Origin of the sequence: Stenotrophomonas sp. PS02289, assembly GCF_029960115.1 — a bacterium.
Taxonomy (GTDB): Bacteria; Pseudomonadota; Gammaproteobacteria; order Xanthomonadales; family Xanthomonadaceae; genus Stenotrophomonas.
In genome coordinates this window covers 1-43,852 of sequence record NZ_JASCOZ010000020.1, presented here as the reverse complement: position 1 = coordinate 43,852, position 43,852 = coordinate 1, and the positions used below count along the sequence as shown (strand labels likewise).

Genomic DNA, 43,852 nt, shown 5'->3' with positions numbered 1-43,852 from the left:
GGGTGGGTTTGCGGGGGTGTGAGCCGCATGGATGCGGCGACCAAGCCCCCATGGATGGGTTCACGGCGTCCCCCGCAAACCCATCCCGACCCGCGAAGCCAGGGAATCAGTGATTCCGTTCGACCGCCAGCCGGCCGAGTGCGCGCAGTGCGTCGGCGCGTTCGTCGTAGCCGGCCAGGCTGTCGTGCATGCGCTGGCTCAGTGCGGCCAGTTCGGCCTTGGCACCGTCCATGCCCAGGAGGGCCGGGAAGGTGGACTTGGCCTGGGCCTGGTCCTTGCCTGCAGTCTTGCCGAGCTGCTCGGAGCTGGCTTCCACGTCCAGGATGTCGTCGCGGACCTGGAACGCCAGGCCCAGTGCGCTGGCGAAATCATCCAGCTGATTCAAGTCGCTCTGCGGCGCGTCACCGCACAGCGCGCCCATGCGCACCGCCGCGCGGATCAGCGCGCCGGTCTTGAGCGCATGCATGTGCTGCAGGTCCGCCAATGGCTGCAGCCTGCCCGTGGCGTCGATATCCAGCGCCTGGCCGCCGCACATTCCCGCTGCACCCGACGCATGCGTCAGGGCCTGCAGGCAGTGCACCCGCAGCAGCGCCGGCAACGGTGCATCGGCCAGCAAGCCGAACGCGCGCGTCTGCAGTGCATCGCCGGCCAGGATCGCGGTGGCTTCGTCGAAGGCAATGTGCACCGTCGGTCGACCGCGACGCAGGGCATCGTCATCCATCGCCGGAAGGTCATCGTGTACCAGCGAATAGGCGTGAATCAGCTCCACCGCCATCGCCGGCGCATCCATCGCATGTTCGTCCGCGCCGAAGATCTGGCCGGCGGCGTACACCAGCAGGGGCCGCATGCGCTTGCCGCCGCCCAGCACCGCATAACGCATCGCCCGGTGCAGCCCCTGCGGGGCGGCTTCAGGCGAGGGCAGGCTGGCGTCGAGCTGGCTTTCAATCCGGTCGCGCCAGCGCGCGAACGTCAGCTCAGCCGTCATGGCTGGGCGGGTCGAACGGTTCGGCGGTTTCCGGGCGCGCCGGGTCGCTGAGCAGGCGCACGCGCAGTTCGGCTTGCTCCAGCGCCTGCTGGCACTGGCGGTACAGACCCACGCCACGCTCGTAGGCGCTGAGTGACTGTTCCAGGCTCAGGTCGCCGGTTTCCATCTTTTCCACCAGTTGCTCGAGTTCTTCCAGCGACTGCTCGAAGTGGGCGACCGGGGACGCTTCAGTGGGGGACTTCTTGGGCATGCCGCAAGTGTGATGCGCCAGCCCGATGGGGTCAATTCACGCCACGCCCGGCGTCCACTGCAGGCGGGCACTGTGTTCATCCAGCCACTGCTGCAGTGGCGCGGCGATGACCCGGTCGCCTGCCGCGAGCAGGGTGCCGCCGTCGTAGAGCAGCGGCAGCTGGCGACGTTGCCACGGCGGCAACCCGCTGTGCTGAAGCAGGTCCTTCAGTGCGTGCGAATGGCGGCGGCCCGGCAACTGGATGCGCTCGCCGCCGCGCCGTGCGGTGACCTGCACCGGGGTATCCAGCCGGTCGCGTCCCAGCAGCACCAGTTCGCCGCCATCGGGCAGGGACAGCGGCGTGCGTCCCTCCCAGTGCACGCTCCAGTCCAACGGCAACGCCAGCGCGGCGGACAACAGATGCAGCTGGTTGCGCCAACGGCGGATGCGCGCGCCCTGCCAGGCGAACTGGGCGTCGGCATCGTGGGCGGCGCGCAGCAGTTCCTGCTCGATCGCCTTGATTCCGGCGGCCGGCAGGGGCGGTTGACCGCAGCTGCGTACCCACTGGCGCAGCAGGCGCGCGCGACGTTCGCGCGGTTGTCGCAGCAGCCGGCTGCAGTCGAGCACGCCCGGCGACAGCACGCAGCGGCGCAGCGCTTCATGGTCGGCGGCGTCGAGCAGCCGCTGCGACTGGCCGGCGAGGTCGGCACTGCGGGCGAAACTGGCGTCCACCTGCGGCCAGCGCTGCGCCAGCAGGGGCATCACATGCAGACGCAGGAAGTTGCGATCCGCCGCGTCGCTGCTGTTGCTGGGGTCTTCGATCCAGAGCAGGTCGTTGGCCAAGGCGTATGCGCGCAGGTCCGTGCGCGGGATCTGCAACAGCGGTCGCCACAACGAGCCGGACGCGAAGGGCGCATGCGAGCGCATGGCGGCCAGACCGTCCACGCCGGAGCCGCGCAGCGCGCGCAGCAGGAAGGTTTCGGCCTGGTCATCACGGTGATGGGCCAGGGCCAGATGTTCATGTTCATGCAGCACCCGGGCGAAGGCCTCGCGGCGTGCGGTGCGCGCTGCGGCTTCCAGGCCCTGGCCACTGTCATGCGCGACCTGGACCCGGACCACGCTCAGCGGCAGCCCCCATGCGCTGCAGATGGCTTCGCAGTGCGCGGCCCAGGCATCGGCACCGTCCTGCAGGCCGTGATGCACGTGCACCGCGCGCAGGCCAGCGGCACGCTGTACCGGCGACTGCGCCAGCCAGTGCAGCAGCACGGTGGAATCCAGCCCACCACTGAAGCCCACCAGTACCGGGGTCGGCAGATCGGGCGGTGGGGGCAGGGCAGCGCTCATCAAGGCAGTATCGGCGGTCTGGTGGACCGCCGCCATCGGAGAATGTGCATTCACATCGAATGCATCGCCACGGACCACGTGGCGATGCATGGACGGTCAATCGGCCTTGCGTTCGAACGCCTTGCCGTTGGGCAGTTCCACCGGCACGCCCTGTGCGTCGCAGGTGCCGGCGTCGCACAGGCGCTGGCGCAGGCGCGGGGTGGCCTGCACGATCATGTGGTAGATCGTGTTCTGCTCCAGCGTGCCGCGGATCGCCTGGCTGCCGGGGCCACGCGCCCAGATGCCCACGTCTTCGCCGCCATGGCTCTCGCTCTTCATCGGCACCAGGGCTTCCTGCATGTAATCCGGATGCTCGGTGTCGACGTGGGTCAGGTCGGGACGGCCCTTGACCGGGTCGAAGCTGCTCGGGCCGTGCGGGTAGGTCTTCGGCCCCGCCGGCTGCTGGTTGGTCTGGCCGGTGAAACCCGGGCCGTTGGCATAGCTGAGCGTGGTGTAGGGCAGGCCGGTGCCGTCGCGGGCCAGGTCCAGCGCACCCGCGCCGTCTTCGCCGCCCTTGTCCTTGACCTTGCCCAGGATCGGGTTGCCGCGCGCCGGGTAGCCGACGAAGTTCAGCGTGTGCGAATGGTCGGCGGTGACGATGATCAGCGTGTCCTGATCCGAGGTCGCCTCGACCGCCGCACGCACCGCGTCGGACATCGCCACGGTATCGCTCAGGGCGCGATAGGCATTGCCGCTGTGGTTGGCGTGGTCGATACGCGCGCCTTCCACCATCAGCACATAGCCTTCGCTGTGGCGGGAGAGGTTGGCGATCGCCGCACGGGTCAGGTCGGCCAGGCTGGGCTCACCGGACGGATCGTCCTTGCGCTCGATCTCGTAGCGCATGTGGTCCGGCTCGAACAGGCCAAGCAGGGCCGGTGCGTTGGCGGCCGCCTTCAACTGCTCGGCATTCCACACGTAGGCACCCTGCGGGTGGGCCTGCTTCCATTCGTTGACCAGGCTGCGGCCGTCCAGGCGCAGGCCAACCTTGTCGTCGTACTCCGGGTCGGTTTCTTCAATGGTGGTGAACTGCGCGCGACCGCCGCCCAGTGCGACCAGCGGGCCACGCCCGTAGCGCGAGGTCGACAGCAGCTGCTGGGCGATGTCCTGGCAGCCGGCGGCCTTGGCGGCCTCGCTCAGGTCGGTGTCGTTTTCCCAGTTGCGTTCCGGGGAATGCGCATAGGTGGCCGCCGGGGTGGCGTGGGTCAGGCGCGCGGTGGACACCATGCCGGTGGCCATGCCGGCGCTGTCGGCCAGCTGCAACCAGGTCAGCAGCCCCTTGTTCAGGCTGTCGGCGCAGTCGCTGCGGGTGCCGGCGCTCACGCCGATGGCCCCCATGTGGGTCTTCACGCCGGTGGTGATCGCGGTCATGGTGCCGGCAGAATCGGGCGTCTGTGAATCGGTGTTGTACGTCTTGCTGAACGCCGTGGCCGGGAAGCGCTCCCACGACAGCAGGTTTTCTTCACCCGAGCTGCCCTTGCGCTGGCCCTCGAAGATGCGCGCGGCGGCCACCGTGGTCAGGCTCATGCCATCGCCCAGGAACAGGATCACGTTCTTCGCCTTGCCGGCCATGGCCCCGTGGCTGGCGGCCTGGGACGCACCATTGCGGTACCACCACTGCGGGGTTTCGCCGGCCGGGTGGGCCACCACGGGCACCTGGACCTGCACGGCAGCAGCGGGGGCGGAAGAGGAGGGCGCGGTGCTGGCGCAGCCGGCCAGCAGGGTGGTGGCCAGGGCGGCGACCAGGGGCGTGAAGCGGGACATGAACGCAGTCATCTCGATGTGAAACGGACGTTCATTATGCAGAACCGAGAAAGGCACGCCGATGACACGCTGATTCCCCCTGCGGTACCTCGTTCCCGGGGGCGGGTTCAGCTACTGTGACGGGCTGTATCACTCTCCCCTGGAATGCTCATGTCGCTGGTCTCTGCCTGGCTGCGGATCCCGTTCTGGCAACGCGTCCTTGGCGGCTTCGTGCTGGGTGCGCTGGCCGGCTGGCTGCTCGGCCCGGCCGCTGAAACCTGGTTCGGCCCGCTGGGCGACCTGTACGTCACCCTGATCAAGATGATCGCGGTGCCGCTGGTGTTCTTCGCGGTCATCAACGCGATCTCCTCGCTGCACGGACAGAAGTCCGTGGCGGCACTGGGCGGGCGCACCTTCCTGTGGTTTATCGTCACCGCCGCGCTGGCGGTGTGCGTGGGCCTGGCGGTGGGCACGATCATGCAGCCCGGCACCGGCAATCTCAGCCTGAGCATGGACCACGGCTACACCCCGCGCGAGGTGCCCAGCGTGGTCAAGGTGATCATGGACGTGGTCCCGTCCAATGTGTTCTACGCCTTGAGCGGGATCGGTACCCGGGTCAATGCGGCGGGCGAAACCGTGCTCGCGGCCGGCCGCGGTTCGATCCTGCCGGTGATCTTCTTCGCCGGGCTGATCGGGTTTGCCATGGTCAAGCTCGGTGACAAGGTTGCCGAGGCACGCAAGCTGACCGGGCAGATGAGCGAGATCATGATCCAGATCACGCGCTTCGTGCTTGAGGTCACCCCGCTGGGCACCTTCGGCCTGATCGCCGGGCTGGTGGGCAGCTATGGCTTCGAGAAGCTGCTGCCGCTGGGTAACTTCGTGCTGGCGCTGTACATCGCCTGTGCGCTGCATATCGTGGTGGTGTACGGCAGCCTGCTGCTGGCACATGGGCTCAATCCGCTGAAGTTCTTCCGTGGCGCATCGCCGGGCATGCAGGTTGCATTTGTCAGCTCGTCCAGCTTCGCCGCCATGCCGGTCGCGATGCGCTCGATCACCCACAATCTCGGGGTGAACAAGGACTATGCCTCGTTCGCGGTGCCGCTGGGTGCCAGCATCAAGATGGACGGGTGTGGCGCGATCTATCCCGCGCTGTGTGCGGTGTTCATTGCCCAGTACACCGGCGTGCCATTGACGCCGGAACAGTACGTGGTGGTGCTGATTGCTTCGGTGCTCGGCAGCTTCGGCACGGCGGGCGTTCCGGGTACCGCCGTGGTGATGGCCACCGTGGTACTCAGCGCGGCCAACCTGCCGCTGGAAACCATTGGCTATCTGTATGCGATCGACCGCATCCTCGACATGATGCGCACGATGACCAATGTGACCGGCCAGATGCTGGTGCCGGTGCTGGTGGCCAAGGAAACCGGGCTGCTGGATCAGCAGGTCTACAACAATCCCGCCACCAACGTGGGTGTGGACGAAGCGGCAGCCGAGCCTCGCTCCGGCAGCTGACTGCGGGGTGTAACGGGTGTATCGCCGGGTGTAACGGCGGTGATACACCCGGCGTTAAACCGTTGTTATCAAGGCCTGCGCATCCTGCACGCGCGTGTTCAGCCGTCGTGAAGAAGGGGTCGGGTGTAACACCCCTGTTGCGCTGACCGCTCCTCGAATACGCCAATCGCCTGTCGCGACGGGCTTTCCGGAGTTGGCACGAATGCTGCTCTACCTCTCCCGCATGATTTCGGGAGATCGCGATGGACAGCGTTGCCGTAGACAGCAGATTCGCACGCACCGTCATTGGGCTGGTTGCCCTGATGATGCTGCTGCCGACCGCCGCGTACGCCTCTGGCGCACGCACGGGGGTCAAGGCGCAGCCAGGTGAAATGGTGCTGCTGCGTGATGTCTCCGCACGTACGGCCTATCGCCCCGCACCGCCGGGCATCGCGCTGATCGCAGACCCGTCGCCGAACCGCGAGGTGTCTGCCGCGCTGGGCACCTCCACCGGCATGGATGAACTGGGCGACGATGATTTCGCCTCGATGGGCTCCAACACTGGCGTGGGTGCGAGCGGCCATCAGCAGACCACGGTCGAGCGGGTCACCGGCGGCACGGTCAATGCCACCCTGGGCAAGGTCACGCAGAACGGCGTGCTGTCGGGCAGCGGCCTGACCCAGAGCATGAGCGCGCCGATGGGCGCGGTCGGCAACGCCACCCGCGGCATCGGCGATACGGTGCGCGGCGCGCTTTCACAGTTCCCGCTGGGCGGGCAGCCTGCAGGTGGGCCCGGCAAATGAAGCGCTGGATTTCCTGCCTTGTCGTGGCCGCGCTGCTGCCACTGTCGGTCGCCGCACAGCAGGCCGACGACTACGGTGCCATGTTGAGCTATCTCAACCACACCCGCATGGACGGCAGCGCACTGCGCAACGCCGACGGTGCGATCACTGTGAACATGGTGGCTGGCGACCTCAACCAGCAGGCCAACCTGCTCGGCATGGCCAGCGGCGAAATCGCCACCACCGATATCGATGTACGTCAGCGTCAGTCCGGCAACCGTGTCAGTGCGGGGCCGCTGGACGCCAGCGCCAGCATCGGCGGCCAGGCTCTGAATGGAGCCACCGGTGTCGCCATGATCAATCAGGCCAGCGGCATCGGCAATGCGACGGTCAACGTCGTCACTGCCACGCTGGCGCAACAGGGCATACGCGAGTCCGACGACGAGGCCCTCGCGGCTTCGGGGGCACTCGCGTCAGCAGGGGGGCAGGACCTCGCCAACAGCCGCAAAGCGGCTGGTACCCGCAGCGTCGCAGTGGAGGACTCGGCGCTGCGGGGTTTTGACGGTGTTCTGCAACTCAATCAGATCGCGGGCTCGGGCAATGTCACCGCCAACCAGCTTGGCATCTCCGTGCAGTCCACCCCGTGAATCGTTCCACCCACCCGATAGTCCGTGATGAGAGAGAGGGCAACATGAATACCACCATGAAAAGGACCGTACTGGCGCTGGCCATCGCCGTTGCTTCTGCGTCGGTAGCCGCAAACCCCCGCCACAATGGACCGGATATCGATACCCGTATCGATACCCACATCGACACTGACATCCATACCGATATCGACACCAACATCGATACCGATATCGATACCAACATCGATACCAACATCCGCAACGACTGGGATTCGCGGACCAAGATCCGCAACACCAGCACCACCAACACCAGCAGCAACACCAGCACCGACACCCGCAGCGTGAACCACACCCGCAACGTGACGGTGAACGAGAACGTGCAGAAGCACAGCAACATCCAGGCTGACGAGCGTCAGGAAAAGAACAACCACGGCGTGGATGTGAACCTGGAGTCCGATCTGCAGGTCGGCGCTGATGTGAAGTTCCGTGGTCGTCCGACCGTCTCCGGTGACCTGGAGGTCAACTCCGCCGCCATCGCCATCATCGACAACCGTCAGTCGGTGATGAACAACGAAGGTGAAAACGAGCTCCTCGAGAACAACTCGTCGATCAGCGAGAACGTGGCCCAGAATGCCTCCGGCAACCTCGGCTTCAACACCGCTGCCGGCGACAACAACGCTCAGGACAACGCTGCTGCACTGTCGGCCGCCGATGCCTCGTTCACCTTCGGCATGTCCGATGCCCAGGTGTATGTCGACCAGTACGGTGCCGGCAACAGCACCTGGAATGATGGCGTGGTCAACAACTCCAGCCTGAGCGGCAATGCCTTCCGCGGTGCCACCGGCAACATCGGTGTCAACAGCGCAGCCGGCAACAACAACGAGCAGAAGAACGCGCTCGCCGCTTCGGTATCGACGGCCCGCATGGCCACGGCCAGCATTGCCTCCAAGCAGATCTCCGAAGGCAACAGCGTCAGCAACGAAGGCTACGTCAAGCGCATGCAGGACACCACCGAAGTCACCCTGCGTGGTACGGTGCGCGGCGGCACCGCCGCCATCGGTGTCGGTGGCTATCGCGGCACCGGCAACGCCTACCAGTCGTCCAACCTGTATGCCGACAGCTGGACCGGCGGTTCGCACTCGGGCGGCAACTCGACCGGCCATATCGACTTCGACAACGAAACCCAGGGCGCGGTGCAGAACCCGAACCGGGAAGGCGTCGGTGGCTTCGGCTTCGACACCGAAGAAGAAGGCGTGCTGGCCTTCGGCGAAGTCGGCTATGCCGATCTGCGTGCCAGCCTGAGCGGCACCGTTGCCACCACCCGCTGGGTGGTCGAACGCGCCGAAAACAACGCCTCGCTCTCCGGTGATGCGTTCCGCGGTGCCAGCGGCAACATCGGTGTGAACGTCGCTGCCGGTACCGGCAACCTGCAGGCCAACAGCCTGGCGCTGGCCGTGGCCCAGCCGTCGGCGGCTGGCCCGGGTGGCCCGGGCGAGTAAGTCTGTCCGTTTTCGCAAGCAACACGCGTTGAGCGCAACAAACCCGGTCATCCGCCAATGGCCGGGCTCCCCGGGAGCCCCTGTTCCATCCTCCCCCTTTGGGGCAGGGGCTCCTTCCTTTTCCTGGAGCCACGCCGATGTCGTTCTGCCGTCTGCTCTGTGTACTGCTGCTGTTGCTGCCGATGAGTCGGCTGCAGGCCGGTGACGTCGCCTTCAGCGGCGTGCTGCCCAATGGCGCGTTGTTCTCGCAGCAGGTGGAAAGCATGCAGGAGCGGAAATTCCGCAACCTGGTGCGGCAGCACACCGACTACAGCTGCGGCGCGGCCGCCCTGGCCACCATCCTGCGTTACGCCTACAACCTGGAGGCGGACGAAGCCACGGTGATCGAGGGCATGATGGGGGTCTCCGACCCCGAGCTGGTCCACCAGCGTGGTTTTTCGCTGCTGGACATCAAGCGCTATGTCGAATCACTGGGCATGCGCGGGCGCGGTTACCGCGTCAATGAAGAGCGACTGCGCTCGCTTCGCGTGCCCGGTCTGGTGCTGATGGATGTGCGTGGCTTCCGCCACTTCGTGGTGCTCAAGCAGGTCCGTGGCGACGTGGTGGACCTGGCGGACCCGATCCTGGGCAACCGCAGCATTCCCGTCGAAGAATTTCTGCAGACATGGCCGTCCCGCGCCGTGTTCATCGTGATCGGTAGCGATTTCAATCGCAACACGGTGTTGCTGCAGCCTGGCGAACGCCCGAGTGCGCGTTCGTTGTACGCCCGGCAGGGGCCGATCACCGAAGCGGAACTGGTGGATTTCGGCTTTACCCACGCCGACCTGCTTTAGGAGGCAACATGAACATCACCCCATGGACGCGAAGTGCGGTAATGCTGGCCCTGCTCGGCATGGCACCTGCCTACGCCGCCGATGCGCCCGCTGCCCCAGGGCAGCAGAAAGCCGGTAAGGGATTGAGCGAGATTCCCGATCCTGAGCTGAGCCTGATGCGTGGTCGCTACACGGTCAACGGCAACAGCGTGGCCTGGTTCGGCGTCACCATGATCTCGCAGTGGCAAGCCGGTTCGAAGGCCGCCGAAAGCGCACTCACCCTGGGCATGGACTTTACCCACAGCGCCGCTGCGCCGAAAGTGAGTTTCACGCCCAGCGTGACGGTCACGGCCGCCGACGCACCGCTACCGGCCACGCCGGGCCGCAGCGTGGAATCGGCTGGATTGCAGAACGTGGCCGGGGTCACCCAGGCCATCCAGGTCGCCGGCGACAACAACGTGGCCAGCAACAGCACCCAGCTCAACGTCCGCGAAGGCAGCGCACCGCCCGAGCAGACGGCACCGGCAAGTACCACGGCCACCGCCCAGCAGGGCGGCGTGAGCGCGGTGGCGCAGATGGAGGGCAACAACGCCCAGGTGCAGCTGAAGATCGAAGGCGTCGGCGCGGTCCAGCAATGGATCCGCAACGGCAGCGTCGGTCAGACCATCGCGCTGAGCAGCGACGGCCAGGCCGTCACCAACCGCATGCAGATCGAACTGGTGCGGCAGACCCTGGCGAGCAATGCGCCGCTGACCCAGAACGTGGCCCAGGCCATGAACATGGTCCGTGGCGTTGGCATGGGACCCGGCCAGTAAACGGCCGGGTGGGGGGCGTCACCACAACCGTGGATCAAGGCAATGCACACATATCGGATGACTCCGCTGGCGCTGGCGGCGCTGGCTCTGATCGCTTCGGCCGGTGTACAGGCGCAGACCGCGCCGGCCGACGAGGCTGACATCAAGGCGCTGGCCCAGCAACTTGAAACCTTGAAGGCGAACTACGCGCAGGAAGTGCGCCGCTTGCGCGAGCTGGACATGCAGGTGCAGGCGATGCAGGCACGCCTCGCCGGAAAAACAGGTCCGGCATCTTCGGCTGCCGAACCGCCGCCGGTGGTGGCCGCCGCGACCACCCCGCCCAGCGGCGAGGGATACGCCAGCAGCGCCGCCGAAGCGCAGCAGGCCCAGCAGGCCTCCAAGCGCAGCGTGGACGATGTGAAGCAGCAGACCGCGACACTGTTCAGCCGCCGCTTCACCGTGGAAAACAGCCTCAGCTACGCGCGCTACGACCGCAAGCAGGTCACGTTGAACGGCTTCCTCGCCCTGGACGCGATTTTCCTTGGCAACATCGCCATTGAAAACGTTGAATCGGACACGCTGACCTACAACCTCGCCGCGCGCTGGGGCGTCACCCCGCGCATGACACTGAATCTGGACGTGCCTTACCTGGCACGCAAGACCGTGTTCCAGAAGGGTGGAGCCGGCGGATCGGCCGCCGCCATCGCGCAGGAGGAAACCACCGGCAACGGTCTCGGTGACATCACCCTGAGCGGCAACTTCCGCCTCAACCAGGAAAAGGGGCGCTGGCCGGAAACCGTGCTCAACGTCGGCGTGACCGCGCCGACCGGGCAGGAGCCGTATGGCGTGGACTGGAAAGTGCTGGAGCGTGACGAAGATGACTTCATCCGTTTCGCGGTGCCGGGTGACCAGGCCACCGGTAACGGCGTGTGGCAGGCCAGTCTGGGCCTGTCCGCGGTCAAGACGGCCGATCCGGCGATCCTGTTTGCCAACATCGGCTACGTGCATTCGTTTGAAGGCAGCTTCGACGACCTGGATGGGAATCCGGATACGGTGAATCCCGGCGACGTGAAGCTGGGTGGTTCGGTCTACTTCGGTGCCGGTGTGGCGTTTGCGTTCAACGAACGCACCAGCCTGAGCATGTCCTTCAGCGACAAACTCAGCCGTCGCGCCTCCACGCGCTACAAGGGCGGGCAATGGGTCAAGGTGATCGGCAGCGACGCCAACGCGGCCACGCTCAACCTGGGTATCACCTACGCACTCAACCGCAACACCACGCTGGTGAGCATTCTGGGCATCGGCCTGACGCCGGATGCGCCGGACTTTACGTTGGCGTTCAAGATTCCGTATATGTTGTGAAGCCGGAGGCTCCACAACATATACGGTCGCGCATTCCACCTTATCCCCCCGCCTTTGGCGCGCCCCCTTTAACACGAAGGGGGCTCTTCTTCGTTTTGGGGTCATGCGTTACCGCGTGTTGGTGGTTCCAGTGCCGTCGTCTGTCGACCGACGCTACCGGGCCCACAAACCCCTCGGAACCCAACCGATCCGCCAACACACGGAACCGATGGCCACCGGCTGTTCGCCAAAAACCAACAGCAGCCGGGCAGAGCCCGGCTCTACGTAGATCGTGCAATCGCACGCCGTCAGCGCAACTCTGGCAGGGCGAGCTGGTGTTTGCGGCAGAGGCGGTAGACGGTGACGCGGGAGACCTGCATGGTGCGTGCGCAGGCGGTGATGTTGAAGTCGTTCTGGCGCAGGGCGCGCAGCAGGGCATCGCGCTCGGCGGCCTGGCGCGCATCGTGCAGCAGCCGTTGCGGCACCTCGATCGCATCCGGTGCCAGCTCCAGATCCGCCACTGTGATCAGTTCCGCCTCGCTCACGATCGCCGCGCGCTGCACCCGGTTCAACAGCTCGCGCACGTTGCCCGGCCAACGGAACTGCTGCATCGCCTGCAGCGCCTCGCTGCTGAAGCCGCGCGCACGGGTCACGTGACGCTGGCGGAAGCTGGCCAGGAAATGTTCCGCCAGCAGCGTGATGTCGCTGCCCCGGTCGCGCAGCGCCGGCAGCGGCAGGCGCAACACGTTCAGGCGATAGAACAGGTCGCGACGGAACTGTCCGCGTTCCACCGCCTGCTCCAGGTCCACGTGCGTGGCCGCGATCACCCGCACGTCCACAGCAAGCGGCTGATTGCTGCCCACCCGCTCGATCGTGCCCTCCTGCAGCACCCGCAGCAGGTTGGTCTGCGCATCCAGAGGCAGGTCGCCGATCTCATCCAGGAATACCGTCCCGCCACTGGCCGTCTCAAACAGGCCCAGCCGGCGGCTTGCCGCCCCCGTGAACGCACCGCGTTCGTGGCCGAACAGCTCCGATTGCACCAGCGCCGCCGGAATCGCCCCGCAGTTGACCGCCAGGAACGGTCGCGCGTGCCGTGACGACAGCGCATGCAGGGCATGCGCCGCCAGTTCCTTGCCGGTACCGGTCTCGCCGGTGATCAGCACCGGCAGTTCCACCGGCGCGAACTTGCGCAGCGCCGCCCGGGTCACCTGCAGCACCGGGCTCTCGCCGATCAGTGCCTGTGCCCCCGACGGCGGCTGCAGATGCTGCTCGTCACCCAGCTCCTGCAGTCGCTGCACCAGCCGCGCGGCATCCAGCGGCGCGCTGAAGGTTTCCGTGCAGCAGGCCAGCAGCGGCTGCCATTGCGGGTGTACTGCCGCCGCGCCGGAGGGCAGGATCGCGAGCACCCGCAGATGGCGATGCTGGTCCAGCACTGCCTGCAGATGGGGAAGGTGGTGCGCAGCCACGCAGCGCAGATCCAGCAGCCCGACCACCAGGTCGTTGCCGCGCATGCCGATGGCCACTGCGCCATCGGTCGCCACGCCACGCACCTGCCAGCCTGCGGCGGCCAGCGCCGCGCGTTCTGCTGCCAACGGTTGCCCAAACCAGATCACACACCGGGCCGGAATTTCAGGGACTGCCGCCATGCGTCACCTTCACGGAAAGGTATCCGGGCGGAGTCTCCTGTCCAGCGCTACCCGGCGTGCCGCCCCACGCCGGGTACCACCGCCCCGCCGTGGGGGCGGAGTGGGTTGTGCAGCCTGCAACCTCGAAGCCGGGAATGCTCCGGGAACAGAAACAACAACGCGCGATCAACCCCACAACGGCCATCACCGGGACAAAGAAAAAGGCCGCTGCGGAGCAGCGGCCTTCAGGATTCAGCTACGGACGGGCGCGAGGCTCAGAGCTCGACGCGACGCGCCTGCATGAACTTGCCGCCCCAGTAGCCGGTGATCAGGCTGTCCACGCGGACGTCCTTGCCGGTGCTCGGTGCATGCAGGAAGCGGCCTTCACCGACGTAGATGCCGACGTGGTCGACCCGGCCCTTGCGACCGAAGAACACCAGGTCGCCGGCGGCCAGCGCGTTGCGATCATTGATCAGCTGGGCTTCGCCGTCGCGGGCCATTTCGCGCGAGACGCGCGGCAGCTCGATGCCCAGGGCGGTACGGAACACATAGCCGACCAGCCCGCTGCAGTCGAAGCCGCTGTCCGGCGAGGTGCCGCCCCAGCGGTACGGCGTGCCCAGCAGGGTCATGGCGCGGCGCAGGACCGACTGGACCTTGCCGTTTTCGGCCGGGTCAGCGGCCACGATGGTGCCGCTGGAAGCGTCGTAGTTGGCCAGCAGGCGGCTCAGGTCGCCGGCGACCATCGCCGAGCGGTCCATCAGCGGAATGGTGTCGTTGGCCGCCAGGTGCGGCAGCAGGGCGGCCAGGGTGGCGCTGGCGGCGGCGTCGGCCTTGCTGCGGACCGGGGCTTCTGCCTTGGGCTTGGCGACGGCAGTCGGGGCTTCAGCCACGCTGGCGACCGTGATCGCAGCGGCGTCGGCGGGGGCCGTCGGAGCGCTCTGGGCCCAGGCCGGAACACTGGCCAGGCAGAGGACAAAAGCGAAAAGAGCGGGGCGGGTGATACGCCGGGGGGTGGCGGTCTGGCCTTGGCACATCAGGTCGGCTGTCGTCACGCGGCGGTCACTGAATAAAAACGATGGGTGATGATGCCGTGGAAAGCGTGTGATTAGGTACAAATTTCGTTAATTTTTCGTTTAACGACGCGTGATGTACGTCACACTTTCGAGCCTTGGCCCAGTTCAGCTTAGTGCAGAACGCGTTTCGCGCCCGTGTAGTGGTCTTTCCAGTAGCTGCCGCCCAGCGAGTCCAGGCGCACCGTCCCGCCGGTGCTTGGGGCATGCACGAAGCGCCCTTCGCCGACGTAGATACCCACGTGGAAGACGTTGCCGCGATTGCCAAAGAACACCAGGTCGCCCGCCGCCAGGCGCTTGGGGTCGATCTTCGGGCCCTGCACGGCGGCCAGGTCACGCGAGGTCCGCGGCAGCTTGAGATCAACCATCTCGCGGTAGACATAGGTCACCAGCCCGCTGCAGTCGAAGCCGGACTCGGGGGTGTTGCCGCCGTAGCGGTAGGGTGTGCCGACCAGGCCGATGGCGCGCATCAGCACCGCGTTGGCGGCCTGCGGGTTGTTCGGGGCCACCGTCGGCCAGACCTGGGCCGAGGCTGGCGGCGCGGACGGGCGGGTGGTTTTACCGCCGCCACAGGCGGCCAGCAGGGCCAGAACGGCGATCAGCGCCAGCTGGGCTGGCAGTCGGGTCAAGCGCGAAACTGGCGTCAGCAGCATGATGTCCGGATAATGCGCGGCCTTGGAAGTCGCCATGATGGCGGCGTAACCGGCGGGCGACAACCCGTCCCACCCGTCTGCCCCGGCAGCCTCAGCACAAGAGTTCCGTATGAAGATCGTAAAAGACAGTGTCGTCCGCTTCCATTACACCGTGGCCGAGCAGGGCCAGGACCCGATCGAAAGCTCGAAGGACCGTGAGCCGCTGGCGATCCTGATCGGCCATGGCAACATCATTCCGGGCCTGGAAAACGCCATGATGGACCAGGAAGCCGGTGCCAGCTTCGAAGTCGACGTCAAGGCCGCTGATGCCTACGGCGAGCGCCGCGAGGGCCTGACCCAGCGCGTGCCGAAGAAGCACTTCGGCAATGCCAAGCTGGTCCCGGGCCAGCAGGTGGTGCTGCAGACCAACTTCGGCCCGCGTGCGGTCACCGTTGAAAAGGTCGGCATGAGCGTGGTCGACGTCGACCTGAACCATCCGATGGCCGGCAAGGACCTGCACTTCTCGGTGGAGATCGTGGACGTGCGCGAAGCCCAGGCCGAAGAGCTGGAGCACGGCCACGTGCACGGCGACGGCGGTCACCAGCACTAAGCCCATACGGTGCTAATGCCGGGCATGGCCCGGCACGACAACGGCCCGCGTTCTGCGGGCCGTTGCGTTTTACGCAACACTGTCCGTCCTGCTCCGCGAGTGCCCTGTGAATCCTGTGAGCTCTGTTGCGCCTCTCCTGCAGCCGGTGACCGGCAGTGACCGTATCGAGGTCATCGACATCCTGCGCGGGGTCGCCCTGCTGGGCATCCTGCTGATGAACATGGAAGCACTGAGTGGTCCGATCGACCTGGCCTTCACCGGTATCGATCCGCACTGGCAGGGCGCTGATCGCTGGGCCGATGCGCTGATCTACGTGCTGGTGCAGGGCAAGTTCTTCACCCTGTTCTCGCTGCTGTTCGGTGCGGGCTTTGCGATCATGGCCCAGCGCGCCGAAGCGGCGCGACGCGAGTTCACTCCGTTCTACCTGCGGCGCAGCGCCGGCCTGCTGCTGATCGGCCTGTGCCATGCACTGCTGGTGTGGTCGGGCGACATCCTGGTGTTGTATGCGTTGATGTCGCTGCCGTTGCTGGCGTTCCGCGAAGCGCCACCGCGCTGGCTGCCCGCGCTGGGCGTGCTGACCTACCTGTTCTCGGCCGCGTTGATGGTGACCATGGGGCTGGTGATCAACATGGCCGTACAGTCAGAACCGGGCAACACCGCGCTGGCGGAAGCGGCGGCAGCGGGGCAACGTGCAGTGGAGCTGCAGCGCCAGGCCTATGCCCATGGCAGCTGGACCGACGCGGTCGTGCAGCGCGTCCACGACATGCGGGTGAATCTGGGCGGCATGCTGGTGGTAGGGCCGGAAGTGCTCGGCATGTTCCTGATCGGTGCCGGCCTAGCCCGCAGTGGCGCGTTCAGTGCGCCGGAACGCTTCGATGCAATGTATCGCCGGCTGCGCTGGGGTGCAGGGCCGGCCGGGCTGGTGTTGATGCTGGTCAGCGCGCACTGGGTGCCTTACGTGGCACCCGGAACGTTCACGCCTGCCAGCGGGTTCGCCTACGCGTTGTCTTCGGTGGCCGGACTGCTGATGTGCCTGGGTTACCTGGCGTGGATCGTGCACCTGCGCGCGCGTCTTCGGTGGCTGGCTCCGGTCGGTCGCATGGCGCTGACCCAGTACATCGTGCAGTCGCTGGTCGGTACGTGGGTGTTCTACGGGTATGGGCTGGGGGCCTTCGAAAGCCTGCCCCGCGCGTGGCAGATTCCGTTCGCGCTGGTGCTGTTCGCGCTGCAGGTCGTGTTCGCACAGATCTGGCTCCGGCACTTCCGTTTTGGTCCACTGGAATGGTTGTGGCGGGCCATCACCTACGGCCGTTGGCCGCCTCTGCGTCGCACCGCTGGCACGCACTGATGCACATGCTCACGCTGGACGTGCCCTGCGCCGTGGCATGCTGCCGGCGGCATTTCCGGTGGAAGGTTTTCAATGCACATGCAATACGACTATGACCTGATCGTGCTGGGCGGCGGCTCCGGTGGACTGGCGGCCGCGTTCCGCGCCGCGCAGCACGGACGCCGCGTGGCCCTGATGGAACCCGGTGAGCTGGGCGGCACCTGCGTCAACGTCGGCTGCGTGCCGAAGAAGGCGATGTGGCTGGCGGCGGACCTGTCCGAACGGATCGGGCTGGCAGCGGCCCTCGGCTTTGACGTGCCGACGCGTCCTGCGCTGGACTGGAAGGAACTGGTGGTGCATCGCCAGGCCTACATCGCCAACATCCATGCCAGTTACCTCAAGCGCCTGAACGACAACGACGTGGTGCGCGTGCCGCGCAAGGGCCGGCTGGTGGATGCGCATACCGTGGAATGCAGCGACGGCGTGCGTATCAGCGCCGCACACATCCTGATCGCCACCGGCGCGCATCCGCAGCGCCCGGACATTCCCGGCGCGGAGCTGGGCAAGGTGTCGGACGACTTCTTCCATCTGTGCGGCGCACCGGCCCAGGTCGCCATCGTGGGCGGCGGTTATATCGCGGTGGAGCTGGCGGGCCTGCTGCAGGCGCTGGGCAGTCGCGTGACCCTGCTGGTACGCGGTGAGCGCCTGCTGGAGCGCTTCGATGCCGAGCTGACCGCACAACTGGCCGACAATCTGTGCCATCAGGGCGTCAAGGTGCATTTCAACTATCGCCTGCGCGAGCTTCGTCGCGATGGCGATGCGGTGATTGCCTACGGGCACGATGGCCCGCGTGACGGCCGGTTCGACGAGGTGTTCTTCGCTACCGGTCGCCGCGGCAACAGCGCGGGCCTGGGCCTGGAGGCGATTGGGATCGTGGTGGGCGACAAGGGCGAGGTCGAAGTCGATGACTGGCAGACCACCGCCGTGCCCAATGTGTACGCCGTGGGCGATATTGCCGGCAAGGTCGGGCTGACCCCGGTGGCGATTGCCGCCGCGCGCAAACTGATGGACCGCCTGTTCGGCGACCAGCCGCACGCGAAGATGGATTACGAGAACGTCGCCAGCGTGGTGTTCTCGCACCCGGCGCTGGGCGCGGTCGGCCTGAGCGAGGAAGAGGCGCGGGCGCGCTTCGACGACGTGCGGGTGTATCGCAGCAATTTCCGCCCGATGCTGCAGGCGCTGGCCAATGGCAGCCAGCGCAGCCTGTTCAAGCTGGTCTGCGTGGGCGAAGAAGAACGCGTGGTCGGTGTCCACCTGCTCGGCGACGGGGCCGATGAAATCCTGCAGGGCTTCGCCGTGGCAGTGAAGATGGGGGCGACCAAGTCCTGCTTCGACGACACCGTGGCGATTCACCCCACCAGCGCCGAAGAAGTTGTGTTGATGCGATGAACCCACACGCATTGCCCACATCGTCACCCCGCATCGCCGCCTCCGGCATCGCCCTGGCCGCCGTCGGCGCGATCACCGCGTCCGGCAAGGCGGTGATCGTCAAGCTCGGCTATCGCCATGGCGTGGACGCGACTACGCTGTTGGCGCTGCGCATGCTGATGGCGTTCCCGTTGTTCGCCCTGCTGGCGGTGTGGTCGGCACGGCGCGCCACCGCGCTGTCCTGGGCGGACCGCGGACGCGTGCTGTGGCTCGGCTTCACCGGCTACTACCTGTCCAGCCTGCTGGACTTCCAGGGCCTGCAGTACATCAGCGTGACCCTGGAACGTCTGATCCTGTATCTCAACCCCACCCTGGTGCTGTTGATCAGCCTGGTGCTGCTGAAGAAAAAGCCGGGGCGCTGGCAGCTGGTGGCGCTCGGATTGAGCTATCTGGGCGTGCTGCTGGCCTTCGGCCATGACCTGCAGATGGAAGGTGGGCGCATCCTGCTCGGCAGTGCGCTGGTGTTCGGCAGCGCGCTCAGCTATGCGCTCTACCTGTTCGGCAGCGGGCAGGTGGTGGCACGCATCGGGGCCATCCGCCTGACCGCCTACGCCAGTTGCGTGGCCTGCGTGCTGTGTGTGTTGCATTTTGCGGTCCTGCATCCGCTGCCGGCGTTGCTGCAGGCCCCTGAGCCGGTCTACTGGCTGTCGCTGATCAACGCCACCGTGTGCACGGTGCTGCCGGTGGCGGCGATCATGCTGGCGGTGAAGCGGATCGGCTCGTCGCTGGCCGCGCAGGTGGGTATGCTCGGCCCGGTATCCACCATCGTGATGAGTCTATGGCTGCTCGACGAACCCATGGGCCCCTGGCAGATCCTGGGGACGGCACTGGTGCTGGTCGGCGTGCTGCTGGTCAGTCGCGTCCGCGCGTGAAGCCCGCTGCCACCGACGGTGAGGACGCCGCGGCGCAGGCGCGCGAACGCATTCTGGCGGTCATTCGCGCCATCCCCCGCGGCCAAGTGATGGGCTACGGACAGGTGGCCGCCAAGGCCGGCCTGCCCGGGCGAGCACGGCTCACCGCGCGCGTACTGGGCATGAATGACGACCCGGATCTGCCCTGGCATCGGGTGCTGCGCTCGGACGGACGGATCGCCATGCCAGAAGGCTCGCGGGGCTGGCGCGAACAGAACCAGCGTCTGCGGGCGGAAGGGGTGGTGATGGAACGTGGCCGGGTCAAGCACATGCCGCGCGGCAGCGGAGATGACCTGGACGCGGCGATGTGGGGGCCGGGTTGAATCGGGCATTGCCGGGCGGGGGCCAAAAGCAGCCGGGCAGAGCCCGGCTCTACTATGATGGCTGCGGTTCCAAAGGATGTCCCCATGTTTCCGCGACTGCCCACTGTCACCAAGGCCCTGCTGATCGCCAACGCGGCGCTGTTTCTGCTGCAGCAGCCCTTCCTGCTCGGTTACGGCACGTTCGAGCCGTTCATGCTGCAGCCGCTGCGCAGCTTCGACCCGTTCTCGCCGGGTGGCAACTTCCAGCCCTGGCAGCTGCTGACCTACGGCTTCCTGCATGGCAGCTTCACGCACCTGCTGTTCAACATGCTGGCGCTCTTCATGTTTGGCTCGCCGCTGGAACAGACCTGGGGTGAGAAGCGCTTCCTGACCTTCTATCTGGTCTGCGTCGCAGGTGCCGGTCTGTGCCAGTTGGCCGTCGGTGCGATGATGGTCGACCCGGTGCCGGTGCTGGGTGCGTCCGGCGGTGTGTTCGGACTGTTGCTGGCGTACGGCATGTTGTTCCCGAATCAGCGGGTGACGTTGATGTTCCCGCCGATCCCGATGAAGGCCCGCACCTTCGTGATCGTGATCGGCCTGACAGAGCTGGTGTTCGGTGCGACCAGTTGGCAGCCCGGCATCGCCCACTTCGCGCATCTGGGCGGCATGTTGTTCGGCTGGCTGCTGATTCGTTACTGGCGTGGGCAGTCGCCGTTCAAGCGTCGTCCGCCGGGCGGCCCGGGCACTGGACCGAAGCGGCCCAATCATCTGCGCAGCGTGAAGTGACTCACGCCCCGGACAAGGACGACCGACATTGAAGATTCTGATCCTGGGCGGATATGGCGTGTTCGGCGGACGGCTGGCACGCCTGTTGTCGGATCTGCATGGTCTGGAACTGCTGATCTGCGGGCGCAACCTGCCCGCCGCCCAGGCCTTCTGCGACACCTACAGCGGCGCTCCGACGGTGCGCCCTCTGCGGCTGGACCGCACCGAGGTGGCCGCCGCCCTGACCGCCGAGCAGCCCGCGCTGGTCATTGATGCCTCCGGTCCGTTCCAGGACTACGGCGCGCAGGGCTATCAGGTCGTGGAAGCCTGTATCGCGGCACGTGTTCCGTATCTGGACTTCGCCGACGCCGCCGACTTCGTGTTCGGCATCGACCGCTATGACGCGCAGGCAAAGGCGGCAGGCATCTTCGTGCTGTCCGGGGTCAGCAGTTTCCCCGTGCTGACCGCGGCGGTGTTGCGCGAGATGGCCAAGGTCATGGAACTGCGGGTCGTCGATGGCGGTATCGCGCCGTCACCGTATGCCGGCATTGGCCTGAACGTGATGCGTGCCGTTGTCGGGTACGCCGGCTCGCCGGTGAAGCTGCGTCGTCATGGGCAGCCGGGGCAGGGCGTGGGGCTGGCGGAAAGCCGCCGATTCACCGTGGCGGTGCCGGGCCGGCTGCCCCTGCGCAACCTGCACTTTTCGCTGGTCGACGTGCCGGATCTGCAGGTGCTGCCGCCGGAGCACCCGGGCATGACCGACATCTGGATCGGTGCCGGTCCCGTGCCCGAGGTGCTGCACCGTGTCCTCAACCTGCTGGCCAAGACGCGGGCGCGCTTCCGCCTGCCGTCGCTGGAGCCGCTGTCGCCGCTGTTCTACAGAGTGCTGAACCTGATGAAGTTCGGCGAGCATCGCGGCGGCATGTATGTGCGCGCGCGGGGCCAGCATGCGAGTGCCCCGGTGGAGCTGACCTGGCACCTGCTGGCAGAGGGCGATGACGGTCCTTACATTCCGTCGATGGCCATCGAGGCGGTGATCCGCAAATGGCTGGCCGGTGAGCGTCCTGCCGATGGCGCGCGCCCCGCGACGCATGCGCTGGAGTTGGCCGACTACGAGGCGTTGTTTGCCGGCCGTTCGATCCACACCGGTTTCCGCCGCGAGCAGCCCGGTGCAGCACTGTATCCGCAACTGCTGGGCACGGCGTTCGAAACCCTGCCTGCGCAGGTGCAGGCGCTGCATCGTGATGCGCAGCCGCGCCACTGGCGCGGCCAGGCCGATATCCGGCGGGGGCGTGGTGTGCTCGCACGCGTCGTCGCTGCCGTGATCGGCTTCCCCAAGGAGGGCGAAGCAGTGCCGGTGACGGTGTCGTTCGCGCCTGAGCGCGGTGGCGAACGCTGGACCCGCGACTTTGGCGGACGCCGCTTTTCGTCGTGGCAGCGACGTGGCGAAGGGCGCAACGACGCTCTGCTGGTCGAACGCTTTGGGCTGATCGACGTGGCCATCGCGCTGGTGGTGGAGAGTGACCGACTGTGTCTGGTGCCACGGCGCTGGTCGGTGCTCGGCGTGCCGCTGCCGACGTGTCTGTTGCCGAAGGGCACAACCTTCGAGACCGAGCGCGACGGGCAGTTTGTGTTTGATGTGGAGATTGCCGCGCCGCTGATCGGTTTGATCGTCGGTTACCGCGGGCGATTGCTCCCGGCGTAACGCCACGCAAACAAAAAAGGGCACCCGAAGGTGCCCTTTCTGTATCAACGCCAGATCTTGATCTGGTCGTTCTCCACCCGCTGCATCGGCTGGCCCGGCTTGCAGGTGAACGTGGCACCGAACGCCGGCAGGTTGGACAGCGGACCATTGGTGCGCCAACGGCCCGGTGCGCGGATGTCACCGGTCAGACGCTGCGCGGCCTCGTTCGGCGACAGCTGCTGCGGCCACAGCGCCGCCCAGGCGCGGAAGAAGCCCTGCTGCTGGGCCGGCTTGGCCTTCGGTTCCTGCGCCAGGTAAGCCGCCCAGGCCAGTTCAACGCCGGCGATGTCGGCGAGGTTTTCTTCCTGGGTCAGCGCGCCGTTGACCTTGGCCCCCTTCACGCCGGGGAAGTCATACGCGCTGTACTGCGCGGCGACACGGCTGCCGAGCAGGGTCCAGGCGGTCTTGTCTGCCGGGGTCCACCAGCTGCGCAGTTCGCCCTTGGAATCCACCAGCGCACCCTTGGCGTCGACGGCGCGGTTCAGCTCATGCGCCACCAGTGCACCGAAGCTGCCGAACTTGTCGGCGGCGTCAGCCTTGGCGTTGAACACCGGGCCCTGCAGTGCGGCGGCGGTGACGATCAGGCGGTTCTGCGCGATGTCATAGGCCAGCGACGGCTGCTGCGGCAGCACGTCCCAGCGGCGGTCGGCGTTGCCCTTGCCGATGCGCTTCATTTCCTCGCGGTGGCGCCAGGTCGAGGCGATCAGCATGTTGCCGCCGAAGCTGCCGCGGCCCATCGGCTGCACGGTGTAGTCCAGGTCGCGCAGCGGCGTGCCGATCTCGATCTTCAGCGCGGCCAGCTTGGCTTGCGCCTCGCTCTTGGCTTCGGCGCTCAGCCAGCTGCTGTTCTTGACCGCGTCGATCTGCACTTCACGCACCTTGTCGACGATCCATGCGGCCTGGCGACGGTCTTCAGCCGACAGGTGGCGGGCGGCGTACTCACGACCGACCATCGGGCCGGCGGCGACGTTGATCGCGTTGAGCACCTGTTCCCAGCGTGCCGGAGCCAGGGTTTCACCCCGGATCACGCGGCCACGGAATTCGAATTCCGCATCGCGGTAGGCCTTGGACAGGTAAGGTGCCATCGCATCGCCCACGCGCCAGCGCAGGTAGGCCTTCCACTGGTCCGGCTTGATCCGGGTGACCATGCCGTCCAGCGCCTTGAACAGATTCGGGTCGGCCAGCGACACCAGGTCGTCGTTCACGCCCTGCACTTTGAGGAACGCGTCCAGCTGCAGGTTCTTGTAGCGGCTGTTGAGGTCCTTGGTGGAGATCGGCGCGTAGTTGTTGAACGGGTTGTTGATCCCGGCCAGCGACTGCGCATTGCGCGCCAGCTCGGTTTCCAGCGCGATCACCGCCTGTGCTTCGGCATCCAGCTTGGCGGCCGGGGTGCCGGTCAGCGCCAGGATCTGCTTCACATAGTTGCGGTAGCGCCCCATCAACGCGACCGTGTCGGCGTCAGTGCGGGTGTAGAAGGCCGGGTCCGGCAGGCCCATGCCGCCCTGCATGAAGTAGCCGATATGGCGGTCGAGCGCCTTCAGGTCCACGTCCGGGGCGAAGTTGAAGGCCACCGGAATGCCGACCTGGTGCAGCGCGGCGATCGAGGCCGGCACGTCCTTGGCCTTCTTGATGGCGTTGATGCGGGTCAGCAGCGGGGCGATCGGGTTGGAGCCATCGGCTTCCACCGCAGCTTCGTCCAGGCCGCTGGCCCAGAAATCACCCAGCAGCTTCTGGGTATTGCCCTGCGGCGACTTCATCGCGGCATCCAGCAGCTCACGCTGCTGCAGGCGGGTGCGGTCGGCCAGTTGGCCCAGCGCGGTGGTGGCACCGGTCTGCGGCACCGGGTTGGCCTTCAGCCAGCCGGCATTGGTGGCGTCGTAGAAGTCGGTGCACTGCGCGCTGGCGGCCGGGGTACGGGCGGCCTTCTTCTTCGGCGCGGCGGAGGCATCGGTGATCACCAGGGACGCCAGGCCCAGACCCAGGGCAATGGCAAGCGGACGAAGGTTGGGCATGCGAAACAAATCCGGTCGGATTGAAGACCGCCGCAGTGTAGCAAGCCCGCATGAAAAGGCGGCATGCCCATAAAACAAAGGCCCGGGAAACCCGGGCCTCTGCATTCACACACGCCTGAAAGCGCTTACCAGATCACAACCTGCTGGTCGCCGGTGCGCACCATCGGCGCGCCGGGCTTGCACTCGAACGCGGCGGCGAAGGCCGGCAGGTTCGACGGCGCGCCCATTGCACGGAACTGTGCCGGGGCATGCGGGTCGGTGGCCAGGCGGACCTTGGCGTTTTCCGGGGTGTACTTGGTACGCCACACGGTGGCCCAGTTGAAGAAGAAGCGCTGGTCACGGCTGAAGCCGTCCACCTTGGCGTCTTCCTTGCCGGCCGAGGCCTTCTGCAGCGCGTCGTAGGCGGTAGCCAGGCCGCCCAGGTCGGCGATGTTCTCGCCCAGGGTCAGCTTGCCGTTGACCGCCTGGTCACCCACCTTGTAGCCATCGAACTGCTTGACCAGCTTGCCGGTCAGGCCGCTGAAGTTCTTGGTGTCGGCGTCGGTCCACCAGTTCTCGAAGTTGCCGGTCGGCCCGAAGCGGCTGCCCTGGTCGTCGTAACCGTGGGTCATTTCATGGCCGATCACCGCACCGATGCCACCGTAGTTCAGCGCGTCGTCGGCCTTCGGGTCGAAGAACGGCGGCTGCAGGATGGCGGCCGGGAACACGATCTCGTTCTGCAGCGGGTTGTAGTAGGCATTGACGGTCTGCGGGGTCATGCCCCACTCGGTCTTGTCGACCGGCTTGCCGATCTTGCCCAGTGCCCACTTGTAGTTGAACTCGTTGGCGGCGCGCACGTTGGCGAAGTAGCTGTCACGGCCGGTGGTCAGGCCGCTCCAGTCGCGCCACTTGTCCGGGTAACCGATCTTCGGAGTGAAGGTTTCCCACTTGGCAATCGCCTTGGCCTTGGTTTCGTCGCTCATCCAGGTCAGGCCCTGGATGCGTTCCTTGAGCGAGGCGGCCAGGTTCTTGACCAGCTCTTCCATCTTGGCCTTGGATTCGGGCGAGAAGGCGACCTTGACGTACAGCTGGCCGAAGGCTTCGCCAGCGTCGTTTTCGATGGTGCCCAGCACGCGCTTCCAGCGCGGCTTCTGTTCCTTCTGACCGTTGAGGGTCTTGCCGTAGAAGTTGTAGTTCTCATCCACGAAGGCATCGGCCAGGTACGGCGAAGCCGCATCCACCGTGTGGAAGCGCAGGTAGGCGCGCCACACCGACGGATCGGTGTCGCCCAGTGCCTTGCTCACTTCCTGGTGGAAGGTCGGAATGGCCATCGAGAACTTCTCCGGCGCGGCAATGCCCTGCGCCTTGAAGAATTCGGTCCAGCTGAAGTTCGGGGTCAGCTTGTCCGCGTCAGCCACGCTGACCGGGTTGTAGTACAGCGACACATCGCGCGAGAGCTGTTCGCTGGACTTGGAGGCCTTGGCCAGGCGGGTTTCGAACTTGACCACGTCTTCGGCCTGCTTGGCCGCGTCGGCAGCGGCAACGCCGGACAGTTCCAGCACCTTGGCCACGTGCGCCTGATAGGCCTTCAGCTTGTCGGCGTTCTTGGCGTCGGTGTAGTAGGTGGTGTCCGGCAGGCCCAGGCCGCCCTGGCTGGCGTAGGCGATGTTCTGCGAGGAGTTCTTGAAGTCCGCTTCCGGACCGAAGCCGAACAGCACGTTCTGGCCCTTGGCCGCGGTGCTGCGCAGGTAATCGGCGATGGCGTCCTTGTTCTGCAGGCCGTCGATGGCAGCCAGGTCGGCCTTGATCGGCTCGATGCCCTGCGCGTTGATCTTGGCCTCGTCCATGCCGGTGGCCCAGAAGTCACCAACGATCTTCTCGATGCCGGTCGGGTTCTTCACCGCGGCGACCTGTTCGGCCAATTGGTGCTGCACGGCGACCGAGCGCTCGTCCAGGATGGTGAAGGCGCCCCAGCTGGTGCGGTCGCCCGGGATTTCATTGGCGGCCAGCCACTTGCTGTTGACGTAGTCGCCGAACGCGGTGCAGGCGTCCAGGTTGGTGTCCAGGTCGGACTTCTGGAACGCGTTGTAGGCCGGCAGCTTGGCTTCGTCGAGCTTGAAGGCCGTCTCGGCGGGGGCGGCGGTCGGCGTGGCGGTGGAGGCCGCGCTGTCCGTAGCCGGGGTGTCATTCTTGCCGCAGCCGACCAGCGCGGCCGAAACGGCCAGGGTCAGCAGAACCATCTTGGGAGTGCGAGCGATCACGTGTAAGGCCTCCAGGCCGAAAGTGCGTGCATGGGGTGCTCCTTGCGGAGCGTGGGGCAGACGATACGCCGCTGGCCCGGCCTGCAAGGGTGTCGAAGGTCATGGACGATGGCAAGCGGCGGCATGTGAACGTGGCGCGCGGGGCGACAGGTGCGGTCCGGGCGGTGTATACAGCCAGAATGAGCAAAGCCACTTCGGGTGTGTGGGACGCGGTCATCATCGGCGGCGGGCACAACGGCCTGGTCTGCGCGGCCTACCTGGCCCAGGCCGGCAAGCAGGTACGCGTGCTGGAGCGGCGGGGCGTGGTCGGTGGGGCCGCGGTCACCGAGGAGTTTCATCCGGGATTCCGCAATTCGGTGGCCTCTTACACGGTGTCGCTGCTGCAGCCCAAGGTGATCGCCGATCTGGATCTTGCCGCCCATGGGCTGCGGGTGGTGCCGCGGCGGATCAACAACTTCCTGCCGCTGGAGAACGACTATCTGCTGGCCGGTCCGGGCCGCACCCGCGCGGAGGTCGCGCGCTTCTCCGCCCACGATGCCGAGCAGCTGCCGTTGTTCGAGCAACGCCTGGAAGCCTTTGCAGATGTGCTGCGCGATACCGCCTTGCAGGCACCGCCCAACGTGGGCGAGGGCGGTTGGCTGCGCCAGCTGCCCGCGTTGTGGCGGGCCGGCCAGCTGGGTCGTCGTCTGCACGGCCTGGAGCCGGCACTGCGGCAGGAGCTGCTGGACCTGTTCACCATCTCCGCTTCGGAGTACCTCGATCGCTGGTTCGAGAGCGAGCCGATCAAGGCCTTGTTCGGGTTTGACGGCATCGTTGGCAACTACGCCAGTCCGCACGCGCCCGGTACCGCCTACGTGCTGCTGCACCACGCCTTCGGCGAAAGCAACGGCGTGAAGGGGGCCTGGGGCCATGCCATCGGCGGCATGGGCGCGATCACCCAGGCGATGGCACGCGCCGCGCAGGCGGCCGGTGCGCAGATCCAGACGAATGCAGGCGTGCAGCGGGTGCTGGTGGAGCAGGGCCGGGCGGTGGGTGTGGAAACGACGGACGGCGAGATCATCCGTGCGCGCGCGGTGGTGGCCAACGTCAATCCCAAACTGCTGTATGAGCGGCTGCTGTCGCCCGAAGAGGTGCCCGCTGCCACCCGCGAACGCATGGCCAACTGGCGCTGTGCTTCTGGCACGTTCCGCATGAATGTCGCGCTGTCGGCGCTGCCCGATTTCACCGTGCTGCCCGGGGCAGGCGACCATCTCACCGCCGGCATCATCATCGCGCCGACGCTGGCTTACATGGACCGTGCCTACAGCGATGCCCGCGCGCATGGCTGGTCACGCCAGCCTATCGTGGAAATGTTGATTCCCAGCACGCTGGACGATTCGCTGGCACCCTCCGGGCAACATGTCGCCAGCCTGTTCTGCCAGCACGTGGCACCGGTGCTTCCCGGTGGGCGCAGCTGGGACGACCACCGTGAGGAGGTGGCGGACCTGATGATCGCCACCGTCGAGCAGCACGCGCCGGGTTTCAGCCAGTTGGTGCTGGGCCGACAGGTGCTCAGTCCGCTGGATCTGGAGCGCACGTTCGGGCTGATCGGCGGCGACATCTTCCACGGCGCGCTCAGCCTCAACCAGTTGTTCAGCGCACGTCCGATGCTCGGCCAGGCGGATTATCGCGGTGCGTTGCCGGGCCTGTATCTATGCGGCTCCGGAACGCATCCCGGCGGCGGTGTGACCGGCGCACCCGGACACAACGCCGCACAGGCGATTCTGGCGGACTGATAGCGCCTACAAACCCTTACAACCCGCCGCCACCACACCCCTTGGTGAGGTAGTCGTCGATCAGCTGCAACTGCTCGCCCATGATCGCGCGGGTCCAGGCCGGGCCATGCGCGTAGTCGGCGATGGCGTGGTACTCCACGGGTTGCCCGGAGTTCTTTGCCTTGGCCACGAACCACTCGGACTGTTCGATCGGCACGGTGCGGTCGCGATCACCGTGGTAGACCATCAGCGGAATCTTCATCTCGCCAGCCTTGTCCAGCGGATTGAGGCCGTCCACGGTCTTGGCCTGGGCCTGGCGGAAGAACGGGTTGGTGTAGAAGCGCGACCAGATCTTCTTGATATCGGACACACCGGCACCGGCAATGGCGCACTTGTACAGGCCATTCGGACGCACCGATGCGGCGAACGCGGAGTAACCGCCATAGGAGAACCCGAACATGGCGATGTGACCCGGCTGGGCGATCTTCTGCTCGATCATCCATTGGGCACCGTCGTCCTTGTCGTCCTGCATCTTCTGGCCCCATTCGGCGTCGCCGGCCATCCACAGGCGACGACTCCAGTCGGCTGAACCACGGAACTGCGGGCGCAGCACCGCCATGCACCGCGAGGCCATCAGCGGCACCCACATGGAGCCGTCGAAGTCCATGCCATCGCGACCCCACGGGCCGCCGTGCGGGTGCACCACCGCCTTCCACGGGCCCGCTCCGCACAGTTCGGTGTTCGGGGTGGTCAGGAACGCTGGAATGTCCAGGCCGTCGCGGGCCTTGTAGTAGACCAGCCGGGTATCACCCATCGCGCCGGGGTCGATCTGCGGGTAGGCCTTGGCCAGCAGGGTGAGCCTGCCGCCGCTGAAGAGGTAGTACTCCGGCGGATTGGCCGGGCCGGACACGGCAACCAGAAACGTCTTCAGGTCGGCGCTGTAGTCCATCAGGCGGATGGATCGACCGGTATCCAGCGTGGTTGTGGCGTGTATGCCTGTCGCCGGGTCAACCAGTTCGACAGGGCTGGAGGTGATGTTGAGTGCCTGTCGAAGGCCGGCTTCAAGCGCCTTGAACGTGGGATTGGTCCACTCGATCTCGTTCGTGCGTGGTCCCGCGTAGCCGATGCCCAGCAGGGCACCGAAGGGGACGCCGCCGGCTTCTTTGTAGCGGTTCATCAATACCGCGCCGGCATTGAAGAACTTGTGCTCGTACAGCAGTTCCTTCTGCTTGCGTGCCGCGATGTCGTATTCGTAGATCACGGTCTTGTCGCGGCCCACATTGCTGAGCATGAAGGCGATGTTCGGGTCATCGGCAAAGCCGACCACCTGGTTGATGTCGCGGTCCTTTACGTAGGAGCGGAAGTGCTGCTCCCAGGCGTTGGTCGCCGGATTGCGGAACTCGGTGGCGATGTAGGCACCGGTGCCATCAACGTCCTGGCGCAGGCGGGCGCGCAGCTCGCTGTTGAGGTCGGTGACATAGCCGGCCACGCGCTCTTCGGTCTTCTGGATGCGCTGGGTGCTGAAGGTGCGCAGGTTGACCTTGTACACGTCACCGGAATTGCTGCCGGCCCCGTTGATCACCAGGATGTGGTCGGGGTCGTTGGGCAGGGTGTCGAGCACGGTGGAATTGGACAACGCCTGTTCCAGTTCCTCGGTCTGGCTGCTGGCACGGGGCGGATTGATCGGTTCCTTCCAGACCTTGCCTTCAGTGTCGGTGATGAAGAACTTGCTGATGAAGGTCTTGTTGAGGCGGTCGGTACGCAGGTCGAACGGTTGCCACAGCGTGACCGCCAGCAGGCCGTTCTTGATGAAGCTGACGCTCTGGAACTTCATCCGGCCGGCACCGATGACGGTGGGGGCGGCCTCCAGGGCGTCGGTCTTCCAGACCAGGATGACACGCTCTTCGCCGCGTGCCTGCAGGCCGGCGATCTGTTTGCCGTCAGGCGACAGCGACAGGCTGGAGACCTGCGGGAAGGCGGCCAGCTGCTCGATGCTGGGCACGTTGGGCTTGGCGTGAACGGGCAATGCGGCCGCAGCGGCCAGTGCCAGTGCGGCCAGGGTCAGGGATTTGAGGTTCATGGTGCGACTCCAGGCGGGAACGATGAACGTAGAGGCCAAAAAAAACCGCCGCCCGGAGCCGGGCGGCGGTTCATTCCCACGATCAGAAGCTCTTGCTGAGATTCACGAAGTAGGTGCGGCCGACGTAGTCATAACCGCTGTACAGCGGGGAGTTGCCGACGCGGCTGTAAGCGCCGGAGGAGATCACCGGCGGCGTCTCGTTGCGCAGGTTGCGCACGCCGGCGACCACCGACCACTTGTCGCCCTTGTACTCGGTCGACAGGGCGTGCAGGAAGTAGCTCGGCACGTCGAACTTGTACACGGAGGTTGCCGCGTCCAACTCGTAGTAGTCGTAGCTCTGCATCTTGTTGATCCACTCCAGACCGTAGCGGAACTTCCACTTGTTCCAGGTGTACACCAGGTCCAGGGTGCCCGACTTGTCGGGGGTGTTGAGCATGCCGTTGTAGTCGATCAATTCGTCATCGGCGAACAGCTTGTTGGACTGCTCCAGGAAACGCGTCACCTGGGCGGTGGCGCGCAGGCTGCCCGGACCGAGGTCGCGGGTGTAGCGCAGGGTGAAGTCCAGGCCGCGCACCTTGTCGGTGGCGAGGTTGACGTAGCTGTCATGCACGGTCAGCGCGTTGTTGACCGGGTTGCGAGGATCGATCAGACGGCAGAACCCGCCACCGGCACGGAAGTCCGGGCTGTTGTAGCAGAGCTCCAGCAGATTGGCACCGCCGGCACGCGAAACGCCGTTGCTGACGTCGATGTCGAAGTAGTCCACTGCCAGCGAGATGTCGCCCACTGCGGACGGGAACTCCGGCTGCAGCACGATGCCGCCGGTGAAGTTCTTCGAGGTTTCCGCCTTCAGGCCACTTTCGGCACCGCCGGCCTGGATGACCGAGACCGACTGGGTGGACTGGAAGTCAGGAGCCAGGCCTTCAGAGGCACAGTTGCGCGCCAGTGCGGTGCCCGGGTCGCTGCCCCAGTTGTTGCAGGGATCGATCTGGTTGCTCAGGAAGCCGCTGGTCGCACCCAGGAACTGTTCGAACAGCGCCGGTGCGCGGTACGAGGTGCCGTAGGAGGCGCGGAACGAGACCCAGCTGACCGGGGTCCACAGGCCGCCGATCTTGTAGGTGTGGTCGGAGCCGTAGGAGTCGTAGTCGGTCCAGCGGCCCGAGACGTTGAAGGTCAGTTCCTCGGCGGCGGTGACGCCGGACAGCACCGGAATCTCCAGTTCGCCGAACACTTCCTTCACCGAGTCCGTACCGCGGGTCGGGGTCGAGGAGGTCAGGTTGTACAGATTGTTGTTGATGGAGTGGATCGACGGGGTGTCGTCGATCTTGGCGCGGCGCCATTCAGCACCGAACGCACCCCGCACGTCGCCGTGCGGCAGCGAGAACAGCGGGCCGCTGAACGAGATGTTGGCGGTGGTTTCGGTGTACAGCGTGTTGCCGGTGACCGGCACGAACACGTAGTCGGTCCAGGCGCGCGGCAGCTCGCCGCCGATCACGGCGCTGGTCAGACGCGGCGCGGCCACGCAGCCGTCCGAGGTGTCGACGCAGCGGAAGCCGCCGGCACCGTCAGCCACCACGTTGAGGCTCTTGCTCAGGCGGTCGGTCAGGAACGATTCCATGGTGTAGTCCGCGTCGGAACGCGAATGGCTCAGCGCGAAGTCGTAGTCCCAGGTCGAGCTGAGGTTGCCACGCAGGCCGGCCGTTCCCTTGAAGAAGTCGACCTTCTGCGAGCTCTTGTCGTTGCCGAAGCCGATGAAGGCACGCACGCCGACGCCGCCACCGAAGTTGGACGAGGCCAGGTTCGACGGAATCAGCGGGCTGCCACGCAGGTAGTCCAGCGACAGCTGGCGGTAGCCGGTCTGTTCGGATTCGCGGCGGTTGCCCAGCAGTTCAAAGTAGGCTTCCGCATCGCCCATGACGCCCAGATCCAGGCCGCCCTGCAGGAAGGCGGTGTGGGTTTCTGCGCCCGAGATCAGCGACCGGTTGAGGGTGCGCGGATCGAAGGTGTCACGGATGTTGGTGTTGGTGGTCTGGCCACCGCCCACGCCTTCGAAGCCCACCAGGCCGGTGGTCACGGCCGAGTTCGGACGCCAGCGGTTGAAGGTGGTGCCACGTGCACCTGCGGCGGCAACGCCGGTCAGGTTGTTGGTGCCGATGGTGTTGATGGTGACGCCGTTGGAGCCGGTGCCGGTGATCGGGTAGCACTTGGGCTGGCCGGTGAGCGGATCGATGGTGTCGGCACCACCCCAGCCGCCACCGGTGGGCAGACGGCGATAGTCGGTGTTGCAACGGGTCCACTCGCGGTCGGCCAGAGTCAGACCGTCGCGGTTGTAGTACTCGTAGGAACCGGAAATGTGGCCGCTCGCACCGGTGGTGCCGGCGACGATGGCATAGCGGCGCTCTTCGCCGCCGCCGCCGTCGGTGGCGGTCTGGCGCGCTTCGAAGGTCACGCCGTCGACCTTGCTCTTGGTGATGATGTTGATGACGCCGGCGACGGCGTCGGAGCCGTACACGGACGAAGCACCGTCCTTCAGCACTTCAACGCGGTCGATCATGGCGTCGGGCAGCACGTTCAGATCGGCGGCACCCACCGAACCACGCGTACCCGCCGGTGCCACGCGGCGACCGTTCATCAGGATCAGGGTACGGGTCGGGCCCAGGCCGCGCAGACCGACGGTGTTGGCACCCGGGCCGCCGTTGGTCACATAGCCGCCATAGGCGTTGTTGATCTGTGCGGCACCGGCGGTGATGGCGGTGCTCTGCAGCACCCCGGCGGTGGACTGGAAGCCCGCCAGGGTGGTTTCTTCACGGGTGATGACCTGGACCGGGGATACCGAGTTGAACACGTCGCGGCTGATGCGCGAACCGGTGACGGTGACGGTTTCCAGATTGGTGGCGCTGCTCTTGGTGGCCGATTCCGTTTCGGTCGTGGTGCTCTGTGCAAACGCCGGCGCTGCGCTCAGCAGGACGGCGGTGGCCAGTGCATAGCTCAGCGGGTTCCGGCTGAGCGACGTGCGATTGATCATGAATGGATCCCCTTGGAACGGACGTTGTGCCAAAACACCGGCAACAGTGACCCGACGGCGTCCCATGGACACTCGCGTCAAAAGTGGGTGGTGTTTTGTCCCTGTTCACCAGCCGTTTGTGCTGGTGGCCGGAAGTTAACATAGCCTTAACGCAACCTGTCAACTGTTCATCAAGCAGTCATAAAGGAAAGGTAGGGGCGTCCAATCTTTCGTTCTCATTTGTCATTCAAGTGATTGATATTAAAGCTATGTCACTTGGTTTCAAATGAAACATGTCGGAGAGAAAGTGTGATGTTGGTCGCGTTGAAAACACCGGCCTGAACGGCCTGCGCGAACGGCCTTTTCGCGCTGTCATGTCAGGACATGCGCAGACAGGAGCGGACAGGCATGGACACGACTTCGGTGCCGCCAGCCCCTTCGCCGGGTCCCTGAACACGATCGACAGCGTCCTTGCCGCGGGGGCGGCGAAAAGGGTCCAGCCAGCTCGGCCCTGTATAGTGGAGGGCTTTCCTGATTCGCTTTCCCGGAGTGCCCGCAGTGAGTGCCAGCCCCTCTCGACGTCCCCATGTCAGCCAGGTGCAGAAAGGGCTCAGCCCGCATCCGCGGGTCCGCAATGTGATCGCGGTGGGTTCGGGCAAGGGCGGTGTGGGCAAGTCGACCACGGCGGTGAATCTGGCCGTGGCGTTGGCCAAGCTGGGGGCGCGCGTCGGCCTGCTCGATGCGGACATCTACGGCCCCAGCGTGCCGACCATGCTGGGCCTGAGCGGTCGCCCGGAAAGCCCGGACAACAAGTCGATCGAGCCGCTGCGCGCGTTCGGCGTGGAAACCATGTCGATCGGCTACCTGATCGAGGACGAAACGCCGATGATCTGGCGGGGTCCGATGGCCACCTCGGCCATGACCCAGTTCTTCAATGACACCCTGTGGGACGATCTGGACTACCTGCTGATCGACCTGCCGCCGGGTACCGGCGACATCCAGCTCACGCTCACGCAGAAGATTCCGCTGGCCGGCGCGGTCATCGTCACCACCCCGCAGGACATCGCCACGCTGGATGCGAAGAAGGCGTTGAAGATGTTCGAGAAGGTCGAGGTGCCGGTGCTGGGCATCGTCGAGAACATGGCCGTGCACACCTGCAGCAACTGCGGGCAGGTCGAGCACCTGTTCGGCGACGGCGGTGGCCAGCGCATGGCAGCGCAGTACGGCGTGCCGCTGCTGGGTTCGCTGCCGCTGGACATCGGCATCCGCGAGCAGGGCGACGTGGGCACGCCGATTGTGGCCGCCGCACCGGAGTCGCTGGCCGCCAAGGCGTATCTGGCCGCCGCCGAGCGTCTGGTCGAGGAAATGGGCAAGCGTCCGCGCGCCAGCATTCCGATCCTGTCCCAGCTGCTCTGAACCGCTTAGAATTCTTGCCTCAACGCACCCAGGACCCCCCGATGAGCATCAAGAGTGACCGCTGGATCCGCCGCATGTCCGAGCAGCACGGCATGATCGAGCCGTTCGAGCCCGGCCAGGTCAAGCAGGCCAACGGCCAGCGCATCGTCAGCTACGGCACCTCCAGCTACGGCTACGACGTGCGCTGCTCGCGTGAGTTCAAGGTGTTCACCAACATCAACTCCACCATTGTCGACCCCAAGCACTTCGACAGTGGCAGCTTCGTCGACATCACCGCCGACGAGTGCATCATCCCGCCCAACAGCTTCGCGCTGGCGCGCACCGTGGAGTACTTCCGCATTCCGCGCGACACCCTGGTGGTGTGCCTGGGCAAGAGCACCTACGCGCGCTGCGGCATCATCGTCAACGTGACCCCGCTGGAGCCGGAGTGGGAAGGGCATGTGACCCTGGAGTTCAGCAACACCACGCCGCTGCCGGCGCGCATCTACGCCAATGAAGGCGTCGCCCAGATGCTGTTCTTCCAGGCCGCGCCGGACGATATCTGCGAAACCTCGTACAAGGATCGCGGCGGCAAGTACCAGGGCCAGACCGGCGTCACTCTGCCACGCACCTGAAGTAGCGCCGGCCGTTGGCCGGCCCTCGCAGATGCAGAAAAGGCGCGGATCACTCCGCGCCTTTTTGCTTATTTGCCGCGACCAAACAACATCGCCACACCTACCGCCACCAGGCCCACCGGCCACCAGGTCAAAAACAGCCGGGACAGGTTCAACTGGGTCCAGCCCAGGTTGCTGGCCAGCATGAACAGGCCGATCAGGATCAACAGGATGGCAGCGACAAGATTGAAACGCATGGGATTCGGTCTGGACTCAGGGCTGGGGCGAATATCCTAGCCGTTCCTTCCAGTACGCGACACGTTCGGCGAGCACTTCGGGGTCGAAGCGATGCGCCTGTCCGTGGCCCCAGACCGGCGCGGGCCACGCCGGGTCGCCCTGATGGCGGCCGATCACGTGGAAATGCAGCTGGCGCACGATGTTGCCCAGCGAACCGATGTTGATCTTTTCCACGCCGTCGGTGCCCTTGAGCGCCTTGCAGGCCCGGTTCAACTCGGTGCGCAGCTTGTCCTGCTGCTCGCCGTCCAGTTCGATCCATTCGGTGATGTCGGCCAGCCGCGGCACCAGAATCAACCACGGGTACCGCTCGTCATTCATCAACCGCACTTGCGACAACGGGCCTTCGTCCACCAGTACACTGTCGGTGGCCAGACGGGAATCCAGTTCAAACTCGCTCATCCAAGATGCTCCGAAAAGAAGTCAAGGGTGCGTTGCAGCGCCAGGGCGGCGCTGTCTGGATCATACCCGTGTCCGACGTTGCGGTTGAAGGCATGGTCGGCCGGATAGACATAGGTGGCCATCTGCGGCAGCTTTTCGCGGTGGGCCTGCACGGCCTCCGGTGGAATGCTCTTGTCCTGCGCGCCGAAGTGGAACATGACCGGTGCCTTGGCCGTCTCGTCCAGGAACTGGACGTTGCGGGCACCGTAGTAGCTGACCGAGGGCAGGCCCAGGCGCAACGCCGACAACAGGGCAATGCTGCCACCCCAGCAATAGCCGACGGTACCGACCTTGCCCGCCGGGGCCAGTTTCGAGGCCGCCGCGCGGACGATCTCCAGCGCTTTTTCCACCCCGAGCGCATTGACCCGTTCCAGACCCTGCTTCACCCCGTCCGGGTCGTAGGGCAGGGCGTCGGGATCGGCCTCGGGGCCATCGACCAGGTCGAAGAACGAGGGGGCCAGCACCGCGTAGCCCTGCGCCGCAAACCCTTCGGCCACCTCGCGGATATGCGGGTTGGCCCCGAAAATTTCCTGGATGACCACCAGCCCCCCGCGCGGCTTGCCTTCCGGCAGTGCCTGCCAGGCCCGGACCGGCCCGTAATGCGTATCCAGCGTGACCCACTCACCCATTGCAGTACTCCTGAATGTTCAGGCGTTCATTATCGGCTGCGGCGGGGTTAGCGGGGTGTCACAACGTGCTGTCGATATACTTGCCCTGCGCTGTCGGCGCGACGGCGGGTCATGGAGGGCGTGGGGATGTGGCGATTGATTGTGGTGGGGGTTGCGCTTGCATTCTCGGCGGGGTGTGACCGCCTGAATGATCTGACGATGCGGATGGCCGGGTGGGAAACCATCGTGCTGGAATCGCACCCTTTTGAGCTGCGAGCGCAAGGGAGGCAGTTCCTCAGCCAGGCCGCGTTGACGTCTCGGGGCGAGGTAAGTGTTTGTGTGGTGCTGAAGACGGATGCTGGCGAACAACCGCCGCCGTTCCGGAGCGCGGAGTTTGAGGCCCTCATGAAAGGGGCAGTCCTGACTGCAACACTCGAGTCCGAAGCGGGGCGTGTCTACAGCCTGGGTCTTCCGAGCCAGGCATGGAAACTCAACGGTGTCGTGTCAGATGGTCCTGAGCTTGCAGCATGTGTTTCGAATGGTGACGAGGCGTCAATTCCTGCGGGCGAGGTAATACGCACGGTGCAGATACGGTCAGACCGGCCGCTCACTGTGCTGGGGGTCTATTGGCAATCAGAACCCCCGTCCGGTGGGGCGAAGGGCTGATTCAGCCTGCAGGGGCGCTTCAGGGCGCGATTCAGGGCGCAGCCCCCAACCCCGGTATACTGGCGGCCTTTCAGGCCCCGGCCCCCAGGTCTGCCTGCCCTCCCGGCAGCGGCCCAGGCCCCCAGAGTCCCGCGATCCATGTCCCAGCTGAACCCCAAAGTCGGCTTCGTCAGCCTTGGCTGCCCGAAGGCCCTTGTCGATTCCGAGCGCATCCTCACCCAGTTGCGGGCCGAGGGCTACGACATCGTGCCGTCCTATGACTCGGCCGACGTGGTCGTGGTCAACACCTGTGGCTTCATTGATTCGGCAGTGACCGAATCGCTGGACGCCATCGGCGAGGCGATGAACGAGAACGGCAAGGTGATCGTCACCGGCTGCCTGGGCAAGCGCCCGGAGGAGATCCGCAAGGCTTACCCGGACGTGCTGGCGGTGTCCGGCCCGCAGGACTACCAGAGCGTGATGGAGGCGGTGCATGCCGCGCTGCCGCCCAAGCATGATCCGTTCGTGGATCTGGTGCCGGATTACGGCATCAAGCTGACCCCGCGCCACTACGCCTATCTGAAGATCTCCGAGGGCTGCAACCACCATTGCAGCTTCTGCATCATTCCCTCCATGCGTGGCAAGCTGGTCTCGCGCCCGGTGGACGACGTGCTGCGCGAAGCCGAGAGGCTGGTGCGTGGCGGCGTCAAGGAACTGCTGGTGGTTTCGCAGGACACCTCCGCCTATGGCGTGGACGTGAAGTACGCCGAGCGCATGTGGCGTGACAAGGCCTACCAGACCCGCATGAAGTCGCTGTGCGAAGGCTTGTCCGAGCTCGATGCGTGGACTCGCATGCACTACGTCTACCCGTACCCGCACGTGGACGACGTGGTGCCGCTGATGGCCGAAAACCGCATCCTGCCGTACCTGGACATCCCGTTCCAGCACGCCAGCCCGCGCATCCTGAAGTTGATGAAGCGCCCGGGCGCGGTCGACAAGACCCTGGAGCGCGTGCAGCGCTGGCGTCAGCTGTGCCCGGACATCACCGTGCGCTCGACCTTCATCGTCGGCTTCCCCGGTGAAACCGAGGCCGAGTTCGAAGAGCTGCTGTCGTTCCTCGACGAAGCGCAGCTGGACCGTGTCGGCGCGTTCGCCTACTCGCCGGTCACCGGTGCCACCGCCAACGACCTGCCCGGCGCAGTGCCGGACGAGGTCAAGCAGGAGCGTCTGGCCCGCTTCATGGCCCGTCAGGCCGAGATCTCCGCCGCGCGCCTGGAGGCCAAGATCGGCACCGTGCAGCAGTGCCTGGTCGACGCGATTGAAGACGGCATCGCCGTGGCCCGTTCCAAGGCCGATGCGCCGGAGATCGACGGCCTGGTGCACATCCAGAATGCCGACGAAGCGCGCCTGCAGGTGGGGCAGTTCGTCAATGTCGAAATCACCGAAAGCGACGAGCATGATCTGTATGGCGACGCACTGATCGAGGAAACCCCGGCGCGCAAGCTGCTCGACCTCAAGGTGCTGTGACCACGGCGGCGGCCGATGCCGGTGGCATGCGCCGCCGGTTCGTTGCGCCGCTGCGTGCAGAGGTGTCGACAACCACGTTCGAGCACCCGCTGTTCGCGCAGATCTCCGGTTTCCGGGATCTGCTCACCGGCCCGGAGTGGCCGTCCGTGTCAATGCTGGATCAGCGTCTGGCATTGGACGGCAGGCATCTGGTTGAACAGACCGACGCGTTGCTGGCTGACGGTCTGCACTACGAAACGCGCATTGCGCGAGGCGCGATCGCCACCCGCGCGGATAACTGGCACGACCTGTTCAATGCCGTGGTCTGGGCCCGTTATCCCGCGCTCAAGCAGGCGCTCAACCTGCAGCAGTGCCGACACGTCGAGGGGCAGGGCGGGCACCAGCGCAATCGCGCGCAGGCCGCACTGACGCAGTTCGATGAGAGTGGTGTGGTGGTGCGCGTGACGGATGCTGCGCTGTTGCAGCTGTGGGATGCGCATGACTGGCAATCGCTGTTCGTTGCGCAGGCGGATGCCTGGCGAGATGGGCGCATCGCGGTGGCGGCTGTGTTTGGCCATGCGCTGATGGAACAGGCGTTGCTGCCCGAGCGGTTGCTGGTGGGGAAATGTCTGGTGGTGCAGGGCGATGATGATGCCGGTGCCGTGGCCGCGGTAGCGCAGGCCGTGGAAGACGGCCGCGTGCTGTGTGATCCGCTGGAGCTGCGGCCGTTGCCGATGATGGGCGTGCCGGGATGGTGGGCACCGCAGCATCCGGGGTTTTATGCGGATGCGGGGTATTTCCGGCCGTTGCGTGAGGGGCGGCGGTATCCGGACGCCATGGGTCACGCGGCGTAATCCACCGCCAGAATCGCAAACCCGGTGCGCCCGCTCGGCAGCTCCACCTCAAACTCATCGTCCACGCGCTTCTTCAGCAACGCCCGCGCCAGCGGTGAATCAATGCTGATCCACCCGGCACCGGCATCGGTCTCATCCGGCCCGACGATGCGGTAGCGCGTGGTGTCACCGCTATCGACATTCTCCAGCTCCACCCACGCGCCAAAAAACACTGCCTGCGGATCGGTTGGCACCGTATCCACGACCCGCAACGACTCCAGTCGCTTGGTCAGGTAGCGCACCCGGCGGTCGATCTCGCCCAGTTGCTTCTTGCGATAGGTGTACTCGGCGTTCTCCGAACGGTCGCCTTCAGCGGCCGCTGCGGCCAGCGCTTTCACCACTTCGGGGCGCTTCACGCGCCACAACTCATCCAGCTCGCTTTTCAGGCGCTGATGCCCCTGCGCGGTGATCAGCGCCGTGCTCTTCTCGCCGGGCGGACGCCAACGCGACATCAGCGCTTGCCGCCGAAAATGCCGCCCAGGATGCCGCGCACGATCTGGTTGCCCAGTTTGGTGCCGACCGTGCGGGTGGTCTGCTTGGCCATGGTTTCAATCATGCCCTGGCGGCGCTTGGTCCCGAAGATGGCGTCCTTGATCGACTGACCGAAGCCGCCTTCCTGCGCCTCATCCTGCTCGCGCGTGCGTGCCTTGGGCGCGTCGGCCTGCTGGACGGCTTTCTCCGCACGCTGGGCCAGCAGCTCGGCGGCCGATTCGCGGTTCACTGTGGTGTCGTAGCGGGTACCGACCGGGCTGCCGGCACGCACCTGTGCGCGCTCGGCCTCGGTGATCGCGCCCATGCGGCAGCGCGGCGGGACGATCCGGGTCTGCTGCACCGGCGAGGGAATGCCCTTGTCCTGCAACGTGGAGACCAGCGCCTCGCCGGTGCCCAGCTGTGACAGCGTGGCCACCACATCCAGTTTGGGATTGGGGACGAAGGTCTCTGCGGCGATCTTCACGGCCTTCTGGTCGCGCGGGGTGAACGCGCGCAGCGCATGCTGCACCCGGTTGCCCAGCTGGCCAAGGATGTTGGCCGGCACGTCGTCGGGGAACTGCGAGCAGAAGTACACGCCCACGCCCTTGGAACGGATGAGCCGCACCACCTGCTCGATGCGCTGTACCAGTGCGGCCGGGGCATCGTCGAACAGCAGGTGCGCCTCGTCGAAGATGAAGACCAGCTTCGGCTTTTCCAGATCGCCCACTTCCGGCAGCGTTTCAAACAGTTCCGACAGCAGCCACAACAGGAATGTCGAATACAGGCGCGGCTTGAGTACCAGCTGGTCGGCGGCGAGGATGCCGATCACGCCGCGACCGTCATGGTTGACCCGCATCAGGTCGGCCAGCTCCAGTGCCGGCTCGCCGAAGAACGACTCGCCGCCGTCCTGCGACAGCCGCAGCAGGGCGCGCTGGATCGCCGCCACGGTCTGTGCACTGACCAGGCCGTACTCGGTCGAGATGTCCTTGCGCTCGTCGGCCACCAGTCCCAGCAGGGCGCGCAGGTCGTCCAGGTCGAGCAGCAGCAGGCCGCGGTCGTCGGCCAACTTGAACACGATGTCGAGCACGCCGGCCTGGGTGTCATTGAGCTCCAGGATGCGCGCCAGCAGGGTGGGGCCCATTTCGCTGACGGTGGTGCGCACCGGATGGCCCAGCTTGCCGTACAGGTCCCAGAAGACGGTCGGGCTGCCAGCAGGGGCATAGTCGCTGACGCCGATCTCCTGCGCGCGCTGCAGCAGCTTTTCGCCGCCGGCACCGGGTACGGCCAGGCCGGAGACATCGCCCTTCACATCGGCCAGGAATACCGGCACCCCGATCCGTGAAAACCCTTCGGCCAGGGTCATCAGGGTTACCGTCTTGCCGGTGCCGGTGGCTCCGGCCACCAGCCCGTGGCGGTTGCCCAGCGCGGGTTGGAGGGTGACGGCGATGTCGTCGGTGACGCCTTTGCCAATCAGGATCGGGTCCATGGTCAACTCGCGGTAGGGATGCAGGTGAATGGGCGGGGTTGATGGGCTGATTCTAAACGCGGGGCGAGGCGGGACGGGTGACCGGGTTGCCCCGATGCAAGCCGCACAGCTACTCTGCCTGCTCATTCGTTCACAGTGCCAAAGATGCCCGTTCCTGTCCTGTTTGTCCGTGGTTGGCCGCTGCTGGCATTGGCTGCTCTGTTCACCGTTGCGCCGCAGGCGCAGGCCCAGCGCGTGTCCGCACGTGACAAGGTCAAGATCGAGGCGCTGGAGCAGCGCATGGCCACCGCCGAGAAGCGCTTCGCCGATGCCCAGGTGCTGGTCGCCAATGCCGACCCCAAGGGGCGCAACGAAAGCGATGCCGCGCTGGAAGACATGGAGGACGTGGTCAGCGCCTGTGTCGCGCAGAAGGGCTGCCAGGTCAGCAACCTGCTGACCACCTACAAGCGCCTGCTCAAGAGCAACGCTGACGCCAGTGGGGAAGAGGAGCAGGAGGTCGCCGGCAGCGGTCCGGCGCTGCTGGAAGCCGACCCGGACCACATCGGCCCGCTGGCTGCCGACGTCCCTGAGGCGGCGCGCGCCGCTGCGCTGCTCAACGACAAGCGCCATGCCTTCGACAACATGGTCGAGTACAACCCGGCCGTGCAGGCCGGCATCCGCCGCTGGCTGACCGACATGCGTCCGGCGCTTCTGACCAGCTACGAGAACTACCAGAACCTGCGTTCGGTGATGTGGCCGGAATGGGAGAAGCGCGGCCTGCCCGAGGCCCTGCTGTTCGGCATCATGGCCAAGGAATCCAATGGGCGCGTGCATGCCTCCTCGCGCGCGGGAGCGGCCGGGCTGATGCAGTTCATGCCGGCCACCGGCCGTCGTTTTGGCCTGGGCCCGGACGGTACCGGTTTTGACACCCGCTTCGATGCGCGCAGCGCCGCCGAAGCCAGCGCCACCTACCTCAACGAGCGCATGCGCGAGCTCAACAACAGCGTCGAGCTGTCGCTGGCCGGTTACAACGGCGGCGAGGGCCGTGCCGTGCGCGTGTACCGGCAGAACCCGGGGCAGGGCTTCTGGGTCGACAGCGTATACAACCAGTTCCCGGCTGAAACCAAGGACTACGTGCCGATGGTGATCGCCGCGGCCTGGATCTATCTGCACCCGCAGCAGTACGGGGTGGAGTTCCCGAAGATCAGCGCGCAGCCGGCCACGCTGCGGCTGGCGAAGTCCACCACCATCTACGAACTGACCATCTGCCTGGGCAGTGCCGGCACCCGCGACGGCTACATGCGCGTGCTGCGCAATCTCAACCCGCGCTATGAGGCGGACGGCTGGATTCCGGCCGGCACGATCATCAATGCCACCACCCGCATTGCCGGCCTGTACAACCGCTACTGCGTGTCCGGTCCGCGCGCCGACCTGGCCCGCACCCTGATCACCGCCGACCTCAATGCCGCCATCGTGCGCCCGAACGCGGCCAGCTACACCGGCAACGTGGCGGTGGGCAGCGTGGTGCCGGTGGCCGGCGTGGAAGCCGCCGCAGCCGCCACCGCGCCTACCGCGCCGGTGGCGGTGGCCCCCAAGCCGAAACCCAAGCCGGTACGCAGCGTGAAGGTCGGCAAGGGCGACACCCTCGGGCGGATCTCCGACAAGTACAGCTGCGACCTGCGTGAGCTGGCGCGTGCCAACGGACTCAAAGCCCCGGCCTATGCGCTGCGGCAGGGACAGTCGCTGAAACTGCAGGGATGCGGGAAGTAACCCGGAACCTGTTAGGCTCGCCGCCATTGAAGCGCTTTTTTAAGGAATGACGATGGATATCACCGCCATCAACGAGATGTTTGCCAACATCCGTGAGAACACCGACTGGGACCTGCAGGGCAACCTGGTGTGGGGCTACTTCTTCGTCAACACCACCCCGGAGCCGCTACAGGGCCTGGCGAAGGTGCTGGAAGGCCAGGGCTACACCGTGGTCGAGCTGTTTGAGCCGGAGCTGGAAGAGGGCGAAGCGCCGTACCACGTGCTGCACGTGGAGAAGATCGAGATCCACTCGGTCGAGTCGCTGGACACGCGCAATCATGAGTTGCAGGCGCTGGCCGAAGCCAACGGCGTCGAAGATTACGACGGCATGGATGTGGGTCCGGTTGAGTTCGCGCACGGTAGCGACGACGCCTGATTCCAGGCTGTCCCTAACCGATAAACCGGACACCCGTAGAGCCACGCCCTGCTTGGCTGCGGCCGTGTCCGACACCGCGAAGCCACGCAGGGCGTGGC

The 43,852-nt window shown here is 66.0% G+C and carries 38 protein-coding genes; 22 read left to right on the top strand and 16 right to left on the bottom strand.

The window, feature by feature from the left end; all coding sequences use genetic code 11:
* Nucleotides 1-106: 106 nt before the first annotated feature.
* From QMX83_RS04970 to QMX83_RS04955, 4 genes are all read right to left on the bottom strand, one after another.
* On the bottom strand, nucleotides 107-985 hold the full coding sequence (locus QMX83_RS04970) for a farnesyl diphosphate synthase (RefSeq protein WP_282295550.1): 879 nt from the start codon (nucleotides 983-985) through the stop codon (nucleotides 107-109).
* Entirely contained in the window at nucleotides 975-1,235 is a 261-nt protein-coding gene (locus tag QMX83_RS04965) for an exodeoxyribonuclease VII small subunit (protein ID WP_282295549.1), read from the bottom strand. The genes QMX83_RS04970 and QMX83_RS04965 overlap by 11 nt, the downstream gene beginning before the upstream one ends.
* Before the next feature lie 36 nt (nucleotides 1,236-1,271).
* Nucleotides 1,272-2,558: a tRNA lysidine(34) synthetase TilS gene (tilS, locus tag QMX83_RS04960; RefSeq protein WP_282295548.1), complete on the bottom strand. Its 1,287-nt coding sequence runs from the start codon at nucleotides 2,556-2,558 to the stop codon at nucleotides 1,272-1,274.
* 96 nt (nucleotides 2,559-2,654) lie between these two features.
* Nucleotides 2,655-4,358, bottom strand: a complete 1,704-nt coding sequence (locus QMX83_RS04955) for an alkaline phosphatase (RefSeq protein WP_282295547.1) — start codon at nucleotides 4,356-4,358, stop codon at nucleotides 2,655-2,657.
* Between the two features lie 150 nt (nucleotides 4,359-4,508).
* Here QMX83_RS04955 and QMX83_RS04950 point away from each other — a divergent pair, with 150 nt between their 5' ends.
* From QMX83_RS04950 to QMX83_RS04920, 7 genes are all read left to right on the top strand, one after another.
* On the top strand, nucleotides 4,509-5,846 hold the full coding sequence (locus tag QMX83_RS04950) for a dicarboxylate/amino acid:cation symporter (RefSeq protein ID WP_282295546.1): 1,338 nt from the start codon (nucleotides 4,509-4,511) through the stop codon (nucleotides 5,844-5,846).
* Nucleotides 5,847-6,088: 242 nt separating this feature from the next.
* Entirely contained in the window at nucleotides 6,089-6,628 is a 540-nt protein-coding gene (locus QMX83_RS04945) for a hypothetical protein (RefSeq protein ID WP_282295545.1), read from the top strand.
* Nucleotides 6,625-7,254, top strand: coding sequence for a hypothetical protein (locus QMX83_RS04940; protein ID WP_282295544.1), 630 nt, complete (start codon nucleotides 6,625-6,627; stop codon nucleotides 7,252-7,254). Before QMX83_RS04945 ends, QMX83_RS04940 begins: the two co-directional genes overlap by 4 nt.
* 56 nt (nucleotides 7,255-7,310) lie before the next feature.
* Nucleotides 7,311-8,732: an adhesin gene (locus QMX83_RS04935; RefSeq protein ID WP_282295543.1), complete on the top strand. Its 1,422-nt coding sequence runs from the start codon at nucleotides 7,311-7,313 to the stop codon at nucleotides 8,730-8,732.
* Nucleotides 8,733-8,869: 137 nt separating this feature from the next.
* Nucleotides 8,870-9,565, top strand: a complete 696-nt coding sequence (locus QMX83_RS04930; RefSeq protein WP_282295542.1) for a C39 family peptidase — start codon at nucleotides 8,870-8,872, stop codon at nucleotides 9,563-9,565.
* A gap of 59 nt (nucleotides 9,566-9,624) precedes the next feature.
* A complete protein-coding gene (locus QMX83_RS04925; RefSeq protein WP_282295552.1) occupies nucleotides 9,625-10,359 on the top strand; it encodes a hypothetical protein in 735 nt (244 codons plus the stop codon).
* Nucleotides 10,360-10,401: 42 nt separating this feature from the next.
* On the top strand, nucleotides 10,402-11,697 hold the full coding sequence (locus tag QMX83_RS04920; RefSeq protein ID WP_282295541.1) for a hypothetical protein: 1,296 nt from the start codon (nucleotides 10,402-10,404) through the stop codon (nucleotides 11,695-11,697).
* Between the two features lie 287 nt (nucleotides 11,698-11,984).
* Here QMX83_RS04920 and QMX83_RS04915 read toward each other — a convergent pair whose 3' ends face one another.
* From QMX83_RS04915 to QMX83_RS04905, 3 genes are all read right to left on the bottom strand, one after another.
* Nucleotides 11,985-13,322, bottom strand: coding sequence for a sigma-54 dependent transcriptional regulator (locus QMX83_RS04915; RefSeq protein WP_282295540.1), 1,338 nt, complete (start codon nucleotides 13,320-13,322; stop codon nucleotides 11,985-11,987).
* Between the two features lie 254 nt (nucleotides 13,323-13,576).
* Nucleotides 13,577-14,353, bottom strand: coding sequence for a C40 family peptidase (locus tag QMX83_RS04910; protein ID WP_282295539.1), 777 nt, complete (start codon nucleotides 14,351-14,353; stop codon nucleotides 13,577-13,579).
* Nucleotides 14,354-14,484: 131 nt separating this feature from the next.
* Entirely contained in the window at nucleotides 14,485-15,060 is a 576-nt protein-coding gene (locus tag QMX83_RS04905) for a C40 family peptidase (RefSeq protein WP_282295538.1), read from the bottom strand.
* Nucleotides 15,061-15,133: 73 nt separating this feature from the next.
* Here QMX83_RS04905 and QMX83_RS04900 point away from each other — a divergent pair, with 73 nt between their 5' ends.
* The 7 genes from QMX83_RS04900 (at nucleotide 15,134) to QMX83_RS04870 (ending at nucleotide 22,111) form a co-directional block, all read left to right on the top strand.
* Complete coding sequence (locus QMX83_RS04900) at nucleotides 15,134-15,613, top strand: peptidylprolyl isomerase (RefSeq protein WP_282295537.1); 480 nt, start codon at nucleotides 15,134-15,136, stop codon at nucleotides 15,611-15,613.
* Nucleotides 15,614-15,728: 115 nt separating this feature from the next.
* Nucleotides 15,729-16,961 (top strand): DUF418 domain-containing protein, encoded by a 1,233-nt coding sequence (locus QMX83_RS04895; protein WP_282295536.1) that lies wholly within the window; start codon nucleotides 15,729-15,731, stop codon nucleotides 16,959-16,961.
* Nucleotides 16,962-17,033: 72 nt separating this feature from the next.
* Nucleotides 17,034-18,389 carry a glutathione-disulfide reductase gene (gene gorA, locus QMX83_RS04890; RefSeq protein WP_282295535.1) on the top strand — a complete coding sequence of 452 codons (1,356 nt, stop codon included), beginning with the start codon at nucleotides 17,034-17,036 and terminating at the stop codon, nucleotides 18,387-18,389.
* Nucleotides 18,386-19,300 carry a DMT family transporter gene (locus QMX83_RS04885; RefSeq protein WP_282295534.1) on the top strand — a complete coding sequence of 305 codons (915 nt, stop codon included), beginning with the start codon at nucleotides 18,386-18,388 and terminating at the stop codon, nucleotides 19,298-19,300. The genes gorA and QMX83_RS04885 overlap by 4 nt, the downstream gene beginning before the upstream one ends.
* Nucleotides 19,297-19,662, top strand: a complete 366-nt coding sequence (locus tag QMX83_RS04880; protein ID WP_282295533.1) for an MGMT family protein — start codon at nucleotides 19,297-19,299, stop codon at nucleotides 19,660-19,662. Before QMX83_RS04885 ends, QMX83_RS04880 begins: the two co-directional genes overlap by 4 nt.
* A gap of 84 nt (nucleotides 19,663-19,746) precedes the next feature.
* Nucleotides 19,747-20,427 (top strand): rhomboid family intramembrane serine protease, encoded by a 681-nt coding sequence (locus tag QMX83_RS04875; protein WP_282295532.1) that lies wholly within the window; start codon nucleotides 19,747-19,749, stop codon nucleotides 20,425-20,427.
* Nucleotides 20,428-20,455: 28 nt separating this feature from the next.
* On the top strand, nucleotides 20,456-22,111 hold the full coding sequence (locus tag QMX83_RS04870) for an SDR family oxidoreductase (RefSeq protein ID WP_282295531.1): 1,656 nt from the start codon (nucleotides 20,456-20,458) through the stop codon (nucleotides 22,109-22,111).
* Nucleotides 22,112-22,155: 44 nt separating this feature from the next.
* On the opposite strand, the gene QMX83_RS04865 is transcribed toward QMX83_RS04870, so the two are convergent.
* A complete protein-coding gene (locus tag QMX83_RS04865; protein ID WP_282295530.1) occupies nucleotides 22,156-24,162 on the bottom strand; it encodes a M13 family metallopeptidase in 2,007 nt (668 codons plus the stop codon).
* A 125-nt stretch (nucleotides 24,163-24,287) separates the two neighbouring features.
* Nucleotides 24,288-26,399 carry a M13-type metalloendopeptidase gene (locus QMX83_RS04860; protein WP_282295551.1) on the bottom strand — a complete coding sequence of 704 codons (2,112 nt, stop codon included), beginning with the start codon at nucleotides 26,397-26,399 and terminating at the stop codon, nucleotides 24,288-24,290.
* A gap of 182 nt (nucleotides 26,400-26,581) precedes the next feature.
* Between QMX83_RS04860 and QMX83_RS04855 the strand changes: the two genes are divergently transcribed.
* Nucleotides 26,582-28,177, top strand: a complete 1,596-nt coding sequence (locus tag QMX83_RS04855) for an NAD(P)/FAD-dependent oxidoreductase (RefSeq protein WP_282295529.1) — start codon at nucleotides 26,582-26,584, stop codon at nucleotides 28,175-28,177.
* Nucleotides 28,178-28,193: 16 nt separating this feature from the next.
* Here the strand turns inward: QMX83_RS04855 and QMX83_RS04850 are convergent, their stop codons facing one another.
* Both QMX83_RS04850 and QMX83_RS04845 read right to left on the bottom strand, forming a co-directional pair.
* Nucleotides 28,194-30,236, bottom strand: coding sequence for a prolyl oligopeptidase family serine peptidase (locus QMX83_RS04850; RefSeq protein WP_282295528.1), 2,043 nt, complete (start codon nucleotides 30,234-30,236; stop codon nucleotides 28,194-28,196).
* Between the two features lie 82 nt (nucleotides 30,237-30,318).
* A complete protein-coding gene (locus QMX83_RS04845) occupies nucleotides 30,319-33,258 on the bottom strand; it encodes a TonB-dependent receptor (RefSeq protein WP_282295527.1) in 2,940 nt (979 codons plus the stop codon).
* Between the two features lie 528 nt (nucleotides 33,259-33,786).
* On the opposite strand from QMX83_RS04845, the gene apbC reads away from it, so the two are divergent.
* Together apbC and dcd are read left to right on the top strand one after the other, a co-directional pair.
* Nucleotides 33,787-34,653 carry an iron-sulfur cluster carrier protein ApbC gene (gene apbC / locus QMX83_RS04840; protein WP_282295526.1) on the top strand — a complete coding sequence of 289 codons (867 nt, stop codon included), beginning with the start codon at nucleotides 33,787-33,789 and terminating at the stop codon, nucleotides 34,651-34,653.
* Between the two features lie 41 nt (nucleotides 34,654-34,694).
* Nucleotides 34,695-35,267, top strand: coding sequence for a dCTP deaminase (gene dcd / locus QMX83_RS04835; RefSeq protein ID WP_282295525.1), 573 nt, complete (start codon nucleotides 34,695-34,697; stop codon nucleotides 35,265-35,267).
* Between the two features lie 68 nt (nucleotides 35,268-35,335).
* Here the strand turns inward: dcd and QMX83_RS04830 are convergent, their stop codons facing one another.
* The 3 genes from QMX83_RS04830 to QMX83_RS04820 are packed head-to-tail and all read right to left on the bottom strand — an operon-like array spanning nucleotide 35,336 to nucleotide 36,610.
* Nucleotides 35,336-35,503 (bottom strand): DUF5668 domain-containing protein, encoded by a 168-nt coding sequence (locus QMX83_RS04830; RefSeq protein ID WP_185750090.1) that lies wholly within the window; start codon nucleotides 35,501-35,503, stop codon nucleotides 35,336-35,338.
* Between the two features lie 16 nt (nucleotides 35,504-35,519).
* On the bottom strand, nucleotides 35,520-35,942 hold the full coding sequence (locus QMX83_RS04825) for an HIT family protein (RefSeq protein ID WP_282295524.1): 423 nt from the start codon (nucleotides 35,940-35,942) through the stop codon (nucleotides 35,520-35,522).
* A complete protein-coding gene (locus QMX83_RS04820) occupies nucleotides 35,939-36,610 on the bottom strand; it encodes a dienelactone hydrolase family protein (protein ID WP_282295523.1) in 672 nt (223 codons plus the stop codon). Before QMX83_RS04820 ends, QMX83_RS04825 begins: the two co-directional genes overlap by 4 nt.
* Nucleotides 36,611-36,736: 126 nt before the next feature.
* Here QMX83_RS04820 and QMX83_RS04815 point away from each other — a divergent pair, with 126 nt between their 5' ends.
* From QMX83_RS04815 to QMX83_RS04805, 3 genes are all read left to right on the top strand, one after another.
* Nucleotides 36,737-37,255: a hypothetical protein gene (locus QMX83_RS04815; protein WP_282295522.1), complete on the top strand. Its 519-nt coding sequence runs from the start codon at nucleotides 36,737-36,739 to the stop codon at nucleotides 37,253-37,255.
* A gap of 138 nt (nucleotides 37,256-37,393) precedes the next feature.
* Nucleotides 37,394-38,761: a 30S ribosomal protein S12 methylthiotransferase RimO gene (rimO, locus tag QMX83_RS04810; protein WP_282295521.1), complete on the top strand. Its 1,368-nt coding sequence runs from the start codon at nucleotides 37,394-37,396 to the stop codon at nucleotides 38,759-38,761.
* Between the two features lie 26 nt (nucleotides 38,762-38,787).
* A complete protein-coding gene (locus QMX83_RS04805; RefSeq protein WP_282295520.1) occupies nucleotides 38,788-39,594 on the top strand; it encodes a DUF3025 domain-containing protein in 807 nt (268 codons plus the stop codon).
* On the opposite strand, the gene greB is transcribed toward QMX83_RS04805, so the two are convergent.
* Together greB and QMX83_RS04795 are read right to left on the bottom strand one after the other, a co-directional pair.
* Nucleotides 39,582-40,085, bottom strand: coding sequence for a transcription elongation factor GreB (gene greB / locus QMX83_RS04800; RefSeq protein WP_282295519.1), 504 nt, complete (start codon nucleotides 40,083-40,085; stop codon nucleotides 39,582-39,584). The genes QMX83_RS04805 and greB overlap by 13 nt on opposite strands.
* The gene (locus tag QMX83_RS04795; RefSeq protein ID WP_282295518.1) at nucleotides 40,085-41,590 is read right to left on the bottom strand and encodes a helicase HerA-like domain-containing protein; all 1,506 of its coding nucleotides are present in this window, start codon (nucleotides 41,588-41,590) and stop codon (nucleotides 40,085-40,087) included. The genes greB and QMX83_RS04795 overlap by 1 nt, the downstream gene beginning before the upstream one ends.
* A gap of 144 nt (nucleotides 41,591-41,734) precedes the next feature.
* Between QMX83_RS04795 and QMX83_RS04790 the strand changes: the two genes are divergently transcribed.
* Complete coding sequence (locus QMX83_RS04790) at nucleotides 41,735-43,339, top strand: transglycosylase SLT domain-containing protein (protein ID WP_282295517.1); 1,605 nt, start codon at nucleotides 41,735-41,737, stop codon at nucleotides 43,337-43,339.
* A 52-nt stretch (nucleotides 43,340-43,391) separates the two neighbouring features.
* A complete protein-coding gene (locus QMX83_RS04785; protein WP_282295516.1) occupies nucleotides 43,392-43,754 on the top strand; it encodes a ribonuclease E inhibitor RraB in 363 nt (120 codons plus the stop codon).
* The last annotated feature ends 98 nt before the right edge of the window (nucleotides 43,755-43,852 follow it).

Coding starts and splice junctions, on each gene's coding strand:
- QMX83_RS04970 (WP_282295550.1), bottom strand. CDS start 985: ATGACGGCTGAGCTGACGTTCGCGCGCTGGCGCGACCGGATTGAAAGC.
- QMX83_RS04965 (WP_282295549.1), bottom strand. CDS start 1,235: ATGCCCAAGAAGTCCCCCACTGAAGCGTCCCCGGTCGCCCACTTCGAG.
- tilS (WP_282295548.1), bottom strand. CDS start 2,558: ATGAGCGCTGCCCTGCCCCCACCGCCCGATCTGCCGACCCCGGTACTG.
- QMX83_RS04955 (WP_282295547.1), bottom strand. CDS start 4,358: ATGTCCCGCTTCACGCCCCTGGTCGCCGCCCTGGCCACCACCCTGCTG.
- QMX83_RS04950 (WP_282295546.1), top strand. CDS start 4,509: ATGTCGCTGGTCTCTGCCTGGCTGCGGATCCCGTTCTGGCAACGCGTC.
- QMX83_RS04945 (WP_282295545.1), top strand. CDS start 6,089: ATGGACAGCGTTGCCGTAGACAGCAGATTCGCACGCACCGTCATTGGG.
- QMX83_RS04940 (WP_282295544.1), top strand. CDS start 6,625: ATGAAGCGCTGGATTTCCTGCCTTGTCGTGGCCGCGCTGCTGCCACTG.
- QMX83_RS04935 (WP_282295543.1), top strand. CDS start 7,311: ATGAAAAGGACCGTACTGGCGCTGGCCATCGCCGTTGCTTCTGCGTCG.
- QMX83_RS04930 (WP_282295542.1), top strand. CDS start 8,870: ATGTCGTTCTGCCGTCTGCTCTGTGTACTGCTGCTGTTGCTGCCGATG.
- QMX83_RS04925 (WP_282295552.1), top strand. CDS start 9,625: ATGGCACCTGCCTACGCCGCCGATGCGCCCGCTGCCCCAGGGCAGCAG.
- QMX83_RS04920 (WP_282295541.1), top strand. CDS start 10,402: ATGCACACATATCGGATGACTCCGCTGGCGCTGGCGGCGCTGGCTCTG.
- QMX83_RS04915 (WP_282295540.1), bottom strand. CDS start 13,322: ATGGCGGCAGTCCCTGAAATTCCGGCCCGGTGTGTGATCTGGTTTGGG.
- QMX83_RS04905 (WP_282295538.1), bottom strand. CDS start 15,060: ATGGCGACTTCCAAGGCCGCGCATTATCCGGACATCATGCTGCTGACG.
- QMX83_RS04900 (WP_282295537.1), top strand. CDS start 15,134: ATGAAGATCGTAAAAGACAGTGTCGTCCGCTTCCATTACACCGTGGCC.
- gorA (WP_282295535.1), top strand. CDS start 17,034: ATGCACATGCAATACGACTATGACCTGATCGTGCTGGGCGGCGGCTCC.
- QMX83_RS04885 (WP_282295534.1), top strand. CDS start 18,386: ATGAACCCACACGCATTGCCCACATCGTCACCCCGCATCGCCGCCTCC.
- QMX83_RS04875 (WP_282295532.1), top strand. CDS start 19,747: ATGTTTCCGCGACTGCCCACTGTCACCAAGGCCCTGCTGATCGCCAAC.
- QMX83_RS04865 (WP_282295530.1), bottom strand. CDS start 24,162: ATGCCCAACCTTCGTCCGCTTGCCATTGCCCTGGGTCTGGGCCTGGCG.
- QMX83_RS04855 (WP_282295529.1), top strand. CDS start 26,582: ATGAGCAAAGCCACTTCGGGTGTGTGGGACGCGGTCATCATCGGCGGC.
- QMX83_RS04850 (WP_282295528.1), bottom strand. CDS start 30,236: ATGAACCTCAAATCCCTGACCCTGGCCGCACTGGCACTGGCCGCTGCG.
- QMX83_RS04845 (WP_282295527.1), bottom strand. CDS start 33,258: ATGATCAATCGCACGTCGCTCAGCCGGAACCCGCTGAGCTATGCACTG.
- dcd (WP_282295525.1), top strand. CDS start 34,695: ATGAGCATCAAGAGTGACCGCTGGATCCGCCGCATGTCCGAGCAGCAC.
- QMX83_RS04830 (WP_185750090.1), bottom strand. CDS start 35,503: ATGCGTTTCAATCTTGTCGCTGCCATCCTGTTGATCCTGATCGGCCTG.
- QMX83_RS04825 (WP_282295524.1), bottom strand. CDS start 35,942: ATGAGCGAGTTTGAACTGGATTCCCGTCTGGCCACCGACAGTGTACTG.
- QMX83_RS04820 (WP_282295523.1), bottom strand. CDS start 36,610: ATGGGTGAGTGGGTCACGCTGGATACGCATTACGGGCCGGTCCGGGCC.
- QMX83_RS04815 (WP_282295522.1), top strand. CDS start 36,737: ATGTGGCGATTGATTGTGGTGGGGGTTGCGCTTGCATTCTCGGCGGGG.
- rimO (WP_282295521.1), top strand. CDS start 37,394: ATGTCCCAGCTGAACCCCAAAGTCGGCTTCGTCAGCCTTGGCTGCCCG.
- QMX83_RS04805 (WP_282295520.1), top strand. CDS start 38,788: ATGCGCCGCCGGTTCGTTGCGCCGCTGCGTGCAGAGGTGTCGACAACC.
- greB (WP_282295519.1), bottom strand. CDS start 40,085: ATGTCGCGTTGGCGTCCGCCCGGCGAGAAGAGCACGGCGCTGATCACC.
- QMX83_RS04795 (WP_282295518.1), bottom strand. CDS start 41,590: ATGGACCCGATCCTGATTGGCAAAGGCGTCACCGACGACATCGCCGTC.
- QMX83_RS04790 (WP_282295517.1), top strand. CDS start 41,735: ATGCCCGTTCCTGTCCTGTTTGTCCGTGGTTGGCCGCTGCTGGCATTG.
- QMX83_RS04785 (WP_282295516.1), top strand. CDS start 43,392: ATGGATATCACCGCCATCAACGAGATGTTTGCCAACATCCGTGAGAAC.